Annotated in this window: 56 protein-coding genes (1 of these 56 cut by a window edge); 34 read left to right on the forward strand and 22 right to left on the reverse strand. The window is 62.0% G+C overall.

All coding sequences use genetic code 11. From position 1 onward, the window contains the following. Positions 1-344: 344 nt before the first annotated feature. From BC360_RS22575 to deoA, 7 genes are all read left to right on the forward strand, one after another. Positions 345-2645 carry a heavy metal translocating P-type ATPase gene (locus tag BC360_RS22575; RefSeq protein WP_065796987.1) on the forward strand — a complete coding sequence of 767 codons (2301 nt, stop codon included), beginning with the start codon at positions 345-347 and terminating at the stop codon, positions 2643-2645. A 249-nt stretch (positions 2646-2894) separates the two neighbouring features. Further along, a complete protein-coding gene (locus tag BC360_RS22580) occupies positions 2895-4430 on the forward strand; it encodes an ABC transporter ATP-binding protein (protein WP_065784790.1) in 1536 nt (511 codons plus the stop codon). After that, positions 4427-5560, forward strand: coding sequence for an ABC transporter permease (locus BC360_RS22585; protein ID WP_065784791.1), 1134 nt, complete (start codon positions 4427-4429; stop codon positions 5558-5560). Before BC360_RS22580 ends, BC360_RS22585 begins: the two co-directional genes overlap by 4 nt. Positions 5561-5563: 3 nt before the next feature. Then, positions 5564-6535, forward strand: a complete 972-nt coding sequence (locus tag BC360_RS22590; RefSeq protein WP_065796988.1) for an ABC transporter permease — start codon at positions 5564-5566, stop codon at positions 6533-6535. Positions 6536-6539: 4 nt separating this feature from the next. Then, complete coding sequence (locus BC360_RS22595; protein WP_065796989.1) at positions 6540-6932, forward strand: cytidine deaminase; 393 nt, start codon at positions 6540-6542, stop codon at positions 6930-6932. After that, entirely contained in the window at positions 6929-7735 is an 807-nt protein-coding gene (locus BC360_RS22600) for a purine-nucleoside phosphorylase (protein WP_065796990.1), read from the forward strand. Before BC360_RS22595 ends, BC360_RS22600 begins: the two co-directional genes overlap by 4 nt. Further along, entirely contained in the window at positions 7732-9048 is a 1317-nt protein-coding gene (deoA, locus tag BC360_RS22605) for a thymidine phosphorylase (RefSeq protein WP_065796991.1), read from the forward strand. Before BC360_RS22600 ends, deoA begins: the two co-directional genes overlap by 4 nt. Here deoA and BC360_RS22610 read toward each other — a convergent pair. The 7 genes from BC360_RS22610 to BC360_RS22640 form a co-directional block, all read right to left on the reverse strand. Beyond that, positions 9041-9571, reverse strand: a complete 531-nt coding sequence (locus tag BC360_RS22610) for a TIGR02281 family clan AA aspartic protease (protein WP_065797177.1) — start codon at positions 9569-9571, stop codon at positions 9041-9043. The genes deoA and BC360_RS22610 overlap by 8 nt on opposite strands. Before the next feature lie 143 nt (positions 9572-9714). Next, positions 9715-10344: a uracil phosphoribosyltransferase gene (gene upp, locus BC360_RS22615; protein ID WP_065784795.1), complete on the reverse strand. Its 630-nt coding sequence runs from the start codon at positions 10342-10344 to the stop codon at positions 9715-9717. Between the two features lie 129 nt (positions 10345-10473). Next, the gene (locus tag BC360_RS22620) at positions 10474-11442 is read right to left on the reverse strand and encodes an adenosine deaminase (protein WP_065796992.1); all 969 of its coding nucleotides are present in this window, start codon (positions 11440-11442) and stop codon (positions 10474-10476) included. Beyond that, entirely contained in the window at positions 11439-12659 is a 1221-nt protein-coding gene (locus tag BC360_RS22625) for a phosphopentomutase (RefSeq protein ID WP_065796993.1), read from the reverse strand. Before BC360_RS22625 ends, BC360_RS22620 begins: the two co-directional genes overlap by 4 nt. 240 nt (positions 12660-12899) lie before the next feature. After that, positions 12900-13505, reverse strand: coding sequence for a TadE/TadG family type IV pilus assembly protein (locus tag BC360_RS22630; RefSeq protein WP_083222692.1), 606 nt, complete (start codon positions 13503-13505; stop codon positions 12900-12902). Then, positions 13502-14125, reverse strand: a complete 624-nt coding sequence (locus BC360_RS22635) for a TadE/TadG family type IV pilus assembly protein (RefSeq protein WP_065796995.1) — start codon at positions 14123-14125, stop codon at positions 13502-13504. Before BC360_RS22635 ends, BC360_RS22630 begins: the two co-directional genes overlap by 4 nt. 113 nt (positions 14126-14238) lie before the next feature. Continuing rightward, a complete protein-coding gene (locus BC360_RS22640; protein ID WP_065796996.1) occupies positions 14239-14661 on the reverse strand; it encodes a pilus assembly protein N-terminal domain-containing protein in 423 nt (140 codons plus the stop codon). 245 nt (positions 14662-14906) lie between these two features. Here BC360_RS22640 and BC360_RS22645 point away from each other — a divergent pair, with 245 nt between their 5' ends. The 9 genes from BC360_RS22645 to BC360_RS22685 all read left to right on the forward strand — a co-directional run bounded on the left by BC360_RS22645 (position 14907) and on the right by BC360_RS22685 (position 23802). Continuing rightward, positions 14907-15104, forward strand: coding sequence for a Flp family type IVb pilin (locus BC360_RS22645; protein WP_065796997.1), 198 nt, complete (start codon positions 14907-14909; stop codon positions 15102-15104). Between the two features lie 117 nt (positions 15105-15221). Then, positions 15222-15737, forward strand: a complete 516-nt coding sequence (locus tag BC360_RS22650) for a prepilin peptidase (protein WP_065796998.1) — start codon at positions 15222-15224, stop codon at positions 15735-15737. Between the two features lie 128 nt (positions 15738-15865). After that, complete coding sequence (cpaB, locus tag BC360_RS22655) at positions 15866-16678, forward strand: Flp pilus assembly protein CpaB (RefSeq protein WP_065796999.1); 813 nt, start codon at positions 15866-15868, stop codon at positions 16676-16678. Continuing rightward, complete coding sequence (locus BC360_RS22660; protein WP_065797000.1) at positions 16675-18231, forward strand: type II and III secretion system protein family protein; 1557 nt, start codon at positions 16675-16677, stop codon at positions 18229-18231. Before cpaB ends, BC360_RS22660 begins: the two co-directional genes overlap by 4 nt. 8 nt (positions 18232-18239) lie before the next feature. After that, positions 18240-18983 (forward strand): CpaD family pilus assembly protein, encoded by a 744-nt coding sequence (locus tag BC360_RS22665; protein WP_139110160.1) that lies wholly within the window; start codon positions 18240-18242, stop codon positions 18981-18983. Between the two features lie 18 nt (positions 18984-19001). Further along, positions 19002-20291 (forward strand): AAA family ATPase, encoded by a 1290-nt coding sequence (locus BC360_RS22670; RefSeq protein WP_065797002.1) that lies wholly within the window; start codon positions 19002-19004, stop codon positions 20289-20291. A gap of 29 nt (positions 20292-20320) precedes the next feature. Beyond that, entirely contained in the window at positions 20321-21787 is a 1467-nt protein-coding gene (locus BC360_RS22675; RefSeq protein ID WP_065797003.1) for a CpaF family protein, read from the forward strand. A gap of 8 nt (positions 21788-21795) precedes the next feature. Next, positions 21796-22806: a type II secretion system F family protein gene (locus tag BC360_RS22680; protein WP_065784806.1), complete on the forward strand. Its 1011-nt coding sequence runs from the start codon at positions 21796-21798 to the stop codon at positions 22804-22806. 9 nt (positions 22807-22815) lie between these two features. After that, entirely contained in the window at positions 22816-23802 is a 987-nt protein-coding gene (locus BC360_RS22685; RefSeq protein ID WP_065797004.1) for a type II secretion system F family protein, read from the forward strand. Positions 23803-23985: 183 nt separating this feature from the next. Here the strand turns inward: BC360_RS22685 and BC360_RS22690 are convergent, their stop codons facing one another. Then, complete coding sequence (locus tag BC360_RS22690; protein ID WP_065797178.1) at positions 23986-24807, reverse strand: tetratricopeptide repeat protein; 822 nt, start codon at positions 24805-24807, stop codon at positions 23986-23988. A 134-nt stretch (positions 24808-24941) separates the two neighbouring features. Here BC360_RS22690 and BC360_RS22695 point away from each other — a divergent pair, with 134 nt between their 5' ends. From BC360_RS22695 to BC360_RS22705, 3 genes are all read left to right on the forward strand, one after another. Then, positions 24942-26333, forward strand: coding sequence for a leucyl aminopeptidase family protein (locus BC360_RS22695; protein ID WP_065797005.1), 1392 nt, complete (start codon positions 24942-24944; stop codon positions 26331-26333). 210 nt (positions 26334-26543) lie between these two features. Next, on the forward strand, positions 26544-26894 hold the full coding sequence (locus BC360_RS22700) for a MarR family transcriptional regulator (protein WP_065797179.1): 351 nt from the start codon (positions 26544-26546) through the stop codon (positions 26892-26894). Positions 26895-26900: 6 nt separating this feature from the next. Continuing rightward, complete coding sequence (locus tag BC360_RS22705) at positions 26901-27755, forward strand: NlpC/P60 family protein (RefSeq protein ID WP_065797006.1); 855 nt, start codon at positions 26901-26903, stop codon at positions 27753-27755. A 4-nt stretch (positions 27756-27759) separates the two neighbouring features. Here BC360_RS22705 and BC360_RS22710 read toward each other — a convergent pair whose 3' ends face one another. From BC360_RS22710 to BC360_RS22730, 5 genes are all read right to left on the reverse strand, one after another. Then, complete coding sequence (locus BC360_RS22710; protein ID WP_065797007.1) at positions 27760-28719, reverse strand: 2-hydroxyacid dehydrogenase; 960 nt, start codon at positions 28717-28719, stop codon at positions 27760-27762. Between the two features lie 10 nt (positions 28720-28729). Next, positions 28730-30358 carry an ABC transporter ATP-binding protein gene (locus BC360_RS22715; protein ID WP_065797180.1) on the reverse strand — a complete coding sequence of 543 codons (1629 nt, stop codon included), beginning with the start codon at positions 30356-30358 and terminating at the stop codon, positions 28730-28732. 8 nt (positions 30359-30366) lie between these two features. Then, positions 30367-31509 carry an ABC transporter permease gene (locus BC360_RS22720; RefSeq protein ID WP_065797008.1) on the reverse strand — a complete coding sequence of 381 codons (1143 nt, stop codon included), beginning with the start codon at positions 31507-31509 and terminating at the stop codon, positions 30367-30369. Continuing rightward, a complete protein-coding gene (locus BC360_RS22725; protein WP_065797009.1) occupies positions 31509-32591 on the reverse strand; it encodes a microcin C ABC transporter permease YejB in 1083 nt (360 codons plus the stop codon). Before BC360_RS22725 ends, BC360_RS22720 begins: the two co-directional genes overlap by 1 nt. A gap of 183 nt (positions 32592-32774) precedes the next feature. Continuing rightward, on the reverse strand, positions 32775-34628 hold the full coding sequence (locus BC360_RS22730; protein ID WP_065797010.1) for an extracellular solute-binding protein: 1854 nt from the start codon (positions 34626-34628) through the stop codon (positions 32775-32777). 222 nt (positions 34629-34850) lie between these two features. On the opposite strand from BC360_RS22730, the gene mepA reads away from it, so the two are divergent. The 6 genes from mepA to BC360_RS22760 all read left to right on the forward strand — a co-directional run bounded on the left by mepA (position 34851) and on the right by BC360_RS22760 (position 40962). Continuing rightward, complete coding sequence (mepA, locus tag BC360_RS22735) at positions 34851-35906, forward strand: penicillin-insensitive murein endopeptidase (protein ID WP_065797011.1); 1056 nt, start codon at positions 34851-34853, stop codon at positions 35904-35906. 85 nt (positions 35907-35991) lie between these two features. Beyond that, the gene (locus BC360_RS22740; protein WP_065784815.1) at positions 35992-36378 is read left to right on the forward strand and encodes a methylglyoxal synthase; all 387 of its coding nucleotides are present in this window, start codon (positions 35992-35994) and stop codon (positions 36376-36378) included. Between the two features lie 139 nt (positions 36379-36517). After that, entirely contained in the window at positions 36518-37537 is a 1020-nt protein-coding gene (locus tag BC360_RS22745; protein ID WP_065797181.1) for a glucokinase, read from the forward strand. Positions 37538-37648: 111 nt separating this feature from the next. Beyond that, positions 37649-39451, forward strand: a complete 1803-nt coding sequence (locus BC360_RS22750; RefSeq protein WP_065797012.1) for an ABC transporter ATP-binding protein — start codon at positions 37649-37651, stop codon at positions 39449-39451. Positions 39452-39476: 25 nt separating this feature from the next. Continuing rightward, on the forward strand, positions 39477-40295 hold the full coding sequence (dapB, locus tag BC360_RS22755; RefSeq protein WP_065797013.1) for a 4-hydroxy-tetrahydrodipicolinate reductase: 819 nt from the start codon (positions 39477-39479) through the stop codon (positions 40293-40295). 31 nt (positions 40296-40326) lie between these two features. Next, a complete protein-coding gene (locus BC360_RS22760; RefSeq protein ID WP_065784819.1) occupies positions 40327-40962 on the forward strand; it encodes a 2,3-bisphosphoglycerate-dependent phosphoglycerate mutase in 636 nt (211 codons plus the stop codon). 158 nt (positions 40963-41120) lie between these two features. Here the strand turns inward: BC360_RS22760 and BC360_RS22765 are convergent, their stop codons facing one another. Beyond that, positions 41121-41993, reverse strand: coding sequence for a methylated-DNA--[protein]-cysteine S-methyltransferase (locus BC360_RS22765; protein WP_065797014.1), 873 nt, complete (start codon positions 41991-41993; stop codon positions 41121-41123). 74 nt (positions 41994-42067) lie between these two features. Beyond that, on the reverse strand, positions 42068-42565 hold the full coding sequence (locus BC360_RS22770) for a DUF2244 domain-containing protein (RefSeq protein WP_065797015.1): 498 nt from the start codon (positions 42563-42565) through the stop codon (positions 42068-42070). A gap of 22 nt (positions 42566-42587) precedes the next feature. Here BC360_RS22770 and nth point away from each other — a divergent pair, with 22 nt between their 5' ends. Continuing rightward, positions 42588-43361 carry an endonuclease III gene (gene nth / locus BC360_RS22775; protein WP_065784904.1) on the forward strand — a complete coding sequence of 258 codons (774 nt, stop codon included), beginning with the start codon at positions 42588-42590 and terminating at the stop codon, positions 43359-43361. 44 nt (positions 43362-43405) lie between these two features. Here the strand turns inward: nth and BC360_RS22780 are convergent, their stop codons facing one another. After that, a complete protein-coding gene (locus tag BC360_RS22780; RefSeq protein ID WP_065797016.1) occupies positions 43406-43999 on the reverse strand; it encodes a TetR/AcrR family transcriptional regulator in 594 nt (197 codons plus the stop codon). 69 nt (positions 44000-44068) lie between these two features. Here BC360_RS22780 and BC360_RS22785 point away from each other — a divergent pair, with 69 nt between their 5' ends. Together BC360_RS22785 and BC360_RS22790 are read left to right on the forward strand one after the other, a co-directional pair. Next, positions 44069-44497: a VOC family protein gene (locus BC360_RS22785; RefSeq protein ID WP_065784823.1), complete on the forward strand. Its 429-nt coding sequence runs from the start codon at positions 44069-44071 to the stop codon at positions 44495-44497. Positions 44498-44582: 85 nt separating this feature from the next. Further along, the gene (locus BC360_RS22790; protein WP_065784824.1) at positions 44583-45575 is read left to right on the forward strand and encodes an adenosine kinase; all 993 of its coding nucleotides are present in this window, start codon (positions 44583-44585) and stop codon (positions 45573-45575) included. 245 nt (positions 45576-45820) lie between these two features. On the opposite strand, the gene BC360_RS22795 is transcribed toward BC360_RS22790, so the two are convergent. Then, positions 45821-46372, reverse strand: a complete 552-nt coding sequence (locus BC360_RS22795) for an SH3 domain-containing protein (RefSeq protein WP_139110162.1) — start codon at positions 46370-46372, stop codon at positions 45821-45823. A 177-nt stretch (positions 46373-46549) separates the two neighbouring features. On the opposite strand from BC360_RS22795, the gene BC360_RS22800 reads away from it, so the two are divergent. Then, positions 46550-47554, forward strand: a complete 1005-nt coding sequence (locus BC360_RS22800) for a 2-hydroxyacid dehydrogenase (protein WP_053252511.1) — start codon at positions 46550-46552, stop codon at positions 47552-47554. Between the two features lie 11 nt (positions 47555-47565). Here the strand turns inward: BC360_RS22800 and BC360_RS22805 are convergent, their stop codons facing one another. The 3 genes from BC360_RS22805 to recF are packed head-to-tail and all read right to left on the reverse strand — an operon-like array spanning position 47566 to position 49959. Continuing rightward, positions 47566-48033 carry a GNAT family N-acetyltransferase gene (locus BC360_RS22805; RefSeq protein WP_065784825.1) on the reverse strand — a complete coding sequence of 156 codons (468 nt, stop codon included), beginning with the start codon at positions 48031-48033 and terminating at the stop codon, positions 47566-47568. Continuing rightward, complete coding sequence (locus BC360_RS22810) at positions 48033-48806, reverse strand: molybdopterin-synthase adenylyltransferase MoeB (protein WP_065797017.1); 774 nt, start codon at positions 48804-48806, stop codon at positions 48033-48035. The genes BC360_RS22805 and BC360_RS22810 overlap by 1 nt, the downstream gene beginning before the upstream one ends. Before the next feature lie 28 nt (positions 48807-48834). Further along, positions 48835-49959: a DNA replication/repair protein RecF gene (gene recF / locus BC360_RS22815; RefSeq protein WP_065797018.1), complete on the reverse strand. Its 1125-nt coding sequence runs from the start codon at positions 49957-49959 to the stop codon at positions 48835-48837. Positions 49960-50265: 306 nt separating this feature from the next. Here recF and BC360_RS22820 point away from each other — a divergent pair, with 306 nt between their 5' ends. Both BC360_RS22820 and BC360_RS22825 read left to right on the forward strand, forming a co-directional pair. Continuing rightward, complete coding sequence (locus BC360_RS22820; protein WP_065784828.1) at positions 50266-50910, forward strand: DUF47 domain-containing protein; 645 nt, start codon at positions 50266-50268, stop codon at positions 50908-50910. Further along, positions 50910-51914, forward strand: a complete 1005-nt coding sequence (locus tag BC360_RS22825; protein WP_065784829.1) for an inorganic phosphate transporter — start codon at positions 50910-50912, stop codon at positions 51912-51914. The genes BC360_RS22820 and BC360_RS22825 overlap by 1 nt, the downstream gene beginning before the upstream one ends. A gap of 56 nt (positions 51915-51970) precedes the next feature. On the opposite strand, the gene BC360_RS32565 is transcribed toward BC360_RS22825, so the two are convergent. Together BC360_RS32565 and BC360_RS22835 are read right to left on the reverse strand one after the other, a co-directional pair. After that, a complete protein-coding gene (locus tag BC360_RS32565) occupies positions 51971-52480 on the reverse strand; it encodes a DUF3471 domain-containing protein (RefSeq protein ID WP_065797019.1) in 510 nt (169 codons plus the stop codon). Next, entirely contained in the window at positions 52452-53351 is a 900-nt protein-coding gene (locus BC360_RS22835; protein WP_065797020.1) for a LysR family transcriptional regulator, read from the reverse strand. The genes BC360_RS32565 and BC360_RS22835 overlap by 29 nt, the downstream gene beginning before the upstream one ends. 143 nt (positions 53352-53494) lie before the next feature. Here BC360_RS22835 and BC360_RS22840 point away from each other — a divergent pair, with 143 nt between their 5' ends. From BC360_RS22840 to BC360_RS22850, 3 genes are all read left to right on the forward strand, one after another. Next, positions 53495-54244: an SDR family oxidoreductase gene (locus BC360_RS22840; RefSeq protein WP_065797021.1), complete on the forward strand. Its 750-nt coding sequence runs from the start codon at positions 53495-53497 to the stop codon at positions 54242-54244. A 189-nt stretch (positions 54245-54433) separates the two neighbouring features. Continuing rightward, positions 54434-55069 (forward strand): DUF1326 domain-containing protein, encoded by a 636-nt coding sequence (locus tag BC360_RS22845; protein WP_065797022.1) that lies wholly within the window; start codon positions 54434-54436, stop codon positions 55067-55069. A gap of 5 nt (positions 55070-55074) precedes the next feature. Continuing rightward, positions 55075-55828 carry the 5' portion of a DUF2182 domain-containing protein gene (locus BC360_RS22850; RefSeq protein ID WP_139110163.1) on the forward strand. 125 nt of this gene lie beyond the right edge of the window, so only the first 754 of its 879 coding nucleotides appear in the window; its start codon is at positions 55075-55077; its stop codon lies off the right edge, out of view.

Genomic DNA, 55828 nt, shown 5'->3' on the forward strand with positions numbered 1-55828 from the left:
CGGGGTGGAGCAGCCCGGTAGCTCGTCAGGCTCATAACCTGAAGGCCGCAGGTTCAAATCCTGCCCCCGCAACCAGATCAAACAAAGCCCGCAGGACAGCAATGTCCGCGGGCTTTTTGACGTTCTGGAGCCCAACACAAACGTCAGCAGACCATCGGTCCGAGCCATTGCGCGTACTGCCTGGCCCCAGCACGCAGACATCTCCCGCGTCCGGGCGACGAACAACGGCGAGAACCGCGCACCATCGACGAAGACGAAAAACGTCGTCGGATCGTGCAATTTGGCCTTGCAGCTCTAGTCGCTAGAGGTCGTAGCCTTGCGTCAAGATATGCAAGGAGCAGGTCATGGCTGGCAATATTCGCGAAAACCGCTATCGGGTCGAGGGCATGGATTGTGCATCCTGCGCCTCGAAGATCGACACCGCCGTTAGGCGCATGCCGGGCGTGGAAGATGTCTCGGTTTCCGTTGCCGCGGGTACGATGTCGGTCAGGCACGCCGACGACGGCGAGCTCGCGGTGAACATCGTCAGCAGGGTCGGAAAGCTCGGCTACCGGCTGCACCCGATCGCCGCCCACCAGAAGCCCGCAATCGCTGCCGGCCACACTTGCTCGGGCCATCACGATCATGACCATTCCCACGATCACGATCACGATCACGATCACGACGAGCATACGCATGAGCACGACCACGCTCATGAACATCAGCACAGCAACAATGCGGCTGGGTCGGCCTTGTCGCAGCAGCCGAGTTCGCATGCACACGATCATGGCCCGACGAACGGCCCCTGGTGGCGATCCGGCAAGGGCCGGTTGACGATCGCCTGCGGCCTGGCGCTTGCCGCCGCCTACGGCCTTGGCCACCTGGTTCCGGCCACCGAGCCCTGGATCTTCACGCTCGCCATGCTGGTCGGCCTCTTGCCGATCGCCCGGCGGGCTTTCGCCGCGGCAGCCTCCGGCACGCCGTTTTCGATCGAAATGCTGATGACGATCGCCGCAGTGGGTGCCGTCTTCATCGGTGCGACGGAAGAAGCGGCGATGGTCGTGCTGCTGTTCCTTGTCGGTGAGTTGCTCGAAGGCGTTGCCGCCGGCAAGGCGCGGGCGAGCATCCAGTCGCTGACGGCGCTCGTGCCCAAGTCGGCCTATCTCGAGCGCGACGGCCGGGTCGATGAGGTCCCGGCCGAAAGCCTGGCGGTTGGCGCGGTCATTCTTGTTCGTCCCGGTGACCGCGTTCCCGCCGATGGCATCATCCTCTCCGGCGAAAGCGCCGTCGACGAGGCGCCTGTGACTGGCGAAAGCACCCCGGTGCACAAGGCAGTCGACGATCAACTCGTCGCCGGAACGGTCAATGGCGACGGAGCCTTGCGCGTACGCGTAACGGCCGCTGCCTCCGACAACACCATTGCCCGCATCGTGCGGCTCGTCGAGGAGGCGCAGGAGAGCAAGGCGCCGACCGAACGCTTCATCGATCGCTTCTCACGCTACTATACGCCGGGCGTCGTCGTCGTGGCCGCCCTGGTGGTGATCCTGCCGCCGCTTCTGGGCGGCGGCGCCTGGAGCGAATGGATCTACAAGGGACTGGCGATCCTGCTGATCGGTTGCCCCTGCGCGCTGGTGATCTCGACACCGGCGGCGATCGCCGCCAGCCTTTCTGCCGGCGCGCGCCGCGGCCTGCTCTTGAAGGGCGGCGCCGTGCTTGAAAATGTCGGCAAGATCACCGCTGCAGCATTCGACAAAACCGGCACGCTGACCGAAGGCAAGCCGCGGGTCACCGATATCGTCGGCTTTGGACGCTCCGAGAACGTGGTGCTCGGTCTGGCCGCAGCCCTCGAGCAGGGATCGAGCCACCCGCTTGCGCGGGCGATCCTGCAACGCGCCGATGAGTTGAAGCTGCAGGTCCCGGGCATCGCGACGGTAAAGGCCATTGGCGGCAAGGGTCTTGAGGGGATTGTCGGCACCGCCGCCCTGTTCCTCGGCTCGCCGCAGGCGGCCAATGACCGCGTGCCGATGTCGCCGGAACAGAAGGCGCGCATCGCAGCGCTTAACGACGAGGGCAAGACGGTTTCGGTGCTGCTTTCTGACAATGAGGTCATCGGCGCCATTGCCATGCGCGATGAGCCGCGCCCGGATGCTGCGGCTGGCGTCAAGGCGCTGACCGGCGCCGGCATTCATGTCGTCATGTTGACCGGTGACAACCGCCGCACGGCGGAAGCGATCGGCCGTCAGTTCGGCATGGAAGTGCGCGCCGAACTGCTGCCACAGGACAAGCAGCGCATCGTCGGCGAATTGAAGAAATCGGGCTTCAATGTCGCGAAGATCGGCGACGGCATCAACGATGCGCCGGCGCTGGCTGCGGCCGATGTCGGCATCGCCATGGGCGGCGGCACGGACGTGGCCCTGGAGACAGCCGACGCGGCTGTGCTGCATGGTAGGGTCGCTGATGTCGCAGCAATGGTCCGCCTTTCCCGCTCTACCATGCGAAACATTTTCCAGAATATCACTATTGCGCTTGGCTTGAAGGCGGTTTTCCTCGTCACCACCATTGCCGGGGTAACAGGGCTGTGGCCGGCCATTCTTGCCGATACTGGCGCCACGGTGCTCGTGACCATGAACGCGCTACGCCTGTTGCGGCCGGTCAAAACGGCCTGAAGCAAACGCATAAAACGGAACCGGCGGCATCGAATGCCGCCGGTTTTTTGTTGCGATCACGGCCGATCTGCCTGTGTATATTCACGCTGGACTCTCATCAGCGATCCGGTGAGAGTATAAGGAGATCTCGATTGAGGGCTTCCGCGCCGGGAAATCGATGATAAACTTATACCAAATGGTAAAAAAATCGCCGGCACGGTTTCTGGGAAGAAGACCGAAGCGGGCCAGTTTGGGGATCGCAAGGCCAATATGGACAGTATTGCCATCGAACTGCGTGGGATCGACAAGAGCTTCGGTCCTGTTCACGCCAACAAGAACATCAATCTGAAAGTCCGCAAGGGTACGATCCACGGCGTCATCGGTGAAAACGGTGCGGGAAAATCGACCCTGATGTCGATCCTCTACGGCTTCTACCAGGCCGACAGCGGCGAAATCCACGTGGATGGCAAGCACATCTCGATCCGGGATCCCAATGCAGCGATCGCCGCCGGCATCGGGATGGTGCACCAGCACTTCATGCTGGTCGAGAACTTCACCGTTCTCGAAAATGTCATGCTCGGCGCGGAGGAAAACCAGATCCTCAACAAGGGCATTGCCAAGGCACGCGTCGAGCTGAAGCGGCTGGAGCGCGAATACGCGCTCGAGGTCAATCCCGACGCCGTGATCGAGGAACTGCCGGTCGGTCTGCAGCAGCGCGTCGAGATCCTCAAGGCGCTCTATCGCCGTGCCGATATCCTGATTCTCGACGAGCCCACCGGCGTGTTGACGCCGGCCGAGGCCGATCATCTCTTCCGCGTTCTCGAGCAATTGAAGAGCCAGGGCAAGACCATCATTCTCATCACCCATAAGCTGCGGGAAATCATGGCGATCACCGACGAGGTTTCGGTGATGCGGCGCGGCGAGATGGTGGCGACGCGCACGACGGCAGAAACCTCTGTCGAGGAACTCGCCGAACTGATGGTTGGTCGCCGTGTGCTGCTGCGCGTCGAAAAAGGCGAGGCGAAGCCCGGGGACGTCAGGCTTTCGGTCGACGGTCTGACTGTCAAGGACAGCCGCGGCGTCACCATGGTCGACAATGTTTCGTTCAACCTGCGCGCCGGCGAGATCGTCGGCATTGCCGGCGTCGCCGGCAATGGCCAGTCGGAGCTGCTGGAGGCGATCTCCGGCATCCGCCGCGCGGTCTCGGGCAACGTCTCGCTCAACGGCAAGGCGATCGACGTCACCGGCCATGTCGACCCCAAGGCGTTGCGCGATCGCGGCCTCGCTCACGTGCCGGAAGACCGGCATCACGTCGGGCTCGTGCTGAAGTTCGAGGAATGTGAAAATGCCATCCTCGGCTATCATCATGACAAGCGTTACCTCAACGGTGTGTTCCTGAATGTCGATGCCATCCGTAGGGATGCCGAGCAGCGGATTGCCGAATACGACATCCGCCCGCCGAATGCCCGGTTGAAGACCGCGAATTTCTCCGGTGGCAATCAGCAGAAGATCGTTCTCGCCCGTGAGATGGAGCGTGGACCGGATGTGCTGATTATCGGCCAGCCAACCCGCGGCGTCGATGTTGGCGCCATCGAATTCATCCACAAACGGATTATCGAGATGCGCGATCAGGGCAAGGCTGTCCTGCTTGTTTCCGTCGAACTCGATGAAATCCGCGCCCTGTCGGACCGTATCCTCGTCATGTTTGCCGGCCGTGTCGTCGGCGAGCGCGATCCCGACGCGACCGAGGGCGAGCTGGGCCTGTTGATGGCCGGCGTCGAAGGCCGCAAGGAGGCCGCAGAATGAGCAATCCCTATGCAAAGCTTCCGGCTTGGGTCGAATACGGCCTCGTCCCGCTGATCAATCTCGCCGTCGCGTTTCTCGTTGCCGGCCTCGTGGTTCTGCTCGTCGGCGAAAACCCGTTCGAGGCGGCCTATCACCTGATCAACGGTGCCTTCGGTCGCGGCGAATATATCGGCTTCACGCTCTACTATGCCACCACCTTCATCTTCACCGGGCTTGCGGTCGCAGTCGCGTTCCATGCCGGGCTTTTCAACATCGGCGGCGAGGGCCAGGCCTATGTCGGTGGCATCGGGGTCGCGCTCGCGTGTCTCTGGCTTGACCAGACGATGCCGTGGTTCGTCGTCTTCCCGCTGGCGATCATCGGTTCGGCCGCCTTCGGCGCGGCCTGGGCGTTCCTACCCGGCTGGCTGCAGGCCAAGCGCGGCAGCCACATCGTCATCACCACCATCATGTTCAACTTCATCGCGTCGAGCTTGATGGTCTATCTCTTGACCCGGGTGCTGAAGCCGCTCGGCTCGATGTCGCCGCAGACGCGCACCTTCGCCGAGGGCGGTCAGCTGCCGAAACTCGATTGGCTGCTGGCGATCTTCGGGCTCGATATCGGAACGGCGCCGTTCAACGTTTCGTTCCTGCTGGCGCTCGTTGCGGCCCTCGGCGTCTGGCTCCTGATCTGGCGCACCAAGCTCGGCTATGAGATGCGCACCATGGGCCACAGCCCGTCGGCCGCCCGTTACGCCGGCATGAGCGAGAGCCGCATTACCGTCATCACCATGATGATCTCAGGCGCGCTCGCCGGCATGATGGCGCTCAACCCGATCATGGGCGAGCAGGGCCGAATGCAGCTCGATTTCGTCCAGGGTGCGGGCTTTGTCGGCATCGCCGTCGCCCTCATGGGCCGCTCGCATCCGGCAGGCATCATCCCGGCCGCCGTTCTCTTCGGCGTGCTCTACCAGGGCGGCGCGGAAATCTCGTTCGAAATGCCGTCGATCTCGCGCGACATGATCGTCATCATCCAGGGCCTTGTCATTCTGTTTGCGGGCGCGCTTGAAAACATGTTCCGGCCGGCGATCACCCGGTTGTTTTCCACCTCCAGCCGGCGCGCCGCGGTCGTTGCCCAGACCAAGGGAGCCTGAGCCATGGATTTCTTCCACGTTATCGTAGTGCTCCTCGAGTCCACCATCCGCGTCTCCGTCCCGCTGATTTTCGCAGCCCTTGCCGGGCTTTTCACCGAGCGTGCCGGCATCTTCGATATCGGCCTTGAAGGAAAAATGCTCGGCGCGGCCTTTGCGGCCGGCGCGGTCGCGGCAATCACCCAGTCCGTTTGGCTCGGATTGCTCGCCGCCATCCTGATCTCGATTGCCCTGTCGCTGGTCCACGGCTACGCTTCCATCACTCAGCGCGGCAACCAGATCGTCTCCGGCGTTGCCATCAACTTCATCGTTGCGGGTTCCACGGTCATCCTCGGCGAGGCCTGGTTCCGTCAGGGCGGGCGTACGCCGGCACTGGCCGAAGGCGCACGGTTCCAGACGATCAATTTCCCCTTCGCGGACGCCATTCGCGATGTTCCCTTCATCGGGCCAATCTATGCCGATCTGCTCTCCGGGCATTTCATCCTGACCTATGTAGCCTTTGCCATGGTGCCGCTCAGCTGGTGGATCCTCTATCGAACCCGCTTCGGCCTGCGGCTGCGTGCGGTCGGGGAGAACCCGGGTGCCGTCGACACGGCAGGCATTTCGGTGATCTGGATGCGGTATCGCGCCGTCATCTGCTGCGGCATCCTGTGTGGCTTTGCCGGCGCCTATCTGTCGCTGGCGATGACCGCCGGCTTCGTCAAGGGCATGACGGCGGGCAAGGGCTACATCGCGCTCGCCGCACTGATCTTTGCCAAATGGCGGCCGTTCAACATCATGCTTGCCTGCCTGCTCTTCGGCTTCCTCGATGCGTTCGCGATCCGTCTGCAGGGCAATCCCCTGCCGTTGATCGGCCAGGTGCCCGTGCAGCTGATGCAGGCATTGCCCTATATTCTCACCGTCATCTTGCTTGCCGGCTTCATCGGCAAGGCCATCCCGCCGAAAGCCGGCGGCGTCCCCTATGTGAAGGAGCGGTAAGACCATGGAAAACGAGCTCTTCGAAGCCGCACGCGAGGCGATGGCCAAGGCGCACGCGCCCTATTCGAAGTTTCCGGTGGGTGCCGCCATCCGCGCGGAGGATGGCAAGATCTACACCGGGGCGAACATCGAAAACCTGTCCTTCCCGGAGGGGTGGTGCGCCGAAACCACGGCGATCAGCCATATGGTCATGGCAGGTCAGCGCAAGATCATGGAAGTTGCCGTTATCGCCGAGAAGCTGGCGCTCTGCCCTCCTTGCGGCGGGTGCCGGCAACGGCTGGCGGAATTCTCCGGCGCCAGCACGCGCATCTTTCTCTGCGACGAGACGGGCGTGAAGAAGACGCTCGCTCTGTCGGATCTGCTGCCGCACAGCTTCGAGACCGAGATACTCGGATGAGCAGTGCCGCGGAATTCCTGAGGGGCAGACTGGGCGGTCTGTCGCCGCGCTATGGCATTGTCCTTGGTTCAGGACTTGGGACGCTCGTCGAAGCGGTGAGTAGCACGACACGCATCTCCTATAGTGACATCCCGGGTTTCCCCGTCAGCAGCGTTTCCGGCCATGCCGGCGAACTTGTCGCCGGCATGCTCGGCGAGGTCCCGGTCGTCATGCTGTCGGGCCGGGTGCACTATTACGAGAGCGGTAATGCCAACGCGATGCGCGTGCCCTTGCAGACGTTGAAGGAACTCGGCGTCGAAGACCTCGTGCTCACCAATTCCGCAGGCTCGCTGCGTGACGATCTGCCGCCGGGATCGGTCATGCGGATCTCGGATCACATCAATTTTTCCGGGTTCAATCCGCTGATCGGCGTCGAAAGCGATGATCGCTTCGTCGGCATGACCAGCGCCTATGACGCCGAGCTTGCCGCGCGCATGCAGGGCGCGGCTTCCCGGCTGGGAATTCCCCTGCAGGATGGCGTTTACATGTGGTTCTCCGGACCGAGCTTCGAAACGCCGGCGGAAATTCGCATGGCGCGTGTGCTCGGGGCCGATGCCGTCGGCATGTCGACCGTGCCGGAAGTCATTCTCGCGCGCTTCCTTGGCCTTAGGGTTGCCGCGGCTTCGGTCATCACCAATTTCGGCGCGGGCATGACGGGAGCCGAACTCAGCCATCACGAAACCAAGGACATGGCGCCCGTCGGCGGCAAGCGCCTGGCGGCCATCCTCAAGGACATGATTTCCACGGACGCGGCGGTTAAGTGACCATGCTTCCCCAGGAGATTATCCGCCGCAAGAGAAACGGCGAGCGCCTCGAAGCGGCGGACATCGCGGGCTTCGTCCGCGGTCTTTCCGACGGTTCGATCTCGGAGGGCCAGGTTGCCGCCTTCGCCATGGCCATCTGGTTTTCGGGCATGAGCCGCGACGAGACGGTGGCCCTGACGTTGGCCATGCGCGATTCCGGTAATACGCTCGATTGGAGCAGCATCGGCCGCCCCATTGTCGACAAGCATTCGACCGGTGGCGTCGGCGACAACGTCTCGCTGATGCTCGCTCCGATCGTTGCTGCGTGCGGCTTGGCCGTGCCGATGATCTCCGGACGCGGACTCGGACACACGGGCGGCACGCTCGACAAGCTCGAATCGATACCCGGCTATGATATCCAGCCGTCGGCCTCACAGTTCCGAAAGACGGTCGACGAGGTCGGCTGCGCCATCATCGGCCAGACCGCCAACCTGGCGCCCGCCGACAAACGGCTCTACGCCATCCGTGATGTGACCGCGACCGTCGATTCGGTTCCGCTGATTACGGCGTCCATCCTCTCCAAGAAGCTTGCCGCCGGGCTGCAGTCGCTGGTGCTCGACGTCAAGCTCGGCAATGGCTCGTTCATGAACGATGCCGGCGAAGCCGAGGTCCTCGCCCGCTCGCTGGTCGACGTCGCCAATGGTGCCGGTGTGCGCACGTCGGCATTGCTGACGGATATGAATGAACCTCTGGCCGATGCGGCTGGAAATGCGCTTGAGATCTGGAACTGCGTTGCCTTTCTCAAGGGCGAGAAGAGCGGCACCCGCCTTGAAACCGTGGTGATGGCCTTCGCCGCGGAAATGCTCGCCGCCGCCGGCGTGGCAGTTGATCCGGTCGCCGGCGAGGCATTGGCTCGCACGGCGCTTGAAAACGGTGCGGCACTCGAGCGTTTCGCCAGGATGGTCCACGCGCTCGGCGGCCCCGGCGATTTCGTCGATCGTCCCGGACACTACCTCGTGCCTGCCCCGGTTATCCTGCCGGTGGAATCCGACAGGGATGGCTATTTGCACGCCTGCCAGACCCGTGAGCTCGGCATGGCGGTGATCGCCTTGGGCGGCGGGCGGACGCACCCGAATGACACGATCGACCACCGCGTTGGGTTCGCCGAACTGAAACCGTTGGGAACGCGGATTGTCAAAGGCGAGCCGATCGCTTTCGTTCATGCCGCGCAAGAGAATGCGGCCGAACGGGCGCGCCAAGCGATCCAGGCGCTCTACACGATCGCCGACGTCGAGCCGGAGGTGCGCTCGCCGATCCTTTCAAGGGTCATCTGACCAGGTGCAGCGCACCGTCTTCGACGCGGTAGGACGATAGACGGCTGAGGAAGCTCATGCCGACGAGCATGCCGGAAAGCGCCTTGTCGGGTAGCACCAGGGCGTCGACATCGTGCAGCGATATGCCGCCGATTTCGACCCTCGTCAGTTTGGCCGGGGCTGCATCGACATCGCCATTGGCTGTTCGAACCCGTGCATTGAAAGTGAGCGCTCCGGCCGACAGGCCGAGCCTGCGTGCGGTCGAGACATTGATCGCGATGGTGCTGGCACCGGTATCGACCAGACCACGTTCGATCCGGCCATTGATGCGGAAGGTTCCGAAGAAATGGCCCGAGCGGTCGGCTTCGAGTACCATCCCTTTTGCCGAAGCGTATTTTGCCGTCGTTGTCGGAACGGCGCTGTTTGCTCCCGTTTTGCTGGCGGCGGCAGTTTCAGGCCGCGACAGATAGGAACTCGCGAGGTCAGCAACGACCAGGGCCGCAACCGCGATACCGCCGGCAAATGTCAGCATACGTACGAACATGGCCTGATCTTCCGTGCTTGGGGCCGCAAAAATGCGTGCCGACAAAGCCCAGTAGAGCAGGGGATGGATAATGCGGTACAAAAAAACCGCCGGTTTTCCGGCGGTTTCCAGTCAATTTTGCGCTCTGGTTAAGAAACGGAAAATCACTTGGTTCCGTACATGCGGTCGCCGGCATCGCCGAGCCCCGGCACGATGTAGCCCAGTTCGTTCAGATGGCTGTCGATCGAAGCGGTAAAGATCGGCACGTCTGGATGGACCGCCTGGAAGTTGCGGATGCCCTCGGGTGCCGCCAGAAGGCAGAGAAAACGAATGTTCTTCGCGCCACGCTCCTTCAGCTTGTCGATCGCCGCAATGGACGAGTTGCCGGTGGCAAGCATCGGATCGACGACGATGATGAGCCGTTCGGACAGGCTCTCTGGCGCCTTGAAAAAGTACTCCACCGCCTGCAGCGTTTTGTGGTCGCGATAGACGCCGATATGGGAAACGCGCGCCGATGGCACCAGTTCGAGCATGCCTTCAAGCAGGCCGTTGCCGGCGCGCAGGATCGAAGCGAAGACAAGCTTCTTGCCTTCCAGCACCGGCGCGTCGATCTCCTGCATCGGCGTCTCGATGCGCTCCATCGTCAGTTCCAGATCGCGCGTCACCTCGTAACAGAGCAGCGTCGAGATTTCCCGAAGCAGCCGCCGAAAACCTGCGGTCGAGGTTTCCTTCTTGCGCATGATGGTCAGCTTGTGCTGCACAAGCGGATGATCGATCACTGTAACGCCGTCCATGGCCACCTTCCCGGAAGTTTATGTATCCGCCCTTTTTCCATGGAATGCTCAGCGACCGCAAGGGCGTTGGGCGGCTCGTTGTGTTCATCCCCAGCGCGCTCGACCGCGCTGGGTGGAAGTGGGTTGCGGTCAGAGACGGGCAAGCAACCGCTGACGCGTCGCGTCGTCGACGAATGCGGCTTCGATCGCCGTCCTGGTCATGCCGTTGATGTCGTCGTCGCTGAACCCCATCACCGCCGATGCGATATCATATTCCTGGGCAAGGGAGGTGTGGAAGAAGGGCGGGTCGTCAGAGTTGAGCGTCACCCGCACTCCGGCTTCATGCAAGGCCGGCAAGGGATGCGCGGCGAAATCCGGGAAGACCTGCAGGGAAATGTTGGATCTGGGGCAAACCTCCAGAACGACGCCGTCATCGGCGAGCCTTTTGACCAAGTCTGCATCTTCGATCGCACGCACGCCGTGGCTGATGCGAGACGGACGGACATGGTCGAGCGCATCGCGCACGCTGAACGCACCCGAAAGCTCGCCTGCGTGAATGGTCAAGCCCAGGCCGGCGTCGCGGGCGATATCGAACGCCCGGGCAAAATCGGCGACGCGGTGCATGCGCTCCTCACCCGCCAGATTGAAACCGGTGACCAGCGTATGCTCTCTCCTGGCGGCAAATTCGGCTGTCTTGACGACCGATTCCGGTCCGAGGTGGCGGATGCCTGTTATCAGCATGCGCGACTCGATCCCGGTCTTTGCCTTGGCGGCCTCCATGCCGGCCGCAAGGCTTTCGAGATAAGCATCGGCACCAAGCCCGATGGTGTTGCCGTGATCCGGCGAAACGATGATCTCGCTGTAGATCGTTCCAGCCTCGGCCAGTTCCGTCAGATAGGTTTCGGCAAGAAGCGCATAGTCCTCCTGCGTGCGAAACAGTGAGGCGACGCTGTCGTAGCATTTCACGAAACTGGTAAAATCCGCCCAGACATAGGCGCGGTCGGCGATGATCTCGCTGGTGTCGAGCCTATACTTTTCCGCCTGCAGCAGCGCCAACTCCGGTGGTGTTGCACCCTCGATGTGGCAATGCAGTTCCGCCTTCTTCAGATGTGCGGTCAAATGAGGCTTCTCCCGTGTAGGCCCGGTGCAATCCCGAGATGTCTGGCGACCGTTTCGCCGATATGCGCAAAGGTGTTGGCAACCCCAAGCGAACGGCTGCGAACGGCCGGGCCGAACATCAGCACCGGCACGCGCTCACGCGTGTGATCGGTTCCGCGCCAGGTCGGGTCGCAGCCGTGGTCTGCCGTCAGGATGACGATATCGCCGGGCTTCAGTCGCCGGTCGAGATCGGGCAGCCGTGCGTCGAAGGCTTCAAGCGCCGCGGCATAGCCGGCGACATCGCGGCGGTGGCCGAAAAGCATGTCGAAATCGACGAAGTTGGTGAAGACGAGATCGCCATCCTCCGCCTCGTCGATCGCGGCCAGGCTCGCGTCGAAGAGCGCCATGTTGCCGTCCGCCTTCGTCAGTTTCGTCACGCCCTGATGGGCGAAGATATCGCCGATCTTGCCAATCGCATGCACCGTGCGCCCCGCTTCCGCCAACCGGTCGAGAACCGTCGGTTCCGGCGGCAGGACGGAAAAGTCGCGGCGGTTGCCGGTACGGACAAAGGTCTGCGCGCTCTGCCCGATGAAGGGACGGGCGATCACGCGGCCGATATTGTAGTCGTCGAGCTGCCGGCGAACGATCTGGCAAAACTCCAGCAGGCGCTCCAGTCCGAAGGTGTGCTCGTGCGCGGCGATCTGAAAGACGCTGTCCGAGGAGGTGTAGCAGATCGGCTTTCCCGTCCGCATATGCTCCTCGCCGAGGCGCGCGATGATATCAGTGCCGGAGGCGTGGCAGTTGCCGAGAATGCCGGGGATATCGCCCTCGCGGCAAATCGCTTCGACCAATTCGGCGGGAAAGGCGTCGCCCTCGGCCGAGAAATAGCCCCAGTCGAACATGACGGGCGTCCCGGCGATCTCCCAATGCCCGGACGGCGTATCCTTGCCGCGCGAGACTTCGCTGGCCGCGCCATAGGCACCATAGACCCGGCCTGGAACCGGCATGCCCACTGGCACGCGACCCGCGGCCAATTTCGCCGCGTGCACGAGCCCGAGTGCCGACATGTTGGGAAGATGCAGCGGACCTTCGCGCAAGCCTGCGCGATCCGCCGCGCCGGTGGCGCAGAATTCGGCGATGTGGCCAAGCGTATCAGCGCCAAGGTCGCCGTAGGTTTCGGCGTCCGGCGCTCCGCCTATGCCGAAGGAATCGAGGACAAAGAGAAAAGCGCGCGCCATGAAAGTTCCGGTAAGCCGGAGCGCGGGCAGAGCCTGGCGTCCGGTGCTGCTACGAGCGCGGACGCGGATGCCGCCAGCGCAATCCCGAAGGAATAACGCCGGCGAAGCCGCATTGCAATTGGGTTCGCCTCTGCATGTTTCCTTAAATCGTCGCCGATTTAAGGAAAAAACATGCAGCGATTCAAAGTGCTACAGCGACCTTTGCGCGTCTGAAAAGACGCGCGGCGTTGTAGGCTGCGGTCAGCAGTCGGGGCACTTTATGATTTCGGCCTGGCGCGAACGGTAAAAGGCGGTTTTGGAGAGGTCGATCGTGTTAAGTGCGCGCGAACCCAGGCCTTCAGCAAAGAGCAGAAGCTCGTGTGGAACGACGAGTTCCGTGCGGACGACGAAGGCCTCGGTGGCGGCAAACTGTCCGGGGACGGTTACTGGTGAATTCGCGGGGTAGGGTACCCCGCCATTCTGGTCGCGTGACCAGACGACGGTGCCCTGATTGGCGCTGTCGACTTTGATTCCGGTTATTTTCAGGGTGTATCCGGAATTCTGATAGGGCGCGAGGATGCTATTGGCGACATTCGACATGTTACCGAGGTAAGTCTTGTTAACCTCGGACTGTTGCGCGACCAGATCCGCGACCGAGCTTGCCGCCCGCTCAACCTTGCCCTTGACGGTGAAGCCGAGAGTGACTTCGAACGCGCCGATATAGGCGACCACCAGCAATGGCGTAACGATTGCGAATTCGATTGCGCCGAAGCCGCTGCGGTCCTTTGCGAGCAAAGCAATCGCTCTGTGAGCGCGCGTCAACAAGGAGGTTGTTTTTTTCGCGAGAGTTATCACGGACGCCCTCATTCGTTTTCGTTGCGGAAAGTCGCGGTCGCTACCATGAGATAGTCTCGTGGCATGCTTGAACCAGCAGGGCGAAGATTGGTCACGAAAGGTCGCACGAGGTCCGTGATCACGCTCCAGCGGTAGTAGGCGCGCAGCACGTTGTATGTGCCCGGTCCCCCCGGCGCAAAAGCGAAGTTGCCGGCATTGATGTCGTTCGAGGTCGCCATGCGCGGTATATCGACCGGAAGCTGGGCTAGATCTGTCGTGCTCTTGACATCGATCAGCAGCCTGCTCGGCTCGGCCCCTTCGCCCGCCGAGCAGGTCAGCATTACGGAGATTTCGGTGCAGAACGCCTGGCGGAACTGTTGCTCCGTCATGTCGGTGGGCTTGCCTCTTGCGAAGGTGATTTCGCCGGTGCGGACCTTGCGCGCCATCACTTCCGTGGCGTGGGCCAGGAGCCGCTCGCCCGTAAAGGCAAAGAACGTCTCGAAGCAGGCGAAAACGACGACCATGAACGGGATTGCCAGAATCGCGAACTCGATCGACGCCGCACCACTTCTGTTCGCAAACAGACGTCGCAGCGGACTGCGGTTCGATCTCGAAGATTGCCTAGAGCCTTGAACTTCCTGTTCGGCCAACATCTCGTCGTCCCATCATGTTACGTTTGATGGGTCAGAAATAAGGGGTAACTCTTGATATTTCGTTCTCGATGATCATTGGCATTTTAATGATCGCCGGCGTTTTCAGTCAGATTCTAGTTGCCGGTGCCGGCCGTTTTGCGCTCGGCATGGCGTTCGCAGTTCGGGGTGCATGACAGCACGGTGCGCGACGTCTGCTTATAGACGCGTACGGTGTTGCCCTCGTCGATAGAGACGAGAATGCGCTCGTCGACGATCGCATTGCCATCCTGGTCCAGGATCACAATGTTCGTCGTGCCGAAATTGCGACCCGTAACCACGATCGTCTTTGCGTCGGCGACGGTGGCATCGGCAACGTCCGCATTGCCGATGATCACTTTGCTGACCGGGCGATCAAGCTTCAGCACCCGAGCATGGTCCATGTAAACGCGCATGATGTCATCCTGTGCGCCGGCCGCTCCTGACGAAACGAATGCAAGGACGCCGGCAATGGCGGACACGAGGGCAGGGGCTCGGGAGGCCCGAAGAGGCGAACGCATGAGGAGTCCTTATGATGGCTTATCCTCATCTTCGCGCGTTTTGGTGAATGAAGCATTAAGTCGCCTCCTGCCAGGTCGTTCTGTTTGCGAACCGTTTACCCAAAAATCAGCGATGCGACGTTAATCTTTCGGTAACCGCCTTCCTTAAGTCGGTGGCAATCCGGCGGGCATAGGTTGGGCTCATCCGATCAACGGCAACAGTTGGCGGACGTGCTGAACAACAAACGCGAAGTAGGAGAATCATCATGAAGAAGATTTTTGCCCGTCTGAGGAAGGACGAGTCTGGCGCAACCGCAATCGAATACGGCCTCATTGCAGCCCTCATTTCTGTCGCGCTGATCACCGGCGCTACACGGTTGGGCAATGTTCTCGATGGCCAGTTCGACTTCCTGGCGGAACAGGTTGAGGGCACGCAGCCGGCTGCTCCTCCTGCTGGCGGCTAATAGCGCAAGCCACTCGCCTATGTGGAACGAAATACAGAAAGCCGCCCTCGTTGGCGGCTTTTTGTTACCTTGTCAGACAATCTTTCAGTCTTGCTCGCGGGGGTGAATGTGGATTTCATGCTCTTGTTGGCTTTCCTTGCAGTCTTTCCGCTGTGTCTGATTTGGGCCGCCACCTCGGACCTGATGACGATGACGATACCGAATCGCCTGTCACTGCTGCTCGCTATCGGCGCGATCGGGGCGAATGTCGTGGCCGGATCCGGTTTCGTCGACATCGGTTTCGATGTGGCTGCCGGTCTGCTTGTCTTTCTGTTTTGCTTATGTCTTTTCGCTGCAGGCGTCATGGGCGGCGGGGATGCAAAACTGCTGACCGCCTGCGCTCTCTGGTACGGGCTCAACGGCTCTCTGCTGGCGTTCCTTTTGTACGTCTCGGTTTTGGGCGGAGTCTTGACGGTCCTTGTCGTGATGCTGCGGTCCTGGCAGCACGTGTTGCTTGCCGCTGGCATTCCGATGCCAGGTCTTCTGCTTACCGCCAAGAAAATACCCTATGCGATCGCGATCGCTGCCGGCGCTTTGTTGGCCTTCCCGGCCTCACCCTTGTATCGGGTTGCGTTGGCGCAAATCGGTATCTGAAGGCCAGCGATGCAGCGCGCCGTCTGGTGACGATGCGTTAACCATGGCGATAAGTGGGTTGTTAACCATAATTACACCAATTCCTGATCAATCTGGCTCCAGAATTTCCGTGGGGCTCACGAACGATCATGAAACCTGTTCGCATCATCATTCTGGCGGTAGCCGTCGTTTCGGCGGTATTGGCCGGGCTGTTGGCGATGAAGCTGACCCGCGCTCCTGCCCGACAAATGGCCGAGCCGGTCATTGAACGAGCTCCCACGATCAACGTTCTTGTCGCAAGCAAGAGTCTGCCTGTCGGATCCAGGTTGGGAGCCGATGCCGTGCATTGGGTGGCATGGCCCAAGGATGGCATTGTCGAGGGCCTTATCACCGAAGAGAACCGGCCGTCGGCGATCGAGGATCTGAGCGGCGCCGTCGTACGTCTGCCGATCTTCAACGGCGAGCCGTTGCGCTCCGAAAAGATCGCCGACTCCTCGAGCCGGATCATGTCCTCCCTGCTTCCAGCTGGCAAACGCGCTGTCGCGACGGAAATAACGGTCGCGACCGGTGCTGGCGGTTTCATCCTGCCGAATGATCGCGTCGACGTCATTATGGTCCGCAAATCCGACGGCGATGTCTATCTGACCGAAACGGTGCTTAGCAACGTTCGCGTACTGGCGATCGACCAGCAGGTCGAGGAGAAGGACGATGGTTCGAAATCGGTCGTCGGAACGACCGCGACATTGGAACTGACGCCGGATCAATCAAAGGTCATGACGGTCGCGCAGCAAATGGCTGAACGGATCTCGCTCGCCCTTCGCAGTGTCGCCGACGCACAGGAGCCCGATACGAATGCTGCGGACTACCTCCTCAGCGGCGACGGTCAGCCAAGCATTCAGGTCATCAAGTCGGGCTCCATCGTGAAAAGCGACGGGACCGTAGGTCAGGGCCAGCAACAATGATCGATCGAGCGGAGCGCAAGGTGAAGCGGGACGGAAGCAGAATTCGAACCTCCGTGGCTGCGGGAATCTCGTTTTGCCTGGCTTTTTCGGGAATGGCGTCTCCGGCGCCGATGCTGGCATTTGCGGCATCGTCATCGGTCGTCAGGATTGTCGAAAGTGGGCCGGGAGCGAAAAAGAAGGTCAGCTTGGGTCTCAATAAGGCCGTGGTCGTGGATCTGCCCGCCGATGCGCACGACATTCTCGTCGCAGACCCGTCGCTGGCCGATGCCGTGACGCGGACGTCGCGGCGAATTTATCTTTTTGGCAAATCCGTCGGGCAAACCAACATCTTCGTATTTGGACCCAACGGCGAGGAAATCGTCAGCCTCGATATCGAGGTCGAACGCGATATTGCGAACCTTCAGTCGAATCTGCGCCGCTTCATCCCCGATGCCGAGATCAATGTCGAGATCATCTCGGACAACATCGTTCTGACCGGTACCGTCAGGACTCCGCTCGATTCCACGAAGGCCGTGGATCTTGCCAAGGCCTTCCTGCAGGGCGGTGAAGCAACGACGCGCAACATCACGGCACAGGGCAACAATGGCGACGCCGACATTTTCGCGGAAGACCGGCAGGTGTCACAGATCGTCAATCTGCTGACGATCGACGGCGATGACCAGGTCACGCTGAAAGTCACGGTTGCCGAAGTCAGCCGCCAGGTATTGAAGCAACTTGGCTTCAACGGCAGCGTCGGCGATGGCGAAAGCGGCATCGGGTTCCGCAACCCCGCCAACCTCGGAGACGCCATCGGCCTCGGCGCCAATGCGATCATCAAGGGCTCGATCGGCGGAACGACAATAGCGAGCTACGTCAATGCGATGGAGCAGGCCGGTGTGATGCGCACGCTCGCCGAGCCGAGCTTGACCGCAATCTCGGGCCAAGAGGCGAAATTCTACGTCGGCGGTGAGTTTCGGCTTACCGGCATGCAGCAAATTGACAAGGACGACGAGGGCAACGCCACCGTAAAGCGTGAAATCAACGACGTCGAATACGGCATTCGCTTGAACTTCAAGCCCGTCGTGCTCGGGCCGGGCAGGATCAGCCTGCAGATCCGCACCGACGTGTCGGAGCCGACCTATGAAGGTGCCGTCGTCACCGGTAACGGCACCAACAACATCCCGGGCAACACCTTCCTCGGCATCCGCAGACGCGAGGCATCGACCAGCGTCGAGCTTCCCTCTGGCGGTTCGATCGTCATCGCTGGTCTCGTGCAGGACAATATCCGTCAGGCGATGGCCGGCGTGCCGGGCGCGTCGAAGATCCCGATCCTTGGAACGCTTTTCCGCAGCAAGGACTTCGTCCGCAACGAGACCGAACTCGTCATCATCGCCACGCCCTATCTTGTGCGCCCGGTCGCCAGGAGCGCGATCTCCAGGCCCGACGACAATTTCAATGCAGCCAATGATCTCGACAGCTTCTTCCTTGGTCGGGTGAACCGCATCTACGGGCGCCCGGAAGCATCCGCGCCGGCCGGCCGGTACCATGGCAATGTCGGCTTCATCTACAAATAGGCGGGGCCATGCAAACGCGAAGCAGCTTTAACGAGAATTCTGAAAGGCCGAGTGCCATGTCCCTCAACAGATCCGGAGTTCCCGTTCGTCATTTGCGGCACGCTGCAATCCTCGTCGTTGCCGCGGGGCTGCTGGCCGGCTGCGGCACGAAGGACAATCTTGCCACGGGCTCGATCCCCGACGACTACCGCACCCGGCATCCGATCGTGCTCGCCGAGGGCGAGCGTACGATCGATATCCCGATCGCCTCCGGCGACCGCCGGCTGACGCAGGGCACGCGCGACGTCATCAGCGGCTTTGGTGCCGAGTATCACAATTCGTCTACCGGTGTTGTCCAGATCATGCTGCCGCGCGGCTCGGCAAACAGCCATGCTGCGCAGGCCATGCGCAAGGAGATCCGCAGCGTTCTCGTTGCCGCCGGCGTCCCCGCGAAGCGGTTGATCGAAGCCGGCTACGAGGCCGGTCCCATGGGTGACGCTGCTCCGGTTCGCTTGAGCTATGTGGCGATCACCGCCCAGACTGGGCCGTGCGGCGAGTGGCCGGAGGACGTCGCGCTCAACACGATACAGAACCGCAACTACTACAATTTTGGCTGCGCGTCGCAATCCAATCTGGCGGCGCAGATCTCCAATCCGACCGATCTGCTCGGCCCGCGCCAGATGTCGCCGATCGATGCGGTGCAGCGCGGTCAGGTCATTCAGGACTGGCGCGGAACCGAAAAGAGTGACGGACCCGTCACCGTCTTCAATTGATATCGTTGGGATCAGCAGATGAGCACCATTGAGTACAGGATCGAAACGGGTGCCGGGGCAGGCGATCCCGCCTTCGATACGGTGCAGCCGGGCGACCTGGAGCAGGTCCGTCCGCTGCCGCGCATCTCGATCCATGCGTTTTGTGAAAGCGAGGCGATGCAGCGACTGATGGAGCGTTGCGGGCAGGATCGCCGCATGGCGAAGGTCAGTCTGCGCATCAACAGTGGCGGCATCGATGCCGCGGCAAACATGTTTGCGACCGTGTCGACGCCGAATCTGATCATTCTGGAAACGTCGACAGAGCCCCGATCGCTGCTCACGGAGCTTGCGCCATTGGCTGCGGTCTGCGACCCGAGCACCAAGGTCGTTCTCGTCGGCAAATACAACGATATCGGCCTTTATCGCGACCTTATCCGCAACGGCATTTCCGAGTATATGGTTGCGCCGGTGGCGATGCCGGACATTCTGTCGGCGGTCGCATCGATTTTCGTCGATCCCGATGCTGAGCCGTTGGGGCGCAGCCTGGCCTTTATCGGCGCCAAGGGCGGCAGCGGTTCCTCGACCATCGCGCACAATTGCGCCTGGGACATTTCCAATCTTTTTTCAACCGAAACCATTCTTGCCGATCTCGACCTGCCTTACGGCACCGCCAATATCGATTTCGATCAGGACCCTCCGCAGGGTATTTCGGAGGCGGTCTTTGCACCCGAGCGGCTCGACGAGGTTTTCCTCGATCGCCTTTTGACCAAATGCTCCGAGCATCTTTCGCTGCTTGCGGCGCCGTCGATGCTGGATCGCGCCTATGATTTCGAAGGCGGCGCCTTTCATCCGATCCTCGAAATCCTGCAGCGCAACGCGCCCGTTTCGGTGCTTGACATCCCGCATATGTGGACGGAATGGACACGCTCGGTGCTGGGCGAAGCCGATGAGATCGTGATCACCGCGGTGCCGGATCTCGCAAGTCTTCGCAACACGAAGAACCTGCTCGATGCTCTGAAGAAGCTTCGGCCGAACGACAAACAGCCTCATCTCGTTCTCAACCAGGTCGGCATGCCGAAGCGTCCGGAGATTGCGGTGAATGAATTCTGCGAATCGCTGGAAATCGAAGCCGCAGCCATCATTCAGTTCGACGCCGTTCTCTTCGGCAATGCATCGAACAGCGGCCGCATGATTGCGGAGATCGACAAGAAGTCGGCGGCTGCCGAAACCTTCTCCCAGTTCGCGCATCTGTTGACCGGCCGCGCGTCGATGAAGAAGGCGCGACGCGGCGGCCTCGGCAAAGTGTTGGCAGCGCTCCGCAAGAAATAGACGACGCACAGAACGGACGGATCAGGAACATGTTCGGCAAACGCGGAAACGAAGGCTTCGGTAAGGTCGGCACCACAGGTGCCGCGATGCCGCCGATCGTCCCTGCCACGCAATCGGCGGTGATCGAGCGCGCCGCCGTGCCGGTGCTTGCCGACTCTCAGGCGCCCGCTTCGCGCCCGCAATCGCAAGCTCCGGCGCAAAGGAAGCGGCCCGCCCGCACCGAGGACTACTACGACACGAAATCGCAGGTCTTCTCGGCCCTGATCGATACGATCGATCTTTCGCAGCTGGCGAAGCTCGATACGGAGAGCGCACGCGAAGAAATTCGCGATATCGTCAATGACATCATCACGATCAAGAACTTCGCGATGTCGATCTCCGAGCAGGAGGAACTGCTCGATGATATCTGCAACGACGTTCTGGGATATGGGCCGTTGGAGCCGCTGCTCGCGCGCGACGACATCGCCGATATCATGGTCAACGGTGCCGGTCAGACCTTCATCGAAGTCGCCGGAAAAACCATCGAGTCCGAAGTTCGATTCCGAGACAACGCCCAGCTTCTGTCGATCTGCCAGCGGATCGTGGGACAAGTGGGCCGCCGCGTCGACGAATCCAGCCCGATCTGCGACGCGCGTCTTCCTGATGGCTCACGCGTCAACGTTATCGCGCCGCCGCTCGCCATCGACGGCACTGCGCTGACAATCCGCAAATTCAAGAAGGACAAGCTGAAGCTCGATCAGTTGGTGAAATTCGGCGCGATCACGCCCGAGGGCGCCGTCCTTCTGCAGATCATCGGCCGCGTCCGCTGCAACATCGTCATCTCCGGCGGTACCGGTTCGGGCAAGACGACGCTTCTGAACTGCTTGACCGGCTTCATCGATCTCGACGAACGGGTGATTACCTGTGAAGACACCGCCGAACTGCAGCTGCAGCAGCCGCACGTGGTTCGCCTCGAAACCCGGCCGCCGAATATTGAAGGCGAGGGTGAGATTACCATGCGGGATCTCATCAAAAACTGCCTGCGCATGCGGCCCGAACGCATCATCGTCGGCGAAGTGCGTGGACCCGAGGTGTTCGACTTGCTGCAGGCGATGAACACCGGCCACGACGGTTCCATGGGTACGATCCACGCCAATACGCCGCGCGAATGCCTGGCGCGTATGGAGTCGATGATCGCCATGGGCGGCTATACGCTGCCGGCCAAGACAGTCCGCGAGATCATTTCCGGATCCATTGACGTCATCATCCAGGCAGCGCGCCTGCGTGATGGCTCGCGCCGCATCACCCACATCACGGAAGTCGTCGGCATGGAAGGCGATGTCATCATCACCCAGGACCTGATGCGCTACGAGATCGAAGGGGAAGATGCCAACGGCCGCATCGTCGGCCGCCACGTATCGACCGGCATCGGTCGTCCACACTTTTGGGACCGCGCCCGTTACTTCAACGAAGACAAACGCCTGGCGGCGACGCTCGACGCTATGGACAAGGGCTAGGAGCCATGATGTTCGGCATCAGCATTCCCGTCCTGGCGCTGGCATTCCTCGTCGCAGTCTCAGCGGCAGGGCTTGCCTATGCTGTTCTCTACTCCCGGATCGAAGCTGAGAAGAAGGCGGAAGGTCGAATTCGCAAGGTCGGCGCAGCCGAAACAGATCGCGTCAAGGTCAAGGCGGCTCGCGATCGTGTCAGCGAGATGTCGAAGCGACGCAAGTCCGTTCAGGACTCGTTGAAGGAACTCGAGAAAAAACAGCAGGAGAAGTCGGCCAGGACGACGCTTTCGATGAAGGCCCGCCTGGCACAGGCGAACCTCTCCATTTCCTTGACGCAGTTTTACCTTTTCAGTGCGGCTTTCGGCTTCATCGCCTTCATCGTCGCGCTCCTGGCTGGCCTCGGTCTGGCTATTTCCGCCGGTGTCGGCGTGATTGCCGCCGCTGGTCTGCCACGTTGGTTCATCGGGTTCCTGATCAAGCGCCGCTGCAAGAAATTCCTTGAGGAGTTTCCGAATGCGCTCGACGTCATGGTTCGCTCGATCAAATCGGGCCTGCCCCTGAACGACGCTCTGCGCCTCATTGCCGGTGATGGCCAGGAGCCAGTGAAAACGGAATTTCGCCGCGTCGTCGATTCCCAGCAGGTCGGCCTCAGCGTCACCGAGGCATGCGCCCGCATGATCAACAGCATTCCGTTGGCAGAGGTGAACTTTTTCGCAATTGTTATCGGCATTCAGGCGCAGGCGGGGGGCAATCTGTCCGAAGCGCTCGGCAACCTGTCGAAAGTCCTGCGTGAACGGAAAAAGATGAAGGCAAAGGTCAGCGCCCTTTCGATGGAGGCGAAGGCTTCGGCGTGCATCATTGGCGCCTTGCCCTTCATTGTGTCGTTCCTCGTTTACGTTACCTCACCCGACTACATGATGATCCTGTTCACCGACCAGCGTGGCCACCTGATAATCGGGGCCGGCCTGGTGTGGATGAGCATCGGCATTCTGGTGATGCGCAACATGATCAATTTCGATATCTGAGGGACGAGTATGGGCGAAGGATTGATCAAGACGCTGACGGATCCGAATATCATCTTCGCCGTTCTCGTCTCGTTTGCCGTGCTGGCGACCTTCTATTCGCTTGTCGTACCGTTCTTCGAGCGTGGAGACCTCGGCAAGCGGATGAAATCCGTGGCGACCGAGCGCGAGCAGATCCGTGCGCGGGAGCGCGCGCGTCTTGCGGCCGAGGTGTCGAGCGGTAAAGCCAGCCTGCGCGCTCAGAACAACACGTCCGTTCGCCAGATCGTCGAGCGGCTGAACCTGCGCAAGGCCCTCGTCGATGACAACACGGTCAGCCGCCTCAAGATGGCGGGCTATCGTTCACAGAACGCGCTCAACACGTTCCTCTTTGCGCGGTTCTGCCTTCCCTTCCTATTTCTCGTCGTCGCGGTCGTCTATATCTTCGTGCTCGGCAATTTCGCCGAGAAGCCCTTCATGATGCGGTTCTCCTTTGCCGTCGGCTTTGCATATGTCGGCTTCTATGCACCAAACGTCTTTGTCGCCAATGCCATCGCCAAGCGACAGCATTCCATTCGTCGGGCCTGGCCGGATGCGCTCGATCTTCTGCTGATTTGCGTCGAATCCGGCGTGTCGATGGAGCTCGGCATGCGGCGCGTCGCCGATGAAATCGCCGCCCAGTCGCCTGCTCTGGCCGAAGAACTGGTGTTGACGACGGCCGAACTCTCGTTTCTGCCCGACCGGCGTACCGCGCTGGAAAACCTTGGCCATCGCACAGGCATCGATGATGTGAAGTCGGTGGTTCAGGCACTGATTCAGGCCGACCGTTACGGAACGCCGATTGCGCAGGCATTGCGCGTATTGGCGCAGGAAAGCCGTGACCAGCGCATGAATGCCGCGGAGAAGAAGGCGGCCGCCCTGCCGCCCAAGCTCACCGTGCCGATGATCCTGTTCTTCCTGCCGGTTCTCATTGCCGTCATCCTCGGTCCGGCCGGCATCCAGGTCGCTGACCGCTTCTGATCCGCCAATCTGATCCGAAAGACGGCGCCGCGCGCCTTATTGGACGCGCAAAGTTCCTTGCGCGTTCTGTTGGCGTGCGGTGCTATAGAACCCTGCAATCAGAGTCGATTTGAGATCAGGACGCCAGCGAGGCAAGATCGTTCCGTCGAAGGCCTGCATGCCATGCGGTTCCGCCAAGTCGTCTCAGTTGGTGTTGGCCTCGTCAGCCTTTGCCAGCTGCTTCCACGCGCCTTGCTGGGACAACATCGAGCGCAGATACTTCACGTTGGCTTCCGCCTGTTCGCCGGAAAGCTCCTGGCGGGCAATCGCTTCGGCCTCTTGAAAGCGTCCCTGCAGCCCGACCGCAAGCGCGAGGTTCTGCCGCACGCTGCTGTCGGCGCCGGGCTGGCCTGCCGCCGATTTCAAGTAGGTTTCCGCCGTGCGCAGGTCCTTGGTCAGAAGGTATGACATGCCGAGGTTGGAGAGTACGGAGGGCTCGTTGGGCCTAAGCTCAAGCGCTTCTCGGTATCGCAGGCGCGCTTCCTGCGCGCGGCCGAGCTGGTCGAGGATAGCGCCTTCGGCTGATTTCAGTTTCCAATCCGGCCGGTCCGGCGTCTGGGCACGGCTGATCGTGTTCAATGCCTGTTCCAGCTGTCCAGCTGCTGCCTGCGCCTTGCCGTAGGCGCCGAGAACCTCGCGGTCCTGAGGATGGTTGATCGCGACCTGCTGCATGACGGCCAGCGCCTGTTCATTGCGCCCGGTCATGCGCAGGAGGTTGGCGTAGTTCAGCCCGGCCTCGCGATCCCGTGGGTTTTTCTCATAGGCCTGGCCGATGCCTTCGGCCGCCTGCGAGAGTTCCGATGCAGTCATCGATTGAACGGGCTTCGACGTGCGGGAAATAGAACCCGTCGTCAGCTCCTTCTTCGGCTGATTGGCGCAGCCGGCCATGGACAGGGCGACTATCGCGATTGCGGCGCCTTGCAGCAGACGGTTGGCTTTTAGGGATGAGATCGTGCGTTTGGCCATCGGCGGTGTCCCCAGCATGCATTCGCGCACCAGAACTCCAAACAACATCGGCGCAACTTTCACTCCAGCAATAATCTGTTAACCCTAACAGAGCGTTAATTGTGCGAATCCATCTCTGTCAGCCGAGGACTTCCATGGCCCCCTATCAATTCATCGAACGGCCGTCGCCGTTCAACACCAGCGCAGGCAAGACGCTGCCGATCTTCGCGGTCACGCCGGCGCATATCGAAACGGGAGCCATAGATCCGATCGCGCTTGATTGGGCGCGCAAGGCCGGTTTCAAGGCCGAATCGGGCGCTGTTCTGCTGATCCCTTCCGCCGATGGGCATCTGGGCGGCGCACTCTTCGGCCTGGGCGGCAACCCGTCCGAAGCGCCGTTCCTGACCGGCAAGCTGGCGCGCGCCCTGCCTGCGGGCAAGTGGCATATCGAAACGGCGCCGTTGACCGCTAACCGGCTGGCGCTCGGTTATGGCCTCGGCTCATACCGCTTCGAGCGCTACAAATCGGCAAAGGGCGAGCCGCCGACCTTGCTGATCCCGACCGATGCCGATGCTGCCGACATCAAGCGGCAGCTTGCCGGCGTGTTTCTTGCCCGCGACCTGATCAACACGCCGACCAACGACATGGGCCCAGAGGCGCTCGAGGCTGCATTCCGCGCGCTCGCGACGCACTACAAGGCGGATGTCTCTGTGATATCGGGCGAGGCCTTGCTGACGCAGAACTTCCCGCTTGTGCACACCGTCGGCCGGGCAAGCGCCGAAGCGCCGCGCCTTCTCGAACTGCGCTGGGGCAAGAAGGGCCACAAGAAGGTAACGCTGGTCGGCAAGGGCGTCTGCTTCGACACCGGCGGCCTCGACATCAAGCCGGCTTCCTCCATGCTCCTGATGAAAAAGGACATGGGCGGTGCCGCCAACGTCATGGGCCTCGCGCTGATGATCATGGACGCAAAGCTCAAGGTCGATCTGCGCGTCATCATCCCCGTCGTCGAGAACTCGATCTCGGCCAACGCCTTCCGGCCCGGCGACATCTATCGCAGCGGCAAGGGCCTGACGGTGCAGATCGACAACACCGATGCCGAGGGCCGGCTCATCCTCGCCGATGCGCTCGCCTATGCCGACGAGGAAAAGAATGATCTGCTCGTGGACATGGCAACGCTGACCGGTGCCGCCCGCGTCGCGCTCGGCCCCGACCTGCCGCCGTTCTTCACCGACGACGCCGACCTGGCGCACGATCTCTTCGAGGCGAGCCTCAGCGTCGACGATCCGATGTGGCGCATGCCTCTGCACATGGGCTACGACAAGGATGTCTCCGCGCGCATCGCCGATCTGACGAACGCGCCTTCGGGCGGCATGGCAGGCTCGATCACCGCCGCACTCTTCCTCAAGCGCTTCGTCACCAACACCAAGAGCTGGGTGCATTTCGATATCTTCGGATGGGCGCAGTCCGAGCGGCCGCATTCGCCGGTCGGCGGCGAGGCCCAAGCCATTCGTGCGCTCTATCAGCACATTGGGCAGATCGCCAAGTAACGCTCGCACGAACACGGCCGGCGCTGACTACAGCGCCGGTCGCCAAAAAAAGAAACGCTTGCGTAACGGTGCGCAGCTATGGTGGCAAACGATCCACAGCGCCGGGCTTCCCTTGGAGGCGCATTGGTCGCTGTAGCCCTTTGGCTGTTTGCTTGAATCCTCGAACCGGAGAACGATCCGAGAATTCATGCGGTTGCGCAGGAGTTGTCATTGCCGGTCGAGCTTACGCCCTCTCAGGCCCTTGGGCTCTGGCACACGGTATCGCTGGAACAGGTGCGGGTCGACGGTCGCGACCTGACGCTGCGCCAGATGGCGATCCTCTTGCAGATCTATCTCGTGCCGCCGCCCCACACCGTTCGTGGCCTTGCCGCCACGCTCGGCGTCACCAAGCCGGTGATCACGCGCGCGCTCGATAGCATGGGCGCCCTCGGCCTCGTCGACCGCGCCCGCGACGACCGCGATCGACGCAACGTCGTCATCAAAAGAACGGTCGACGGTGCGCTTTATCTTGAAAAATTCGGCGATCTGATCATTGATCAGGGCCGCAAACAGCCTAAGTGAGTTGACATGTCGACACTTCCCGATCGCCGCCTGAATGCCTACAGGGCAGACCTCGCTGAGAGCCGCCTTCGCGGCGTCGTGGAGGCCGAACGCTACGTCGAGGGAAGCGTTGCACGCGTCTCGGTGCCGGTGGCGCCGCTCAGGGCAAAGCCCGACCTCGCCTGCGGTACCGATACCGAACTGCTGCTCGGCGAAACCGTTCGCGTGCTCGATACCAATGAGAGCTGGTGCTGGGTGAAGGCCGATCTCGACGGTTATGTCGGCTACCTCCCGGAATATTGCCTTGCGCCGGTGGTCAAGAGCCCGACGCATATCGTGTCAGTACCGCGCACCTTCGTCTATTCCGGTCATGATCTGCGTTTTCCGACGGTCTATCCGTTGTCGATGGCCAGCCGTCTGGCGGTCGTCGACGAGCGCGAGACCCGCGGCACCCGTTATTTCCTGCTCGACGGCGGCCAGGCGGTGATCGCCAATCATTGCATCGAGGTCGGCAGCGTCGTACCGGGCGATTATGTCTCGGTGGCCGCCCGGTTTGTCGAAACCCCCTATCTCTGGGGTGGACGTTCCGGTTTCGGCATTGATTGTTCCGGCCTTGTGCAGCTGTCGATGATGATGGTCGGCAAGCTCGCGCCGCGCGATTCCGACATGCAGGCTTCTGGTTTGGGAATGCCGATCGCACGTGAAGAGCTTAAACGCGGCGATCTCGTCTTCTGGAAGGGGCACGTCGCCTTGATGGAAGACGACGAGACGTTGATCCACGCTAATGGCCACACGATGACCGTGGCGCGCGAGGGCCTGGAAGCTTCCATAAAGCGCATTGGTTGGCTCTACGACCAGCCGACGGGCTATCGCAGACCTTGATGGATCAGTAGCCGGCTAATTTGTCCACCACGTGCTGCAGCGGCAGGCCGCCTTCGAGGCGGGCGATCTGCTGCTCGACGTGGCTGAACAGGGCCTTGACGTCCGACGACGCGGCGACATGCGGCGTCACATAGACATTCGGCATTTGCCAGAAGCGGCTTTCCGGTAAAAGCGGCTCCTGCTCGAAAACATCGAGCGAAGCTGCGCCAAGCAAGCCGGAATCGAGTGCGCTGAGGATATCGGCCTCGACCTGGCTGCCGCCGCGGCCGCCGTTGATGAAGATGGGCGCGGCAAACGGGCCGTTGCGGCTCAATTTGGCAAAAAGCCCGGCATTGAAGATGCCTTTGGTATCCGGCGTCAGCGGCAAAAGGCCGACCAGGAAATCCGTGCGTGCCAGGAAGGTGTCCAGTTCGTCGCCGGCATAGGTCTCGATGCCGTCGACCGCCTTCTTGCTGCGCGACCAGCCGACGACGTTGAAGCCCAAGACCGAAAGCTTGCGCGCTGCATCCTGACCCAGCACACCCATGCCCATGATGCCGACGGTAAAGTCCGCCGCTTCGGGCTGGGAAAGATCCCGCCACTCCCGCTTTGCCGCAAGCGCTTCGTAGGCTCGGTGCTGGCGCAGATGCATGAGGCATTGCATCACCACCCATTCGCTCATGCGTGTCGTCAGGCTGCGATCGACGAAACGAACAAGCGGCACGTCCGGCAGACCCGGCAATGTCAGAACGTGGTCGACGCCGGCGCCGCCGGAGAAAACCACCTTGAGATCCGGTGCCCTCTCGAAGAGGTCCGGTGCCGATTTCCACACCACCGCATAATCGATCCCTGAGAGATTGCGATTGTAATGGATGGTATCGGCGCGGTTGATCACCTCGCGATCCGGGAAGGCGCCTTTCAGTGCCGCTTCCACTTCTTCCGGAATGAACTTCAGATCGACGATGACGGGGCTTTTCGAGGGCATTGCGAGAACTCTACTGGCGGATGGCGGACAGGTTGACGGCTTCGAGATTGAACGCGGCCGCCATCAGGGCCTTGGTATAGTCTTCCAGCGGCGCATTGAAGATGCGCTCCGCCGGACCCTGCTCGACGACCTTGCCCATGCGCATTACGATCATCTCGTTGGCCAGCGCCCGCACGACCTTGAGATCGTGGCTGATGAAGAGATAGGCAAGGTCGTGCTTTTGCTGCAGGTCGCGCAAGAGGTCGACCACTTGCGCCTGGACGCTCATGTCGAGCGCCGAGGTTGGCTCGTCGAGCATCACGAATTTCGGCTTCAGCACCATTGCGCGCGCTATCGCGATGCGCTGGCGCTGGCCGCCGGAGAACTCGTGCGGATAGCGCCAACGGGTGGCGGGGTCGAGCCCCACCTCCTCAAGCGCTGCGGCAACGCGTTGATCGCGCTCGTCGTCCGACAGCGCGCGCTCGTGGATCTTCAGCCCTTCGGCGATGATGTCGGCAACCGACATGCGCGGGCTCAGCGAACCGTAAGGATCCTGGAACACCACCTGCATCCGGTTTCGCAGCGGCCGCATCTCACGGAAGCTGTAGGCGGCGATGTCCTTGCCGACGAAGGCGATCCTGCCCTTGGAGGAGATCAGCCGCGTCAGCGCCAGGCCCAGCGTCGTCTTGCCGGAGCCTGATTCGCCGACGACGCCGAGCGTCTGGCCGGCGCGCAGCTTGAGATCGATACCGTCGACCGCCTTCACATGGTCGACGACCCTGCGCAGGAAGCCGGCCTTGATCGGAAACCACACCTTCACATCAGCCGCTTCCATGACGATCGGCTTGGAGGCGTCTGAGGGCGGCGGGTTGCCCCTTGGTTCGGACGCGAGCAGATGGCGGGTATAGGCATGCTGTGGATTGGCAAAGATCTCGGCGGTTGGCCCGGTCTCGACGATCTTGCCCTTGGTCATCACACAGACGCGATCAGCGATCTTGCGCACGATGCCGAGGTCATGGGTGATGAACAGCATCGACATGCCATGCTGATCTTTCAGCGTTTTCAAGAGTTCGAGGATCTGTGCCTGCACCGTGACGTCGAGCGCCGTCGTCGGCTCATCGGCAATCAACAGCTCCGGCCGGTTGGCGAGCGCCATGGCGATCATCACGCGCTGGCGCTGGCCGCCGGAAAGCTCATGCGGATAGGCGCCGAGCCGCTTCTCCGGCTCGCGGATGCCGACCTGGTTCAAGAGCTCGAGAATTCTCGTGCGCGCCGCAGCACCTTCGAGCCCCTGATGCAGCTCGAGGATCTCGCCGATCTGCCGCTCGATCGGGTGCAGCGGGTTGAGCGACGTCATCGGCTCCTGGAAGATCATCGTGATGTCGTTGCCGCGCACATGCCGCAGCTCCGCATCGCTGGCCTTCAGGAGGTCCTTGCCGTTGAAGCGGATCTCGCCGCCCGGGTGGCTAGCCGAGGGGTAGGGCAGCAGTTTCAGGATGGAGTTGGCGGACACGGACTTGCCGGAGCCGGACTCGCCGACAAGCGCGACCGTTTCGCCTCGATTGATGTCGAAGGAAATGCCGTCGACCGCAAGCGAGGTGTTACCGCCCTGATGGAAGGCGACCGACAGATCGCGGACGGAAAGAATGGGATCGGTCATCGTCGCGCTCACCGGAATGTCTTTCTCGGGTCGAAGGCATCGCGGGTCGCCTCGCCGACGAAGATCAGCAGCGACAGCATCAGCGACATGACGCAAAAGGCCGTCAGCCCGAGCCAGGGCGCCTGCAGGTTGGATTTGCCCTGCGCGATCATTTCACCAAGGGAAGGCGAGCCGGGCGGCATGCCGAAGCCGAGGAAGTCGAGCGAGGTCAGGGTGGTGATCGAGCCCGACAGGATGAACGGCAGGAAGGTCAGGGTCGCCACCATCGCGTTCGGCAGCAGGTGACGGTACATGATCGTGCCGTTGCCGACGCCAAGGGCACGCGCGGCGTTCACATATTCGAAGTTGCGTGCCCGCAGAAACTCGGCGCGCACGACGCCGACGAAGCCGACCCAGGAAAACAAGAGCATGATGCCGAGCAGGATGAAGAAGCCGGGTGGCAGGATCGCGGCGATGATGAGCAGAATGTAGAGCACCGGCATCGACGACCAGATCTCGATGAAGCGCTGCATCAAAAGGTCGGTCCAGCCGCCGAAATAGCCCTGCACCGCGCCGGCCGTCACGCCGATGATCGCCGAGGCGATGGTGAGCACCAGCCCGAAGAGCACCGAGATGCGGAAACCGTAGATCATGCGCGCCGTTACGTCCCGCGCCTGGTCGTCGGTGCCGAGCCAGTTGAGGTTGCCGGCGATGCAGTTGCGGTCGGCGGTGCCTTCCGGATAGGCCGAGCAGCGCTCATCCTTGCTCATCAGCCAGAAGGGCTTTGTCGGTGCCGAATGCGGAATGTTCGAGTTGACCGTCTGGTAGGAGTAACGGATCGGCGGCCAGATCATCCAGCCGTTTGCCTCGATCTCGTCGCGGATGAAATCGGAGCGGTAGTCGGTCTCGGCAAGGAAGCCGCCGAACTTCTCTTCGGGATAGTTCACCACGACCGGGAACAGGATCTCGCCTTTGTAAGAGGCGACGATCGGCCTGTCGTTGGCGATGAACTCGGCAAAGAGGCTCAGCACGAACAGCAGGAGGAAAAGCCAGAGCGACCAGTAACCGCGCCGGTTCGCCCTAAAATTCTGCCAGCGCCGCTTGTTGACCGGCGACAGCCAGCCGCGCGGCGGGGCGGTAACCGGGGTGGGTGCGGTGGTGACGGTGCTCATCACACGTCCCTCCGCTCGAAATCGATGCGTGGATCGACCCAGGTATAGATGAGGTCGGAAAGCAGGCTGACGAGCAGCCCCATCAGCGAGAAGATGAACAGCGTCGCAAAGACGATCGGATAGTCGCGCTTGACGACGGAATCATAACCGAGCCGCCCAAGGCCATCGAGCGAGAAGATGTATTCGATCAACAGCGAACCGGTGAAGAAGGCCGAGATGAAGGCGCTCGGGAAACCGGCGATGATGATCAACATCGCATTGCGGAAGACGTGGCCGTAGAGCACCTGGCGGTTCGTCAGGCCCTTGGCACGCGCCGTCGTCACATATTGCTTCTTGATCTCGTCGATGAACGAATTCTTGGTGAGTAGCGTCGTCGTCGCAAAGGCCGAAAGCAAAAGCGTGATTAGCGGCAGCGTCATGTGCCAGAAATAGTCGAGGATCTTCTGCCACCAGGGCAATTGCCAGAAATTGTCCGAGACGATGCCGCGCAGCGGAAACCAGTCGAGGAACGATCCGCCGGCAAAGACGACGATCAGCAGGATGCCGAAGAGGAAACTCGGAACGGCATAGCCGATGATGATGATGCCCGATGTCCACACGTCGAAGGCCGAGCCGTCCGATACCGCCTTCTTGATGCCGAGCGGGATCGAGATGGCGTAGGAAAACAGCAGAATCCAGAGGCCGAGCGAGATCGAGACCGGCATCTTCTCCTTGATGAGGTCGATGACCGAGGTGTTGCGGAAGAAGCTTTCGCCGAAGTCGAAGCGGATATAGTTCCACATCATCGTGCCGAAGCGCTCGAGCGGCGGCTTGTCGAAACCGAACTGCTTTTCGAGCTTGGCGATGAATTCCGGATCGAGCCCCTGGGCACCGCGGTACTGGCTGCCTTGTTCGCCACCGGCCTGCATGAGGTCGCCGCCGCTGCCGCTCAGGCGGTCGGAGCCGCTGGCGTTCGTCAGGTCCGAAATCACCTGTTCGACCGGTCCGCCCGGCGCGAACTGAATGACGGTGAAGGAAATCGCCATGATTCCGATGATCGTCGGGATCATCAGCAGCAGTCGTCGCAGGATATAGGCACCCATCAGGCCAGCCTCTCGATCGACGTGTTGCCGGTGGCCCGGACCCGCGAAGCGTCGGCGTGCGCCCTATGCTGTCTCAATCCTCACGTCTCCTTGCGGCTTTCAGGCCCAAGCCGGGCCTCTATTCGTTTTCAGTGATTCGGTTTTCTGCATTTGGAATCGAGACAGCATCGGAGTGCAAGGGCTTCATTTGGCCGTGGCTGCCTTCGACCACCAGATGTCGGGAAAGCCGATCGCGTATTTCGGTAGCTCTGCCGGTCGCTCGAACTTGTCCCAGTAGGCAATCGTCGCATTGTTCTTGTAGTAGAGCGGCACGACGTAGTGGTGCGCCAGCAGCACGCGGTCGAGCGCCTTGGTCGAGGCCACTAGTGTTTGCCGATCCTTCGCGAAGATCACCTTCTCGATCAGGGCGTCGATGCCAGGATCGGCAATGCCGGCATAGTTTCGCGAGCCCTGTTCCTTGGCCGCCTTGGAACCCCATAAATCCAGCTGCTCATTGCCGGGGCTGAGTGTCTGCCCCCAGACGATCCAGGTCATGTCATAGTCGAAGGCGCGCGTGCGGTTGGTATATTGCGAGGCATCGACCGTTCGGATGCGCGCCTCAATGCCGATCTTCTTGAGGTTTTGCGCGTAGGGCAGGGCCACGCGCTCGAGGGTGGCGCTGCTCAGCAGGATTTCGAAGGAGAAGGGCTTTCCGGATTTGGCTTCGACCATCCGGTTGCCTTTCAGCTCGTAGCCGGCCTCCTTCATCAGAGCGATCGCCTTGCGCAGGTTGTCGCGTGACGTCTGCGGTGAGCCGCCGACCGGGTTGGCATAGGGTGTCGTGAAGACTTCAGCCGGGACCTTGTCCTTGATCCCCTCCAGGATCGCCAGCTCATCGCCCTGGGGCAGGCCCGAGGAAGCCAGCTCGGTGTTCCAGAAATAGCTGTCGATGCGGGTATACTGGTTGTAGAAGACCGTCCGGTTCATTTCCTCGAAGTCGAAGGCGTAGTTCAGGGCCTCGCGCACGCGCTCGTCGTTGAACGGCGCGCGCCGCGTGTTCGGAACCATTGCCTGCATGATGCCCGTCGCCCGGTAGGGGTTGGGCAGGCTCTCGCGCTTGATGCGACCGTCCTTCACCGCCGGAAAATCATAGCCTGTCGCCCAGCGGCTCGCCTGGTTCTCGGTCCAGTAGTCGGTGTTGCCCGACCGGAAGGATTCGAACTCGACATCGCGGTCGCCGAAGAGCGTGTAGCTGATCGCGCCAAAATTGTTCTGCCCGACATTGACGTTCAGCGTCTTGCCCCAATAGTCGTCACGCAGCTCGTATCGCAGCGTTGCTCCGGCCGAGAACGAGGCGATGCGATAGGCACCCGACCCCATCACCGGTTCCAGCGTCGTTCGCGTGATATCGCGAGACTTTCCGTCCGGACCTTGCCCCTCCCACCAATGTTTCGGCAGAACGAGGAACTGGCCGAGGATGTGCGGCAGTTCCCGATTGTTTTTCTGGTCGAAGTGGAAGGTGACGTCGCGCTCGCCAGTTTTTTCCGCCGAAGTTGCGTGCTTGTAATAGTTGGCATAGAGCGGATTGAGTTCCTTGACCTTGTCGAAGCTGAAGATGACGTCTTCCGGCGTTACCGGTTTTCCGTCCGCCCATTTTGCTTCCTGCCTCAGGCGGAAAGTGGCGGACGAAATATCGTCTGGGTATGACACGCCTTCGGCAAGCAGGCCGTAGGCGGTTGAAATCTCGTCGTCGGCCGATTTCATCAGGGTATCGAAGACAAGCGGCAGCCCGGCGGCTGCGTCGCCCTTGTCGAGGATCGGGTTGAAGGTGTTGAAGGTTCCGGTCTGCGAGAGTTTCAGTTCTCCGCCTTTCGGCGCATCCGGGTTGACATAGTCGTAGCGCTCAAAGCCGGGTGGGTATTTGGGCTCGCCGACGAGCGAGAGGCCGTTGCGGAAGACCAGCTGTTCCTGGGCGTAGACTGCAGGTGGGAGAAAAAGCGTCGCCGCCAGAAGTGAGGCCGCCAGCCGTACTCTTGCAGTCCTGCCAACATCCAGCATCCAATCAGTACCCCTTATATTTCAATGTTCTTTTGCGAGAGAATAGGCGAAATCGGGCCAAATGACAGGCACTGCCGCAAATCAGGCGAAATTTTTGCGTCACATCCCGGTGATCCGCAAGGCTGAGGCAAAGGCAGCACCTTAGGATCAGGGGATATCGGGCATCTCGCACCCATCGCCGGTGCGGTTCGCCGTCGGGGAATGAACGGAACGGAATTGGACATGGTTGCTGCAATACGACGCTGTGGCTCGGCGCTTCTGGCGCTTTTGCTCGGAACGAGCTTCTTGATCGCCGATGTTGCCAGGGCCGACGACACGCCGGCAAAGGCGCTCTTCGGCGCCAAGGCGCTGCCGGCGCAGATGGCGTCTTCGTCCTACGGTTTTTATGCGAAGGGCTGCCTTGCCGGCGGCGTGGCCATCCCGACGGATGGCCCCACCTGGCAGGCAATGCGATTGTCGCGCAACCGGCGCTGGGGCCATCCCCAGATGATCGCGCTGATCGAACAGTTCTCCCATGACGCCGCCGAAAAGATCGGTTGGCCCGGCCTGCTCCTCGGCGACATCTCGCAGCCGCGCGGCGGGCCGATGCTCTCCGGCCACGCCTCGCACCAGATCGGTCTCGATGCCGATATCTGGCTGACCCCGATGCCGCAAAGGACCCTGACGGGCCGGGAGCGCGAAGACATTTCCGCGACGTCGATGCTGCAGAAGAACAAGTTTCTGACCGTCGATCCGTCGATCTGGACGCCGGCGCATGCCCGGCTGATCATGCTCGCCGCCAGCTACCCTGAGGTCGAGCGGGTCTTCGTCAATCCGGCGATCAAGAAGAAGCTCTGCGACACCTGGAACGGCGACCGTTCGGCGCTTGGCAAGGTCCGGCCGATCTATGGTCACGACTACCATTTCCACATCCGGATCAAATGCCCGGCCGGGTCGACGACCTGCAAGGACCAGGCGGCGGTTCCCGCCGGCGACGGCTGTGACAAGTCGCTGGCCTGGTGGTTTACCGATGAGCCCTGGGCAAAGCCGAAGAAGAAGCCTGGCGAAAAGCCGGTGAAGCCCCGGTTGACGACGATGGCCGATCTGCCGAAGGCCTGCACGCTGGTGCTCAACGGACCGGCGCCCGCCTCCGAACAGGAGGCGACCTACGGCATGGCCTATCGCGCCGCCTCACCGGCGCCGGCCGAGCAGGGCATCGAACAGGTGATCGGCGATGCGGCGACCGATCTGCCGCCCGCCGACATTCCCGTTCCCCTGGCGCGCCCGACCCTGCAGTAGCCGTCTCGGCTTGCGCCTTTTCAATCTCGTCACGCTCATGTATACGGCCATCAAATCGATTTAAATTTGATGGCGGGGATACGGCATGGCGGATCGGAAATGCGTTGCCCTGATCGCTCACGATCAGAAGAAGGACGATCTCGCCGCCTTTGCCAAGGCCAACGAGGCGGTCTTTTCGCAGTGGAAGATCGTTGCCACGGGTACGACCGGCGGCCGCGTTCTCGATGTCTGCCCCGGTCTCGACATCACGCGGCTGAAAAGCGGCCCGCTTGGCGGCGACCAGCAGATCGGTGCGATGATCGCCACCGGCGACATCCAGCTTCTGATCTTCTTCGTCGATCCGCTGACGGCGATGCCGCATGATGTCGACGTCAAGGCCTTGATGCGGCTTGCGATCGTCTACGATATTCCGATGGCGCTCAATCGCGCCACGGCCGAGCAGTTGATCGACTTCAACCACAACTGCTACTGACTAATTCCTTAAGTCGGATCCGATCTCAAGGAATTATGCAGCAAGTTTAAGTGCTACAGCGTCCTTTGCGCGTCATATTTGACGCGCGGCGCTGTAGAGAATTCGAAACCTCACGGCGATGATCAGGATGGACAGTGTGATGCCCGGTGCGAGTGACAACAGCTTTTCCTTTCCGATCCTGATCGGCGATATCGGCGGCACCAATGCCCGCTTCGCCCTGCTGCTCGATGCCTTTGCCGAGCCGAAGCAGCTGCCGCCGATCAAGACAGGCGATTTCGAGACGATCGAGGAAGCGATGCAGAAGAGCATCCTCGACAAGACGTCTGTCCAGCCGCGCTCGGCAATCCTCGCCGTTGCCGGCCCGATCAGGGGCGACGAAATCCCGCTGACCAATGCCGGCTGGGTGATTCGTCCGAAGGACATGCTTTCCAGCCTTGGGCTGGAAGATGTCCTCATCATCAACGATTTCGAGGCGCAGGCGCTGGCCGTCGCCGCGCCCGCGGCCGAAGATCTGGTCCAGATCGGTGGCGGCAGCGTTCGCCCGCTGACCTCCCGCGTCGTTCTCGGCCCGGGCACGGGCCTGGGCGTCGGCGGCCTGGTCTTTGCGCAGCACACCTGGTTTCCGGTGCCCGGCGAAGGCGGTCACGTCGATATCGGTCCACGCACCGAGCGCGACTACCAGATCTGGCCGTTCCTGGAGCCGATCGAGGGGCGCATGGCCGGCGAGCAGATCCTCTGCGGTCGCGGCATCATGAACCTTTATCGCGCCGTCTGCGCCGCCAATGGCGAAGAGTCGGTCCTGAATGATCCGGCCGAGGTCACCACAGGTGCGCTTGCCGGCAACAATCCCGCTGCGGTGGAAACGATATCGCTGTTCTCGACCTATCTTGGCCGGGTTGCCGGCGACATGGCGCTGATTTTCATGGCGCGCGGCGGCGTGTTCCTGGCTGGCGGCATTTCGCAGAAGATCCTGCCGGCACTGCAAAAACCGGAGTTCCGCGCCGCCTTTGAAGACAAGGCGCCGCATTCCGCGCTGATGAAGACCATCCCGACCTTCGCGGTCATCCATCCGATGGCGGCACTGTCCGGTTTGGCGGCTTTCGCGCGCACACCGAGAGACTTCGGTGTTGCAACGGAGGGACGTCGCTGGAGAAGCTGATGGCGGCGGCGCGCGCAAAGACTCGCCAAAGCCGCACCAAACCACTATAGAGCCCGGGAAAGGTAGTGTCGGCGTTCGACCTACCATGCAGGCTCAGGGAAGATCGGCTTTTTGAGCGCCAACGATAGAAAACAGCATGCTGTCGATTCCGACACCATCACCGGAATCTTGAAGCGGGTCATCGCAGAAAACGGCCGTGACCATATCCGTGGCTATCTCTTTGCCATTGCCTGTCTGGCCGTCGTCGCCGCGACGACCGGCTTTACTGCCTCGATCATGGAGACCGTGATCAATGAGGCATTTGCCAACAAGAACGCGAGCATCGTGCTTTTGGTCTGCGGCTCGATCTTTGGCGCCTTCGTCTTGCGCGGTTTTGCCACCTACGGCCAGGCCGTCGCCCTGTCGAAGATCGGCAACAATATCGTCGCACGCTATCAGAAGCGGCTTTACGCACATCTGATGGCGCTCAGCGTCGGCTACTTCAGCGAGACACGGTCGGCACAGCTTGCAGCCCAGATCAGCCAGAACGTCAGTGGCATCCGTGACGTCCTCAATCTGACGGTCACCTCGATTGCCCGCGACCTGTTGACCCTGATCGGCCTGATCGGCGTGATGTTCGTCAAGGACTGGCTGCTGTCGATCATTGTGTTTGTTACCGCGCCGCCGCTGTTGCTCGGCCTGCGCTATGTCTCCAAGCGGCTGCGCTCGGCAACGCGCGAAGCCATCGAGGTCAACAGCCGCGTTCTTGGCGCCATGCAGGAGACGATCCAGGGCATTTCCATCGTCAAGGCGTTCACGATGGAAAGTGAATTGCGCGGCAAAGTCGAGACGATCGTCAACCGGGCGGAAAACCGTGCCAACCGGATCGCGCGCTTGAGCGAACGCACGGCACCGATGACCGAGACCTTTGCCGGCCTCGCCATCTCCTGCGTACTCGCCTATTCCGCCTTCCGCGCGATCTACAACGATGTTCCGCCAGGTGCCTTCTTCGCTTTCGTTGTCGCCCTGTTGATGGCCTATGACCCGGCGCGACGTCTGGCGCGCCTGCAAGTGTCTCTGGAACGCGCTGCGGTCAACGCCCGCATGGTCTACGAGATTCTCGATACCGTTCCGCATCAGCGCGACAAACCTGATGCGAAGCAACTCACCTTTGACACCGCGACTGTGGAACTGCGCGACGTTCGTTTCCGCTACGCCAATGGCGACGAGATCCTGAAGGGCGTCAGCTTTGTCGCTGAAGGCGGCAAGACGACGGCGCTCGTCGGCCCGTCCGGCGCCGGAAAGTCGACCGTCATCAGCCTCGTTCCACGGTTCTACGATCCTGCTTCCGGCCAGATCCTGATCGATGGTCAGGACATAGCCGACGTCACCAAGCAGTCGCTGCGCAACGGCATCGCCTATGTCTCGCAGCAGCCCTATCTTTTCGAAGGCTCGATCCGCGACAATATCCGCTACGGCCGCCCGGATGCGACGGATGCGGAAATCGAGGAGGCCGCCCGCCTGGCCTATGCGCATGACTTCATTCTCGCCCAGCCGCAGGGTTATGACACCGCGGTCGGCGAGAACGGGGTAACGATGTCCGGCGGCCAGAGGCAGCGCCTGTCGATCGCCCGCGCGCTCGTGCGCAATGCACCGATCCTGCTGCTCGATGAGGCGACCTCGGCACTCGACACCGAATCGGAAGCCGCGGTGCAGAAGGCGCTGGATCAGGCGATGACCGGTCGCACCGTGATCGTCATCGCCCACCGTCTGTCCACGGTCGTCAACGCCGACAAGATCATCGTCATGAAGGATGGTCTCGTCGTCGAGGAAGGCACGCATGAGGGCCTTGCGCGCTTGCAGGACGGTCTCTACGCTCGCCTGCACAATCTCCAGGGCAAGGCCCCCGAGGCGCCGGTCGACGCCGAAATCTGAACATGAGCAGGAAGGAAAATCGCCGATGAGCACAACGGACATGAAGCTTGTGGTCGTCGGCGCGGCCGGTCGCATGGGTCAGACGCTGATCCGCATGGTTCATGGCATGGACGGCGTCCGCCTGCATGCGGCGATCGAACGTCCTGGCTCCCCCTTCATCGGCCGTGATGCGGGCGAGCTGGCCGGGCTCGGACCGATCGGCATCGTGGTCACCGACAAGCCGCTCGAAGCCTTTGTCGAAGCCGAAGGCGTGCTCGATTTCACCTCGCCGGCCGGTTCCGTCGAATTTGCCGGCCTCGCGGCCCAGGCGCGCATCGTGCACATCATCGGCACGACCGGTTGCTCGGCAGACGACGACGCGAAAATCCGCGCGGCCGCACGCCACGCCCGCGTCGTCAAGTCGGGCAACATGAGCCTCGGCGTCAATCTTCTCGGCGTCCTGACAGAGAAGGCGGCGCGTGCCCTCGGCCCTGCCGCATGGGACATCGAAATCCTCGAAATGCACCATAAGCACAAGGTGGACGCCCCTTCCGGCACGGCACTGCTCCTCGGCGAAGCTGCGGCGAAGGGCCGAAGCATCGCTCTATCGGAGAATTCGGTGCGCGTCCGCGACGGCCACACCGGCGCCCGGCCGCAAGGCACGATCGGTTTCGCGACGCTGCGTGGCGGCTCGGTGATCGGCGAACATTCGGTCATTCTCGCCGGCGAAGGGGAACAGGTGACCCTGTCCCACAGTGCCACCGATCGCTCCATCTTCGCGCGCGGTGCCGTCACCGCAGCGCTCTGGGCGCGCGACCGGAAACCCGGTTTCTACTCCATGCTCGATGTTCTCGGGCTCAACTGACACCATCTCTATCGTCTCAAGGGGAAATCATATGAGCGGCACCCTCGTCCTTGTCCGGCATGGCCAGAGCGACTGGAACCTGAAGAACCTGTTCACCGGCTGGCGTGATCCTGACCTGACCGAGCTTGGCGTCGAAGAGGCCAAGGCTGGTGGCAAGGCGCTCGCCGACTACGGCATAAAGTTCGACATCGCCTTCACCTCGTCGCTGATCCGCGCCCAGCGCACCTGCCAGTTCGTGCTCGATGCCGTCGGCCAGTCGTCGCTGGAGACCATCCGCGATCAGGCATTGAACGAGCGCGACTATGGCGACCTCTCCGGGCTCAACAAGGATGATGCCCGCGAGAAGTGGGGCGAAGAGCAGGTGCATGTCTGGCGCCGTTCCTACGACGTTCCACCGCCGGGCGGCGAAAGCCTGCGCGACACCGGCGCCCGCGTATGGCCCTACTACCTGACGGACATCCTGCCGCGCGTGCTTGCCGGCGAGAAGGTCCTCGTGGCCGCCCACGGCAATTCGCTGCGCGCGCTGGTCATGGTTCTCGACCGTTTGACCAAGGAACAGATCCTGAAGCTCAACCTCGCGACCGGCGTGCCGATGGTCTACAAGCTCAACGCCAATTCGACGGTTGCATCCAAGGAAGTACTGGGCGACATGTCGGCCGCGCACTAAAGCATTTCCAGGAAAAGTGCGAAGCGGTTTTCCGTCAGGAAATGCGTAAAAACAAAGAGATAGAGCGTTTCCGAGACTCCGTCTAAGGCGGAAACGGCTCCAAGCCGCGACCATGCACCGGTAACAAAAAGGGGCGCCTGTCGCCCCTTTTTTCGTTCTCAGGCCTTGCCGGCTTCCCACCCGAGGATCGCGCGCTTGCGCGTCAGTCCCCAGTGATAGCCGGTGAGATCGCCGCTCTTGCCGAGCGCGCGGTGGCAGGGAACGACGAACGAGATCGGGTTGCTGCCGACCGCTGCCCCGACCGCGCGCGAGGCGGTTGGCTGGCCGATGTTGCCGGCAATCGTCGAATAGGTCGTGGCCCGGCCAAGCGGAATCTTCAACAGCGCCTGCCAGACACGGATCTGAAAATCGGTGCCGATCAGGAAGATGCGCAATGGCTCCTCCGCACACCAGCGCTCCGGATCGAAAATGCGGGCTGCGTAGCGGGCCGTTGCCGCGCTGTCTTCGACATAGCTGGCGTTCGGCCAGCGATGCGCCATGTCCTCGAAGCTTTCCCGCTCGCCGCCGCTATCGGCAAAGGCAAGGCCTGCCAGGCCCCGGTCGGTGATCATCACCAGCGCCGTGCCGAAGGGGGAGGGATGGTAGCCGTAGCGGATGGTAAGGCCCGCACCGCGCGCCTTCCATTCGCCCGGCGACATCGCCTCATGGGTGACGAAGAGGTCGTGCAGCCGGCTCGGGCCGGAAAGCCCGACCTCGATGCTGGTTTCCAGCAGCGGCATGTCTTCCTGGCGCAACAGCCGTTTGGCGTGGTCGAGCGTCACCGCCTGCAGGAAGGCCTTCGGAGACAGGCCGGCCCAGCGGGTAAAGACCTTCTGCAGCTGTGTCGGCGATTGCTTCAGCCTCTGGGCGATCGTTTCGAGCGACGGCTGCTCGCGATACTCTTCGGTGAGCATCTCGATGACGCTTCTCACCGTGTCGTAATCGGTGCCCTTCGGCGTGATGTCGGTGGGTAGGGTTGTCGCAATGTTCATCGGTCATCTCCTGTCGTGACACAGGTAATCATGCTGCCAGCGTCGTTGCCACCCGAAACTTGATTGGCCCCGTGTCAGCGGCGGCGCACCGTGGCAAGCGCTAGGGAAAACGCGGTGGCGAAGGTTTCGCGGTCGTCGCGATTGAGAAAGGAACCGACATCGGTCCGTTGGCCGCGGTCGCTGACGCTCATCGAGACGATGCCGATCTCCTGGTGCCGGGCGATGCTGAAGCGCGCCCAGAATGGATTGAAGCGATGTTCGATCATCCGGCCCGACGGTGTGAACTTGCGCACCGACACATCGGTTCGCGAAACGCGCACTTCCTCACGGCTGCGCGCCGAGCGGTAGTTCAGCCAGAAAGCGCCGAACAGCAGGGCGAAGTCCAGTCCGAAGAAGAATACGATCGGCCAGGCACCGATCACCATGAACACGACCGCATGGACCAGGCTGAGCAGCCCGGCGATCAGGAAAAAGACCTTGAATCCCCTAAGGCCCAGGGATCGATAGGGGGTCAGTTCGGCGCTGAACACCGGCTCTTCGCCGCCAAGCGTCTGATCGTTGCCATTCGTCATGACCAATGACTATAGATGCATCATGAAAAACGTGAAGCCGAAATTGCCGAACAAGCCCGCGAAAACGACGTCGGCGGCAGGCCGCCGCACCCCGCGAACATCAGGTGTCTACAGCCGCGAAGACATCGCCGAGATCTTCCGGCGCTTCTCGATCCAGCGGCCGGAGCCGAAGGGGGAACTGGAACACGTCAATCCCTTCACTCTGGTGGTTGCCGTCGCCTTGTCGGCGCAGGCGACCGACGCCGGCGTCAACCGGGCGACCCGGGCGCTTTTCGCCGTCGCCGACACCCCGGAAAAGATGTTGGCGCTCGGCGAGGAGAAGGTGCGCGACTACATCAAGACCATCGGCCTCTTCCGCAACAAGGCCAAGAACGTCATCGCGCTCAGCGAGAAGCTGATCACCGATTTCGGCGGCGAGGTTCCGCGCACGCGCGAGGAGCTGGTAACGCTGCCGGGCGTCGGGCGAAAGACCGCCAACGTCGTGCTGTCGATGGCCTTCGGCCAGGCGACGATCGCCGTCGATACCCATATCCTTCGCATCGCCAACCGGCTCTGTCTGGCGCCGGGCAAGACGCCTGATGAGGTCGAGGCGAAGCTCGCGCGCATCATTCCTGATCAGTATCTCTACCACGCGCATCACTGGCTGATCCTGCATGGCCGCTATTGCTGCAAGGCGCGCAAGCCGGAATGCGAGCGCTGCGTCATTGCCGACATCTGCAAGGCACCGGAAAAGACCTGCGATATCCCGGCGCCTCTGGTCGAACTGCCGCAGCAGATCCTGCCTGTTGCCGGCTGATGCGCGCGGCCCAAAAATCTGCGACGCGCGCGACTGGGCTGGGCTCAGGCGGAGATCAATCGATCGATCAGGTGGCCGATCGCTTCGACGTAGAGGTCCGTCGGCGCGCCTTCGGCAATCTCCAATGCGGCGCGATCGAAAGCCGCTGACAGCAGCGTCGCCGTTGCCATCAACGCGGCGGGATCATGAACCTTCGGCGCCATCGCTTCCGCCAGGCCCTCTTCCAGCCTTCTCTGGGCATTGGCCGCATCGATCGCGGCCATCGATCGCGTGCCGAGCACGGCCGGACCGTCGAGAAGCAGAATGCGTATCCGGCCGGGCTCCGCCATGGCGTCGAAGAAGGCGCGTGCCCCTGTTATGAGCGCCTCGCGCGGGGTCAGGCCGTCGAACGTCGCCTCCTCGATCCTCGCCGCCACCGCACTAGCCTCCCGCTCGGCAACCGCGAAAAACAACGCCTTCTTGTCTTCGAAGTGGTGGTAGAGCGCGCCGCGTGTCATGCCGGCGGCAGCCACGATGTCCGGCGTCGACGTCTCCGCATATCCCCGCGCGACAAAAAGGCCGTGAGCGGCGTCGAGGATCGCCGCACGCGTCGTGTCGGAGCGCTCACGATTGGACCGGCGAGGAGATTTCAATTGCATGCATTCAGCCTGTATGTTAATTGGAAAATACATGCAGATTGTATGATAATGCGGCCGTGAGGGAAAGCCATGAAATCGACGAGCTACTATCCAGTGATCATGACATCAGACGTTGCAGCAACCGCGGCATTCTACATCGACAACTTTCGCTTCCAGGCGCTGTTCACCAGCGATTGGTACGTGCATCTGCAGTCGACGGAATCCGAGACGGTGACGCTGGCCGTTCTCGATTATCGCCATGAAACGATCCCGGAAGAGGGCCGGGCGCCGGTCAGTGGCCTGCTCCTCAACTTCGAGGTCGAGGATCCCGATGCGGTCTATGCCGATTGCCAGGCGGCCGGGCTGCCGATCCTGAAGGCGATCTGCGACGAAGACTTCGGCCAGCGCCATTTTATCACCGCTGACCCCAATGGCGTGCTGATCGACGTCATCAAGCCGATCCCGCCGAGCGCCGAGTTTGCGGCCGCCTACGATGCAAGCGCCTTGCCGACGGAATGATCGCTGGCGTGCGTGTTTTGTCTTCCAAATGGCTGGAAAACCGCTATTAACGAACACCGGCCTTTAGGGAAACTGGACGGAGTTCATGACAAAATACGACGTGCTGACGATCGGCAATGCGATCGTGGATATCATTGCGCGCTGCGATGACGGCTTTCTGAGTGAGAATGGCATCATCAAGGGCGCGATGAACCTCATCGACGCCGACCGTGCGGAGCTGTTGTACTCGCGCATGGGTCCTGCGGTGGAAGCCTCCGGCGGCAGTGCCGGCAATACCGCGGCCGGCGTCGCCAGCCTTGGTGGACGCGCGGCCTATTTCGGCAAGACGACCAACGACCAGCTCGGCGAGATCTTCGCGCACGACATTCGCGCCCAGGGCGTCTATTTCCAGACCAGGCCGCTCGAAAGCGTGCCGCCGACGGCGCGCTCGATGATCTTCGTCACCGAGGACGGCGAGCGCTCGATGAACACCTATCTCGGCGCCTGTGTCGAGCTTGGCCCGGAGGATGTGGAAGCCGACGTCGTCGCCCAGTCCAAGGTCACCTATTTCGAAGGCTACCTCTGGGATCCGCCGCGCGCCAAGGATGCGATCCGCGAGGCCGCCAAGATCGCCCATGAAAACGGCCGCGAAACCGCAATGACCCTGTCGGACAGTTTCTGCGTCCACCGCTACCGCGACGAGTTTCTCGACCTGATGCGCTCCGGCACCGTCGACATCGTCTTTGCCAACAAGCAGGAAGCGCTGGCACTCTACGAGACCGAGAATTTCGATCTGGCGCTGGAAAAGCTGTCGAAGGACTGCAAGCTTGCAGCCGTCACCTTGAGCGAAGAAGGCTCCGTCGTCGTACGCGGCACAGAACGCGTCCGCGTCGGCGCGACACCGCTTGCGCAGGTGGTTGATACCACCGGGGCGGGCGATCTCTACGCCGCCGGCTTTCTCCACGGATATACGAGCGGGCGGTCGCTCGAAGATTGCAGCAAGCTTGGCAACCTTGCAGCCGGTATCGTCATTGGCCAGATCGGCCCGAGGCCGATGGTCTCGCTTGCCGCTGCCGCCAGGCAGGCCGAGCTCGCCTGAGGCGAGGGGGAGCATTTCCTGGAAAAGTGCGAAGCGGTTTCCGTCAGGAAATACGTAGAAAAAGAGATAGAGCGTTTCTGCGACTCCGTTCAGACCGGAAACGCTCTTGCCTTTTCTTCCTATGTTAGAGTGGGCTTACAGCGCCGCGCGTCAAATATGACGCACTAAGGACGCTGTAACACTTTGAGTTGCTGCATAATTTTGTCCTTAAATCGATTCCGATTCAAGGAACTATGCAGCAGCCTTTATTTAAAGGCTTCGCCGGGATAGGCGCCCCAGATCTCGCTCTGGACGATCCAGCCTTCGACACCCTGGGTTTCGATGTGGCACCAGTCGCCGTTGCATTCACCGACGTGGATGACGACGCCGGGCTCCATGCGGGCAACGATGGCCGCCGTGCTCTGCGGTTCGCGGCGCAGATTGACGAAGACGCCTTCGCCCTTGCCGCGCATCCATGGCGCGGTGACGGCGGTGCGGTCGCCGGACAGAAGGGCCTGATTCACCCAGCCTTCGGTGCCGTCCGCATCGCGGATGCGGCGCCAGTTATCGTATTCCTGGATGATTTCCACCGGCACGCCGGGCCTGAGGTAACGGAACGCCACCGCGTAGTCGACACTCGGGCCGATGCGTAGGTTGACGCTCTTGGCCTTCAGGCTGACGAATCGCGGCAGCGGCAATCCGCTGGCCCCCTTTGCGGCCTGGGCATGGGCGCCCGAAGCCGTGATGACCGCGCCAATGCAGGCGGCGATCAACGCTGACGAGAGTTTGGAAATGACGTGACGCATGACGAAGCTCATTTTCCGTGGCAACTTGCAGGCGCAATTCACCCAAGGCTCTTGGCCGGGGCGTAAATCGCGGGGACGACGCAGCGAGTTTTGTTTGTCTTCCCGACCGGGTCTGGTAGAAATTGCGGCTACAGGGAGAAAGTATCGCCCAACTTGGTTAAGGACCCGTCAACGAGGCCCATCGCAGCAATGACAAGCAAGAAGAAGCCCAAGGTCTACATCACCCGGAAATTGCCGGATATCGTCGAAACCAGAATGCGAGAGCTGTTCGACGCCGAGCTGAACATCGATGACACGCCGCGCAGCCAGCCGGAGCTTGTGGCGGCGGTCAAGCGCGCCGACGTACTCGTGCCAACGGTGACCGATCGCATCGACGCGGCGTTGATCGAGCAGGCCGGGCCACAGCTGAAGCTGATTGCGAGCTTTTCCAACGGCGTCGACAACATCGACGTCGACGCGGCCGCACGCAAGGGTATCACCGTCACCAACACGCCGAACGTGTTGACCGAGGACACCGCCGACATGGCGATGGCGCTCATTCTCGCCGTGCCGCGTCGGCTTGCCGAAGGTGCGCAGATCCTGACCGACCGCAAGGGCGAATGGGCCGGCTGGTCTCCGACCTGGATGCTTGGCCGGCGCATCGCCGGCAAGCGCATCGGTATCGTCGGCATGGGCCGCATCGGCACCGCGGTCGCGCGCCGCGCCAAGGCCTTCGGCCTGTCGATCCACTATCACAACCGGCATCGGGTCAAGGCCGAGACCGAGGAGATGCTGGAGGCGACCTACTGGGACAGCCTCGACCAGATGCTTGCCCGCGTCGATATCGTCTCGGTCAATTGCCCGTCGACACCGGCGACCTATCATCTGCTTTCCGCCCGTCGCCTGGCGCTGATGCGCCCGGAAAGCTATATCGTCAACACCGCGCGCGGCGGCATCATCGATGAGACAGCGCTGATCAAGTGCCTGCGTGAAGGCAAGATCGCCGGTGCCGGTCTCGACGTCTTCGAGAACGAGCCTGCGGTCAATCCCAAGCTCATCAAGCTCGCGGGCGAGGGCAAGGTCGTGCTGTTGCCGCATATGAGTTCGGCGACGCTCGAGGGCCGCATCGACATGGGCGACAAGGTGGTGATCAATATCCGCACCTTCTTCGACGGTCACCGGCCACCCGACCGGGTGCTGCCCGGTCGCGATTGATCCGTGACTGATCAGAGCGTCTTGCGCATCTCGATGGTGGTGGGGCGGGTAAAGCCCGAGTGAGCAGTCCTGCCGGTTTCGACAAAGCCCCAGGCCGCGAACGTCCGGTGGTTCTCGATCAGTTCGATCCGGGTCTGCAGCCTCAGAGCCGGCAGGCGGCGGTTGCGCGCTGCTTCTTCGGCGCTTGCAAGCAGCAGCCGGCCGACGCCTTTTTTCTGGTAGGCTGCGGCGACCGCAAGCTTGCCGATATAGAGACAGTCGATCTCCGGCTTGCAGAAGATGCAGCCGGCAAGCACTGAGCCGTCGACGGCGACGAAGCCGATTTCTGCCGACGCTTTTTTCTTCAGCCCTTCATTTGTCAGCGCATGCGCCGAGGACGGCGGATCGATCCGCCCGTCCATATAGGCGAAGGCATGCAGGATCAGCGTCAGCAATTCATCGTAGCGATCGAAGGTCGCATCGATCCGGACGATCTGCATCAGTCCGCCCGCTCGCTCTTGCGCCGGTGATAGCGGATGGTGCTGAACTGCGCCGAAAGCGCGTCATACATCAACAGCCGGCCGACCAGCGGTTCGCCAATTCCTGCAATCACCTTGATGGCTTCCATAGCCTGCAATGTTCCAATAATGCCGGTGAGGGCGCCGATGATGCCTGCCTCGGCGCAGGAGGGGACGACGCCGGGCGGCGGAGCTTCCGGAAAGAGATCGCGATAGGAGGGGTTCGGTTCCCCATCCTTGCCCGCGCGATAGGGCATCAGCACCGTGAGCGAACCGTCGAAGCGGCCGACCGCGCCGGTGACCAGCGGTATGCCGACGGCGGCGGCCGTATCGGCGGCGAGATAGCGCGTGTCGAAATTGTCCGATCCGTCGATCACCAGGTCATACTGGCGAAACAGCGCTTCGGCATTGTCGGCGGCCAGGCGAAACGGATGCGTCTCGACCACCACATGCGGATTGAGCGCGCCGATCGCTGCCGAGGCGCTCTCGACCTTTGCCTGACCAACATCAGCCGTCCGGTGGATCACCTGCCGCTGCAGGTTCGACAGGGAGACGACGTCATCATCGACAACGCCGAGCGTGCCGATGCCGGCGGCGGCAAGGTATTGAAGAACGGGAGCGCCGAGGCCGCCGGCGCCTATGACGAGAATGCGCGCCGCCTTGAGTTTCTGCTGCCCCGCACCGCCGAGTTCCGGCAGGATGATGTGGCGCGCATAGCGGGCAATTTCCGATGGGTCGAGGCTGGTGTTTGTCATGCGTGGATACTTTCCATGATCGGCTCCATCATCCCGAAACGCTTCCGTGTTCCACCGTCAGGAACCGGCCGCGATCGCCGAGCGCGTCGAACATCGCACGGTCCGTGCCGGTCATGAAGGCTTGGCCGCCGAGCCCGTCGACGAGATCGAAAAGGGCGGCGCGCCGGCCCATGTCGAGATGAGCGGCGATTTCGTCGAGCAGCAAAATGGGAGCATGGCCGGTCATGTCGCCGACAAGGCGCGCATGGGCGAGAACCAGGCCGACAAGCAGCGCCTTCTGTTCACCCGTCGAGCAGCGCTCGGCCTCCATGTCCTTTTCGCGGTGGCGGATCAAGAGGTCGGTGCGATGCGGCCCGTCCAGCGTGCGTCCGGCGGCTGCATCGCGGGGCCGACCCTCGCGCAGCATGGTCAGATATTGCTCCTCGAGGTCGAAGGCCGGCCTGTGGCTCTCCTCGTCGAGGAAACCCGCAAGCGCCAGGCGGGCGGACGGAAAGACGCTGTCGCCGGTGTTTCTTTCGACAAGCGCCGTCAGCAGGCCCAGCATCTCCTGCCGCGCCAGCGCCATCGACACGCCGAGCCCGGCCATCTCGCGTTCGATCGCGGTTAGCCAGGCAGGATCAGGGCGAAACTCACTCAAGAGCCGGTTGCGGCTGCGCATGGCGCGGTCGAATTCGCCGGCACGTCGCCCATGCTCGGGATCGAGCGAAAGCACGAGCCTATCGAGGAAGCGGCGGCGATCGGTCGATGGGCCGGTGAAGAGCCCGTCCATGGCCGGCGTCAGCCACAGCACGCGCAGATGGTCGGTCAGTTCGTCGACCGCACTCGCTGTCGTGCCGTTCAGCCGCAGGCGTCGCGACTGGCCCTCACTGGTGCCGGCGGTGCCGGTGCCGATCTCGACCGGGCCTTCCATGCCCATCACTTCGGCAAAGACCGAGAAGCCGTCGCTCGCGCCGACGCGGGCGACATCGGCATAGGCCGCACGCCTGAGGCCACGGCCGGGAGAGAGAAACGACACCGCTTCCATCAGATTGGTCTTGCCGGCGCCGTTCTCGCCGGTGAGCACGATGTGCCTCTCGTCGAGCGCCAGCGACAGCGCCGCATAATTGCGGAACTCGCTTAGCTTCAGGCGATTGAGAAAAACCTTTTGTGGCATTTCGGGTCCGGATTCGACTTCGGCGCCAGCTACAGCGCCGCGCGTCGAACAGGACGCGCAAGGGACACTGTAACACTTTAAACTCGCTGCATAATTTTCGCCTTAAATCGATGCCGATTTAAGGAACTATGCAGTAGGACGAAAGCGGTCGCCAAGGCAAGACGAAAGGCGGCCTGTGCCGTTGCCGGGCAAAATTGCTCCATATCGGCGGGGAAAGCCTTACGATCCCTGCAGTTCGGCGCTTTTCTTGATGGCTTGCGTACAATATGACAGCCGCATGACAATCCACGAACGGACATATTTGTGATGCTGGCTTGGTTCCGCAAACTCCTTCCCCGCGAAGACCGCTTCTTTGATCTCTTCGCACACCATTCGCGCACGGTCGTCGGTGCCGCCGACGCGCTCGACAAGCTTCTGGCCGGCGGCGACGACCTCGAGAAGCACTGCGACCGGATCGTCGCGCTCGAAGACGAGGCGGACAACATTACCCGCGACGTGCTTTTGGCCGTTCGCCGCTCCTTCATCACGCCGTTCGATCGTGGCGACATCAAGGATCTGATCCAGTCGATGGATGATGCCATCGACATGATGCACAAGACGGTCAAGACCATCCGGCTCTTTGAACAGAAGACCTTCGATCCGGGCATGAGGGAAATGGGCGCCATCGTCGTCCAGGCGGCGCATCTGATCGCAGAGGCCATCCCGCTGCTCGACCGCATCGGCGTCAACCACGGCCGGCTCATCGCCATTGCCGAGGAAATCACGCGCATCGAAGGCCGGTCCGACGAATTGCACGACCAGGGTCTGAAGGATCTCTTCCGCCGCCACGGCGCCAACAATGCCATGGCCTATATCATCGGCAGCGAGATCTACGGCGAGCTCGAGAAGGTCGTCGACCGCTTCGAGGACGTCGCCAACGAGATCAGCGGCATCGTGATCGAGAACGTCTGATGGACGCGACGCTCGCCCTGCCGCTGCTGATCGCACTGATCGCGATCGCACTGTTCTTCGATTTTCTCAACGGCCTGCACGACGCCGCCAACTCGATCGCAACCATCGTTTCGACCCGGGTGCTCCGGCCGCAATATGCGGTCATGTGGGCGGCGTTCTTCAATTTCATCGCCTTCCTGTTCTTCGGCCTGCATGTGGCCGAAACGTTGGGCAAAGGCATTATCGATCCCACCATCGTAACGCCGCTGGTGATCTTTTCGGCGCTGATCGGAGCGATCGTCTGGAACATCGCGACCTGGATCTTCGGCATCCCATCGAGCTCGTCGCACGCGCTGATCGGCGGCCTGGTCGGCGCCGGCCTGGCGCGCACCGGCGGTGACGCCATCGTCTGGACCGGCCTGTTGAAGACCGTTGGCGCCATCTTCATGTCGCCGATGATCGGCTTCTTCCTGGCGCTGTTGCTGATCCTCATCGTGTCCTGGCTGTTCGTCCGCCAGACGCCGTTTGCCGTCGACCGTACCTTCCGGGTGATGCAGTTCATCTCGGCCTCGCTCTATTCGCTCGGCCACGGCGGCAATGATGCGCAGAAGACCATGGGCATCATCGCCGTGCTCTTGTTTTCACAGGGCTATCTCGGTTCCGAGTTCTACGTGCCGTTCTGGGTGGTGATCACCTGCCAGGCGGCGATCGCGCTCGGCACGCTGTTCGGCGGCTGGCGCATCGTGCATACGATGGGCTCGAAGATCACCAAGCTTAATCCGATGCAGGGCTTCTGCGCGGAAACCGGCGGCGCCATCACGCTGTTTGCCGCCACCTGGCTCGGCATTCCGGTCTCGACCACCCACACGATCACCGGTGCCATCATCGGCGTGGGTGCCGCCAAGCGTGTCTCGGCGGTGCGTTGGGGCCTTGCCGGCAACATCGTCATCGCCTGGTTCGTGACCATGCCCGCCGCTGCGGCGATCTCGGCGCTCACCTACCTCGCAGTCGATCTGTTCCTGTGATCCTATCCGCCTCCGGCCGAATGCCGGGGGCGGAACACTTCTGAAATCGAGGCGCGTCAGTCGCTCACGCGCGGTGCCGGGCTGTCGTGCCCATTCTGATGCAGTGTCAGCCGCGCTGCGCGCGCACCGGCCGGTACCTCGAACGTCAACTGCGCATCGACCGACTTTGCAAAGACGCGATGCTCTGCCTCCGGGAAGATTTCGATCCGCCCCTGGCCCGTTGCCTGCGCAAACAACCGATCGCCGTCGCGAAACACCGTCAGATCGAAATCGGGCGCCAGACGATAGGTGCCGACATAGCTATCGTAGGCCGCCGGCTCGAGCGTGATCGCGACGCGTCGAACCGGCGCGGGCGCAAGTGGCCTCTCTCTGTCGAGCAGATGCACGCCGATGTCGTCGACGCCGACCTCCGTCGCCGTGTTCGACAGGACAACCACGCCGACGCCGGTCGCCGGACGGAAGCCGACGAACGATCGGTAGCCGCCGGTGCCGCCATTGTGCCAGACGATTTGGGTTTCGCCGCGTGATGCCGGCGGCTCACGGATCCCAGTGCGGAGGATCGCCAAAGGCCCTCTGCAGATGTTCGGCAATTGCCCGCAGTTTGGTCGAGGTCCGCCGGCCCTCGGGATGGGCCATGTAGATGAACTCCGGTTCCGGGCGAAAACCGACATCGATCTCGCGCAGTCGACCGTCGCGCACCGCGGGACCACAGATGAAGGCCGGCAGCAGGCCAATGCCAAGCCCGGCGACGGCGGCGTCGTGGATCATGTCGCCATTGTTGATCCTGAGCGCCATGCGGGCGCGGATGACAGTCGAACCGGTCGGTCCCTCGAACCGCCAGTCGGAGGCGCCGCTGTTGGTGTAGAAGATGCCGCGGTGATCATTGAGTTCGGCAAGCGAGGCCGGCGCGCCGTTGCGCTCGAGATAGTCGGGCGAGGCGACCAGCAGGCGCCGGCTCCTGGCAAGTTTCCAGACGATCAGTCGCGAATCGGCGATGACCCCGTGGCGCACGATGGCGTCATAACCTTCCGAGGCGACGTCGACCCGGCGGTCGTCGAGATCGAGCGTCAGTTCGATTTCGGGATGCGCCGCCAGAAACGGATGGAGCGCCGGCCCGAGATGCAGGCGGCCGAAGCTGACGGGGGCGGCGATCCGCAGCGGCCCGGTCAGCGTTCCGCGGCGCTCGGCCAGATCGCTGGCGGCGGCCTGCACCTCGCCGACGATCCGCACCGCGCGCTCGCGAAAGGCGATGCCGTCCTCGGTGAGCGTCAGCTTGCGCGTAGTGCGATGCAAGAGTGTTGCGTTCAGGCTGCGCTCCAGCTCGGCGACCCGTTCGCTGATCACGGATTTCGACAGCCGCAGCCGGCGTGCCGCCTCGCTGATCGAGCCGGCTTCCGCGACGGTGACAAAGGCAGCAATTCCTTCGATCTTCAGCATCGTTCGGCATTTCCGAATTCGAGTTCCATCATTGGCAGACTAATCCGAACGGCGATCTTCGGCCATATCTATCGGCATCGAAGGACAGCGGTCGATGGAAAGAAGACCGGTCCCAAGCCAAACCCAACAGAAGGAACTCCATCATGTCACGTTTGCAGAACAAGACCGCGCTCATCACCGGCGGTACCAGCGGCATCGGTCTCGAGACGGCGCGCCAGTTCATCGCCGAGGGTGCAAGGGTCGCTGTTACCGGCACCAATCCGAAGAACATCGCCGAAGCGCGCAAGGTGCTCGGAGACGGCGCCGTCATCATCCAGGCGGATGCCGGTAACGCCGCCGGACAGACCGCGGTTGCAGAAGAGGTCAAGGCTGCCTTCGGCCATCTCGACATTCTTTTCGTCAACGCCGGTATCGCCAAGCTCCAGCCGCTCGAAAAATGGGATGAAGCCAGCTTCGACCAGACGCTGAACATCAACGTCAAGGGTCCGTTCTTCCTGATCCAGGCGTTGCTGCCGATCTTTTCCAAGCCGGCCTCGATCGTGCTCAACACCTCGATCAACGCCCATATCGGCATGCCGACCTCCAGCGTCTATGCGCTCAGCAAGGCAGCGCTCCTGTCCCTCGCCAAGACGCTTTCGGGTGAACTCATCGGTCGCGGCATTCGCGTCAATGCCGTCAGCCCCGGCCCGATCCGGACGCCGCTGCACGACGGGCACGGTGCGACGCCGGCGGAGAACAAGGAGATTGTCGCGTCGATCGCCGCACAGATCCCGCTCGGCCGCTTCGGCGACGCCAGCGAGATCGCCAAGGCAATCGTCTTTCTCGCCTCCGACGAGGCCGCGTTTACGGTCGGCGCCGAACTGATCATCGACGGCGGCATGGCCACGCTCTGACCGTTGCTTGTCGCCGCCGCCCGCCGTTCGGCGTCGGGCGGCGGCGAAGGCCGTCCCTGGCCGCAGGCACGCCGCCTCCGGCGTTGGCATAGGTCACCGAGAAGAGTATATTTTTTTCATTCTAATGAATTGCCGTGCATTCGAGGAGAATGAAACAGATCCCACACCGATCAGATCCCGGAGGAGACGATGACGAGTGTCAGATGGACGATCAAGGGGCGAGAATTCATTCATTGCAATTGCGCCTATGGCTGCCCCTGCCAGTTCAATGCGAGGCCGACCCACGGCAATTGCAGCGCGGTCGGCGGGTTTAAAATCGAAAGCGGTCATCACGGGGAAACGCGCCTTGACGGGCTGAAATGCGGGATGATCGCCGTCTGGCCCGGCGCGATCCACGAGGGCAGGGGGCAGGTCGTGCCCATCGTCGACATCCGCGCCACGCCGGCGCAGCGCGAGTCGCTGCTGCGCATCATGAGCGGCCAGGATACGGAGCCGGGCGCGACCTTCTTCCAGGTGTTTGCCACCACCTTCGAAACTTTTCACGATCCCGTCTTTGCCGATATTGAGTTCGACGTTGATGTGCGTGCACGGACAGCGCGGCTGAATGTGCCCGGCTGGATCGAGGCGCGCGGCGAGCCGATCCTGAACCCGGTCACCGGCAATCCGCATCAGGCGCGCATCAACCTGCCGCAGGGCTTCGAATATGATCTCTGCGAGGTCGGCCGCGGATGGGCCGATACGAAGGGGCCGCTGACGCTGTCCATCCCGGATTCGCACGCCCATTTCGCCAGCATGCATCTGACCGAAAGCGGCGTGGTTCACTGACGCCCATGGTCGACACCGCGCTCGAAACGCTTCTAAGGCGCGACCGCGTCATCGTCGCGGTCGCGCTGTTGGCACTGACCGGGGTTACCTGGCTCTATATCCTTTGGCTGGCAACCGGCATGGATGCCATGGCGGTCATGCCACCCTCAGGCGATGGCATGAGCGGCGTCATGACCATGGATATGGGCGCCGGTGACGACATGGGCATGGACATGTCGCCGGGTGCCATGGTCTCGATGGCCGACGTTAACCTCCGACCCTGGAGCGCTTCGACCTTCGCCTATGCCTTTGTCATGTGGGCGATGATGATGGTGGGCATGATGACGCCTTCGGCGACGCCGATGATCCTGCTCTACGCCCATGTCGGGCGGCAGGCGGCGCTCGACGACAAGCCGTTTGCCGCCACCGGCTTCTTTGCCGGCGGCTATCTCTGTGCCTGGATCCTGTTCGCTCTGGCGGCAACGCTCGGGCAATGGCTGCTGGAGGCCGCCTTGCTGCTGACGCCGATGCTGGCCAGCGCCAGCCGCATTCTCAGCAGTGTCATCCTGATTTCGATCGGGTTGTTTCAATGGACACCGCTGAAGGACGCCTGCCTGCGGCAGTGCCAGGCGCCGCTCATGTTCATCCAGAACCATGGCGGCTTTCGCCGCGACGCGGGCGGCGCCTACCGGCTCGGACTTCTCCACGGTCTTTATTGCGTCGGCTGTTGCTGGGCGCTGATGGCGCTCCTGTTCATCGGCGGGGTGATGAACGTCCTGT

Origin of the sequence: Ensifer sp. LC163 (assembly GCF_001695855.1) — a bacterium.
Taxonomy (GTDB): domain Bacteria; phylum Pseudomonadota; class Alphaproteobacteria; order Rhizobiales; family Rhizobiaceae; genus Ensifer.

Bases quoted from the DNA above. Each gene is read 5' to 3' on its own strand.
- BC360_RS22575 (WP_065796987.1), top strand. From the start codon at position 345: ATGGCTGGCAATATTCGCGAAAACCGCTATCGGGTCGAGGGCATGGAT.
- BC360_RS22580 (WP_065784790.1), top strand. From the start codon at position 2,895: ATGGACAGTATTGCCATCGAACTGCGTGGGATCGACAAGAGCTTCGGT.
- BC360_RS22585 (WP_065784791.1), top strand. From the start codon at position 4,427: ATGAGCAATCCCTATGCAAAGCTTCCGGCTTGGGTCGAATACGGCCTC.
- BC360_RS22590 (WP_065796988.1), top strand. From the start codon at position 5,564: ATGGATTTCTTCCACGTTATCGTAGTGCTCCTCGAGTCCACCATCCGC.
- BC360_RS22595 (WP_065796989.1), top strand. From the start codon at position 6,540: ATGGAAAACGAGCTCTTCGAAGCCGCACGCGAGGCGATGGCCAAGGCG.
- BC360_RS22600 (WP_065796990.1), top strand. From the start codon at position 6,929: ATGAGCAGTGCCGCGGAATTCCTGAGGGGCAGACTGGGCGGTCTGTCG.
- BC360_RS22610 (WP_065797177.1), bottom strand. From the start codon at position 9,571: ATGTTCGTACGTATGCTGACATTTGCCGGCGGTATCGCGGTTGCGGCC.
- upp (WP_065784795.1), bottom strand. From the start codon at position 10,344: ATGGACGGCGTTACAGTGATCGATCATCCGCTTGTGCAGCACAAGCTG.
- BC360_RS22625 (WP_065796993.1), bottom strand. From the start codon at position 12,659: ATGGCGCGCGCTTTTCTCTTTGTCCTCGATTCCTTCGGCATAGGCGGA.
- BC360_RS22630 (WP_083222692.1), bottom strand. From the start codon at position 13,505: ATGAGGGCGTCCGTGATAACTCTCGCGAAAAAAACAACCTCCTTGTTG.
- BC360_RS22635 (WP_065796995.1), bottom strand. From the start codon at position 14,125: ATGTTGGCCGAACAGGAAGTTCAAGGCTCTAGGCAATCTTCGAGATCG.
- BC360_RS22640 (WP_065796996.1), bottom strand. From the start codon at position 14,661: ATGCGTTCGCCTCTTCGGGCCTCCCGAGCCCCTGCCCTCGTGTCCGCC.
- BC360_RS22645 (WP_065796997.1), top strand. From the start codon at position 14,907: ATGAAGAAGATTTTTGCCCGTCTGAGGAAGGACGAGTCTGGCGCAACC.
- BC360_RS22650 (WP_065796998.1), top strand. From the start codon at position 15,222: ATGCTCTTGTTGGCTTTCCTTGCAGTCTTTCCGCTGTGTCTGATTTGG.
- cpaB (WP_065796999.1), top strand. From the start codon at position 15,866: ATGAAACCTGTTCGCATCATCATTCTGGCGGTAGCCGTCGTTTCGGCG.
- BC360_RS22660 (WP_065797000.1), top strand. From the start codon at position 16,675: ATGATCGATCGAGCGGAGCGCAAGGTGAAGCGGGACGGAAGCAGAATT.
- BC360_RS22665 (WP_139110160.1), top strand. From the start codon at position 18,240: ATGCAAACGCGAAGCAGCTTTAACGAGAATTCTGAAAGGCCGAGTGCC.
- BC360_RS22670 (WP_065797002.1), top strand. From the start codon at position 19,002: ATGAGCACCATTGAGTACAGGATCGAAACGGGTGCCGGGGCAGGCGAT.
- BC360_RS22675 (WP_065797003.1), top strand. From the start codon at position 20,321: ATGTTCGGCAAACGCGGAAACGAAGGCTTCGGTAAGGTCGGCACCACA.
- BC360_RS22680 (WP_065784806.1), top strand. From the start codon at position 21,796: ATGTTCGGCATCAGCATTCCCGTCCTGGCGCTGGCATTCCTCGTCGCA.
- BC360_RS22685 (WP_065797004.1), top strand. From the start codon at position 22,816: ATGGGCGAAGGATTGATCAAGACGCTGACGGATCCGAATATCATCTTC.
- BC360_RS22690 (WP_065797178.1), bottom strand. From the start codon at position 24,807: ATGGCCAAACGCACGATCTCATCCCTAAAAGCCAACCGTCTGCTGCAA.
- BC360_RS22695 (WP_065797005.1), top strand. From the start codon at position 24,942: ATGGCCCCCTATCAATTCATCGAACGGCCGTCGCCGTTCAACACCAGC.
- BC360_RS22705 (WP_065797006.1), top strand. From the start codon at position 26,901: ATGTCGACACTTCCCGATCGCCGCCTGAATGCCTACAGGGCAGACCTC.
- BC360_RS22710 (WP_065797007.1), bottom strand. From the start codon at position 28,719: ATGCCCTCGAAAAGCCCCGTCATCGTCGATCTGAAGTTCATTCCGGAA.
- BC360_RS22715 (WP_065797180.1), bottom strand. From the start codon at position 30,358: ATGACCGATCCCATTCTTTCCGTCCGCGATCTGTCGGTCGCCTTCCAT.
- BC360_RS22720 (WP_065797008.1), bottom strand. From the start codon at position 31,509: ATGAGCACCGTCACCACCGCACCCACCCCGGTTACCGCCCCGCCGCGC.
- BC360_RS22725 (WP_065797009.1), bottom strand. From the start codon at position 32,591: ATGGGTGCCTATATCCTGCGACGACTGCTGCTGATGATCCCGACGATC.
- BC360_RS22730 (WP_065797010.1), bottom strand. From the start codon at position 34,628: ATGCTGGATGTTGGCAGGACTGCAAGAGTACGGCTGGCGGCCTCACTT.
- mepA (WP_065797011.1), top strand. From the start codon at position 34,851: ATGGTTGCTGCAATACGACGCTGTGGCTCGGCGCTTCTGGCGCTTTTG.
- BC360_RS22740 (WP_065784815.1), top strand. From the start codon at position 35,992: ATGGCGGATCGGAAATGCGTTGCCCTGATCGCTCACGATCAGAAGAAG.
- BC360_RS22745 (WP_065797181.1), top strand. From the start codon at position 36,518: ATGCCCGGTGCGAGTGACAACAGCTTTTCCTTTCCGATCCTGATCGGC.
- dapB (WP_065797013.1), top strand. From the start codon at position 39,477: ATGAGCACAACGGACATGAAGCTTGTGGTCGTCGGCGCGGCCGGTCGC.
- BC360_RS22760 (WP_065784819.1), top strand. From the start codon at position 40,327: ATGAGCGGCACCCTCGTCCTTGTCCGGCATGGCCAGAGCGACTGGAAC.
- BC360_RS22765 (WP_065797014.1), bottom strand. From the start codon at position 41,993: ATGAACATTGCGACAACCCTACCCACCGACATCACGCCGAAGGGCACC.
- BC360_RS22770 (WP_065797015.1), bottom strand. From the start codon at position 42,565: ATGACGAATGGCAACGATCAGACGCTTGGCGGCGAAGAGCCGGTGTTC.
- nth (WP_065784904.1), top strand. From the start codon at position 42,588: ATGAAAAACGTGAAGCCGAAATTGCCGAACAAGCCCGCGAAAACGACG.
- BC360_RS22780 (WP_065797016.1), bottom strand. From the start codon at position 43,999: ATGCAATTGAAATCTCCTCGCCGGTCCAATCGTGAGCGCTCCGACACG.
- BC360_RS22785 (WP_065784823.1), top strand. From the start codon at position 44,069: ATGAAATCGACGAGCTACTATCCAGTGATCATGACATCAGACGTTGCA.
- BC360_RS22790 (WP_065784824.1), top strand. From the start codon at position 44,583: ATGACAAAATACGACGTGCTGACGATCGGCAATGCGATCGTGGATATC.
- BC360_RS22795 (WP_139110162.1), bottom strand. From the start codon at position 46,372: ATGAGCTTCGTCATGCGTCACGTCATTTCCAAACTCTCGTCAGCGTTG.
- BC360_RS22800 (WP_053252511.1), top strand. From the start codon at position 46,550: ATGACAAGCAAGAAGAAGCCCAAGGTCTACATCACCCGGAAATTGCCG.
- BC360_RS22805 (WP_065784825.1), bottom strand. From the start codon at position 48,033: ATGCAGATCGTCCGGATCGATGCGACCTTCGATCGCTACGATGAATTG.
- BC360_RS22810 (WP_065797017.1), bottom strand. From the start codon at position 48,806: ATGACAAACACCAGCCTCGACCCATCGGAAATTGCCCGCTATGCGCGC.
- recF (WP_065797018.1), bottom strand. From the start codon at position 49,959: ATGCCACAAAAGGTTTTTCTCAATCGCCTGAAGCTAAGCGAGTTCCGC.
- BC360_RS22820 (WP_065784828.1), top strand. From the start codon at position 50,266: ATGCTGGCTTGGTTCCGCAAACTCCTTCCCCGCGAAGACCGCTTCTTT.
- BC360_RS22825 (WP_065784829.1), top strand. From the start codon at position 50,910: ATGGACGCGACGCTCGCCCTGCCGCTGCTGATCGCACTGATCGCGATC.
- BC360_RS22835 (WP_065797020.1), bottom strand. From the start codon at position 53,351: ATGCTGAAGATCGAAGGAATTGCTGCCTTTGTCACCGTCGCGGAAGCC.
- BC360_RS22840 (WP_065797021.1), top strand. From the start codon at position 53,495: ATGTCACGTTTGCAGAACAAGACCGCGCTCATCACCGGCGGTACCAGC.
- BC360_RS22845 (WP_065797022.1), top strand. From the start codon at position 54,434: ATGACGAGTGTCAGATGGACGATCAAGGGGCGAGAATTCATTCATTGC.